The sequence below is a fragment of the Acinetobacter sp. NS-4 genome, from assembly GCF_037402435.1.
GTDB lineage: Bacteria > Pseudomonadota > Gammaproteobacteria > Pseudomonadales > Moraxellaceae > Acinetobacter.
The window spans coordinates 1-52,673 of the sequence record NZ_JBBEUE010000023.1; the positions used below are offsets into that span (position 1 = coordinate 1).

The 52,673-nt window shown below is 41.3% G+C and carries 42 protein-coding genes, 4 tRNA genes, 1 pseudogene and 1 riboswitch; of the genes and pseudogenes, 27 read left to right on the top strand and 20 right to left on the bottom strand.

Going from position 1 to position 52,673, the window contains the following annotated elements:
- Positions 1–286 precede the first annotated feature (286 nt).
- A complete protein-coding gene (locus tag WAE57_RS14340; protein WP_337711107.1) occupies positions 287–1,108 on the top strand; it encodes an acyl esterase in 822 nt (273 codons plus the stop codon).
- Position 1,109: 1 nt separating this feature from the next.
- Here WAE57_RS14340 and WAE57_RS14345 read toward each other — a convergent pair whose 3' ends face one another.
- From WAE57_RS14345 to WAE57_RS14370, 6 genes and pseudogenes are all read right to left on the bottom strand, one after another.
- On the bottom strand, positions 1,110–2,045 hold the full coding sequence (locus tag WAE57_RS14345) for a glycosyltransferase (protein WP_337711108.1): 936 nt from the start codon (positions 2,043–2,045) through the stop codon (positions 1,110–1,112).
- A 191-nt stretch (positions 2,046–2,236) separates the two neighbouring features.
- Positions 2,237–3,108 (bottom strand): annotated as a pseudogene (locus WAE57_RS14350) (lysophospholipid acyltransferase family protein).
- 193 nt (positions 3,109–3,301) lie between these two features.
- Positions 3,302–3,523, bottom strand: coding sequence for a hypothetical protein (locus tag WAE57_RS14355; RefSeq protein WP_337711109.1), 222 nt, complete (start codon positions 3,521–3,523; stop codon positions 3,302–3,304).
- 120 nt (positions 3,524–3,643) lie between these two features.
- The gene (locus WAE57_RS14360) at positions 3,644–4,510 is read right to left on the bottom strand and encodes a lysophospholipid acyltransferase family protein (protein ID WP_337711110.1); all 867 of its coding nucleotides are present in this window, start codon (positions 4,508–4,510) and stop codon (positions 3,644–3,646) included.
- 290 nt (positions 4,511–4,800) lie between these two features.
- Positions 4,801–6,591 carry an aspartate--tRNA ligase gene (gene aspS, locus WAE57_RS14365; protein WP_237787678.1) on the bottom strand — a complete coding sequence of 597 codons (1,791 nt, stop codon included), beginning with the start codon at positions 6,589–6,591 and terminating at the stop codon, positions 4,801–4,803.
- Between the two features lie 165 nt (positions 6,592–6,756).
- Positions 6,757–7,521: a DUF4184 family protein gene (locus WAE57_RS14370; protein WP_337711111.1), complete on the bottom strand. Its 765-nt coding sequence runs from the start codon at positions 7,519–7,521 to the stop codon at positions 6,757–6,759.
- 145 nt (positions 7,522–7,666) lie between these two features.
- Here WAE57_RS14370 and znuD point away from each other — a divergent pair, with 145 nt between their 5' ends.
- Both znuD and WAE57_RS14380 read left to right on the top strand, forming a co-directional pair.
- The gene (gene znuD / locus WAE57_RS14375) at positions 7,667–9,700 is read left to right on the top strand and encodes a zinc piracy TonB-dependent receptor ZnuD (RefSeq protein ID WP_337711112.1); all 2,034 of its coding nucleotides are present in this window, start codon (positions 7,667–7,669) and stop codon (positions 9,698–9,700) included.
- Positions 9,701–9,806: 106 nt separating this feature from the next.
- The gene (locus tag WAE57_RS14380; protein ID WP_337711113.1) at positions 9,807–11,270 is read left to right on the top strand and encodes a phospholipase D family protein; all 1,464 of its coding nucleotides are present in this window, start codon (positions 9,807–9,809) and stop codon (positions 11,268–11,270) included.
- A 48-nt stretch (positions 11,271–11,318) separates the two neighbouring features.
- On the opposite strand, the gene WAE57_RS14385 is transcribed toward WAE57_RS14380, so the two are convergent.
- Positions 11,319–11,777 carry a hypothetical protein gene (locus WAE57_RS14385; RefSeq protein ID WP_086175494.1) on the bottom strand — a complete coding sequence of 153 codons (459 nt, stop codon included), beginning with the start codon at positions 11,775–11,777 and terminating at the stop codon, positions 11,319–11,321.
- 184 nt (positions 11,778–11,961) lie between these two features.
- Here WAE57_RS14385 and WAE57_RS14390 point away from each other — a divergent pair, with 184 nt between their 5' ends.
- Complete coding sequence (locus WAE57_RS14390; RefSeq protein ID WP_337711114.1) at positions 11,962–12,420, top strand: RcnB family protein; 459 nt, start codon at positions 11,962–11,964, stop codon at positions 12,418–12,420.
- 51 nt (positions 12,421–12,471) lie between these two features.
- On the opposite strand, the gene WAE57_RS14395 is transcribed toward WAE57_RS14390, so the two are convergent.
- Positions 12,472–12,969: a phosphate-starvation-inducible PsiE family protein gene (locus WAE57_RS14395; protein WP_337711115.1), complete on the bottom strand. Its 498-nt coding sequence runs from the start codon at positions 12,967–12,969 to the stop codon at positions 12,472–12,474.
- A gap of 161 nt (positions 12,970–13,130) precedes the next feature.
- Between WAE57_RS14395 and WAE57_RS14400 the strand changes: the two genes are divergently transcribed.
- Positions 13,131–13,340: a hypothetical protein gene (locus WAE57_RS14400; protein ID WP_086175460.1), complete on the top strand. Its 210-nt coding sequence runs from the start codon at positions 13,131–13,133 to the stop codon at positions 13,338–13,340.
- A gap of 68 nt (positions 13,341–13,408) precedes the next feature.
- Here WAE57_RS14400 and WAE57_RS14405 read toward each other — a convergent pair whose 3' ends face one another.
- The 3 genes from WAE57_RS14405 to WAE57_RS14415 form a co-directional block, all read right to left on the bottom strand.
- On the bottom strand, positions 13,409–15,190 hold the full coding sequence (locus WAE57_RS14405) for an acyl-CoA dehydrogenase C-terminal domain-containing protein (protein WP_337711116.1): 1,782 nt from the start codon (positions 15,188–15,190) through the stop codon (positions 13,409–13,411).
- Between the two features lie 169 nt (positions 15,191–15,359).
- Complete coding sequence (locus tag WAE57_RS14410) at positions 15,360–17,162, bottom strand: acyl-CoA dehydrogenase C-terminal domain-containing protein (RefSeq protein WP_337711138.1); 1,803 nt, start codon at positions 17,160–17,162, stop codon at positions 15,360–15,362.
- Positions 17,163–17,461: 299 nt separating this feature from the next.
- Complete coding sequence (locus tag WAE57_RS14415) at positions 17,462–18,139, bottom strand: hypothetical protein (protein ID WP_337711117.1); 678 nt, start codon at positions 18,137–18,139, stop codon at positions 17,462–17,464.
- 137 nt (positions 18,140–18,276) lie between these two features.
- Here WAE57_RS14415 and baeS point away from each other — a divergent pair, with 137 nt between their 5' ends.
- From baeS to WAE57_RS14435, 4 genes are all read left to right on the top strand, one after another.
- Entirely contained in the window at positions 18,277–19,938 is a 1,662-nt protein-coding gene (baeS, locus tag WAE57_RS14420) for a sensor histidine kinase efflux regulator BaeS (protein WP_337711118.1), read from the top strand.
- Between the two features lie 13 nt (positions 19,939–19,951).
- Complete coding sequence (locus WAE57_RS14425; protein ID WP_086175456.1) at positions 19,952–20,638, top strand: response regulator; 687 nt, start codon at positions 19,952–19,954, stop codon at positions 20,636–20,638.
- A gap of 95 nt (positions 20,639–20,733) precedes the next feature.
- Positions 20,734–22,137, top strand: a complete 1,404-nt coding sequence (locus tag WAE57_RS14430; protein WP_337711119.1) for a hypothetical protein — start codon at positions 20,734–20,736, stop codon at positions 22,135–22,137.
- 54 nt (positions 22,138–22,191) lie between these two features.
- On the top strand, positions 22,192–23,268 hold the full coding sequence (locus WAE57_RS14435; RefSeq protein WP_337711120.1) for a DUF5723 family protein: 1,077 nt from the start codon (positions 22,192–22,194) through the stop codon (positions 23,266–23,268).
- A 59-nt stretch (positions 23,269–23,327) separates the two neighbouring features.
- Here WAE57_RS14435 and WAE57_RS14440 read toward each other — a convergent pair whose 3' ends face one another.
- The 5 genes from WAE57_RS14440 to WAE57_RS14460 all read right to left on the bottom strand — a co-directional run bounded on the left by WAE57_RS14440 (position 23,328) and on the right by WAE57_RS14460 (position 29,856).
- The gene (locus WAE57_RS14440; protein WP_337711121.1) at positions 23,328–24,773 is read right to left on the bottom strand and encodes a protein adenylyltransferase SelO family protein; all 1,446 of its coding nucleotides are present in this window, start codon (positions 24,771–24,773) and stop codon (positions 23,328–23,330) included.
- Between the two features lie 103 nt (positions 24,774–24,876).
- Positions 24,877–26,043 (bottom strand): acyl-CoA desaturase, encoded by a 1,167-nt coding sequence (locus tag WAE57_RS14445; protein WP_337711122.1) that lies wholly within the window; start codon positions 26,041–26,043, stop codon positions 24,877–24,879.
- A 280-nt stretch (positions 26,044–26,323) separates the two neighbouring features.
- Positions 26,324–27,034 carry a glycerophosphodiester phosphodiesterase gene (locus tag WAE57_RS14450; protein ID WP_337711123.1) on the bottom strand — a complete coding sequence of 237 codons (711 nt, stop codon included), beginning with the start codon at positions 27,032–27,034 and terminating at the stop codon, positions 26,324–26,326.
- Positions 27,035–27,306: 272 nt separating this feature from the next.
- Positions 27,307–27,885, bottom strand: coding sequence for a cob(I)yrinic acid a,c-diamide adenosyltransferase (locus tag WAE57_RS14455; RefSeq protein ID WP_337711124.1), 579 nt, complete (start codon positions 27,883–27,885; stop codon positions 27,307–27,309).
- A gap of 84 nt (positions 27,886–27,969) precedes the next feature.
- Complete coding sequence (locus tag WAE57_RS14460) at positions 27,970–29,856, bottom strand: TonB-dependent receptor (RefSeq protein WP_337711125.1); 1,887 nt, start codon at positions 29,854–29,856, stop codon at positions 27,970–27,972.
- A 331-nt stretch (positions 29,857–30,187) separates the two neighbouring features.
- A riboswitch (cobalamin riboswitch) is annotated at positions 30,188–30,340 on the top strand.
- 126 nt (positions 30,341–30,466) lie between these two features.
- Here WAE57_RS14460 and WAE57_RS14465 point away from each other — a divergent pair.
- From WAE57_RS14465 to WAE57_RS14485, 5 genes are all read left to right on the top strand, one after another.
- Positions 30,467–32,335 carry a TonB-dependent receptor gene (locus WAE57_RS14465; RefSeq protein WP_337711126.1) on the top strand — a complete coding sequence of 623 codons (1,869 nt, stop codon included), beginning with the start codon at positions 30,467–30,469 and terminating at the stop codon, positions 32,333–32,335.
- A gap of 179 nt (positions 32,336–32,514) precedes the next feature.
- A complete protein-coding gene (locus WAE57_RS14470; RefSeq protein WP_237787661.1) occupies positions 32,515–33,159 on the top strand; it encodes a phosphoribosylanthranilate isomerase in 645 nt (214 codons plus the stop codon).
- Positions 33,140–34,384: a tryptophan synthase subunit beta gene (gene trpB / locus WAE57_RS14475; RefSeq protein WP_337711127.1), complete on the top strand. Its 1,245-nt coding sequence runs from the start codon at positions 33,140–33,142 to the stop codon at positions 34,382–34,384. Before WAE57_RS14470 ends, trpB begins: the two co-directional genes overlap by 20 nt.
- A 402-nt stretch (positions 34,385–34,786) precedes the next feature.
- Entirely contained in the window at positions 34,787–35,305 is a 519-nt protein-coding gene (locus WAE57_RS14480) for a DUF1543 domain-containing protein (protein WP_337711128.1), read from the top strand.
- Positions 35,306–35,476: 171 nt separating this feature from the next.
- Positions 35,477–36,469 (top strand): DUF2804 domain-containing protein, encoded by a 993-nt coding sequence (locus tag WAE57_RS14485; protein ID WP_086175445.1) that lies wholly within the window; start codon positions 35,477–35,479, stop codon positions 36,467–36,469.
- Between the two features lie 52 nt (positions 36,470–36,521).
- Here WAE57_RS14485 and WAE57_RS14490 read toward each other — a convergent pair whose 3' ends face one another.
- Positions 36,522–37,400 (bottom strand): metal-dependent hydrolase, encoded by an 879-nt coding sequence (locus WAE57_RS14490; RefSeq protein WP_337711129.1) that lies wholly within the window; start codon positions 37,398–37,400, stop codon positions 36,522–36,524.
- A 135-nt stretch (positions 37,401–37,535) separates the two neighbouring features.
- Here WAE57_RS14490 and WAE57_RS14495 point away from each other — a divergent pair, with 135 nt between their 5' ends.
- The 5 genes from WAE57_RS14495 (at position 37,536) to WAE57_RS14515 (ending at position 43,007) form a co-directional block, all read left to right on the top strand.
- Positions 37,536–38,573 carry an AraC family transcriptional regulator ligand-binding domain-containing protein gene (locus tag WAE57_RS14495; protein WP_337711130.1) on the top strand — a complete coding sequence of 346 codons (1,038 nt, stop codon included), beginning with the start codon at positions 37,536–37,538 and terminating at the stop codon, positions 38,571–38,573.
- 429 nt (positions 38,574–39,002) lie between these two features.
- Positions 39,003–39,806 (top strand): tryptophan synthase subunit alpha, encoded by an 804-nt coding sequence (gene trpA, locus WAE57_RS14500; RefSeq protein ID WP_086175442.1) that lies wholly within the window; start codon positions 39,003–39,005, stop codon positions 39,804–39,806.
- Positions 39,803–40,699 carry an acetyl-CoA carboxylase, carboxyltransferase subunit beta gene (gene accD / locus WAE57_RS14505; protein WP_237787656.1) on the top strand — a complete coding sequence of 299 codons (897 nt, stop codon included), beginning with the start codon at positions 39,803–39,805 and terminating at the stop codon, positions 40,697–40,699. The genes trpA and accD overlap by 4 nt, the downstream gene beginning before the upstream one ends.
- The gene (folC, locus tag WAE57_RS14510; RefSeq protein ID WP_337711131.1) at positions 40,696–41,979 is read left to right on the top strand and encodes a bifunctional tetrahydrofolate synthase/dihydrofolate synthase; all 1,284 of its coding nucleotides are present in this window, start codon (positions 40,696–40,698) and stop codon (positions 41,977–41,979) included. Before accD ends, folC begins: the two co-directional genes overlap by 4 nt.
- Positions 41,970–43,007, top strand: coding sequence for an SPOR domain-containing protein (locus WAE57_RS14515; RefSeq protein WP_337711132.1), 1,038 nt, complete (start codon positions 41,970–41,972; stop codon positions 43,005–43,007). The genes folC and WAE57_RS14515 overlap by 10 nt, the downstream gene beginning before the upstream one ends.
- Before the next feature lie 18 nt (positions 43,008–43,025).
- On the opposite strand, the gene WAE57_RS14520 is transcribed toward WAE57_RS14515, so the two are convergent.
- The 3 genes from WAE57_RS14520 to WAE57_RS14530 form a co-directional block, all read right to left on the bottom strand.
- On the bottom strand, positions 43,026–43,607 hold the full coding sequence (locus WAE57_RS14520) for a dual specificity protein phosphatase family protein (RefSeq protein WP_337711133.1): 582 nt from the start codon (positions 43,605–43,607) through the stop codon (positions 43,026–43,028).
- Positions 43,604–44,419, bottom strand: coding sequence for an MBL fold metallo-hydrolase (locus tag WAE57_RS14525; RefSeq protein WP_237787652.1), 816 nt, complete (start codon positions 44,417–44,419; stop codon positions 43,604–43,606). Before WAE57_RS14525 ends, WAE57_RS14520 begins: the two co-directional genes overlap by 4 nt.
- A gap of 383 nt (positions 44,420–44,802) precedes the next feature.
- The gene (locus WAE57_RS14530; protein ID WP_237787651.1) at positions 44,803–45,444 is read right to left on the bottom strand and encodes a peroxiredoxin; all 642 of its coding nucleotides are present in this window, start codon (positions 45,442–45,444) and stop codon (positions 44,803–44,805) included.
- Positions 45,445–45,783: 339 nt separating this feature from the next.
- On the opposite strand from WAE57_RS14530, the gene secA reads away from it, so the two are divergent.
- The 8 genes from secA to WAE57_RS14570 all read left to right on the top strand — a co-directional run bounded on the left by secA (position 45,784) and on the right by WAE57_RS14570 (position 52,159).
- Positions 45,784–48,516, top strand: coding sequence for a preprotein translocase subunit SecA (gene secA, locus WAE57_RS14535; protein ID WP_337711134.1), 2,733 nt, complete (start codon positions 45,784–45,786; stop codon positions 48,514–48,516).
- A 182-nt stretch (positions 48,517–48,698) separates the two neighbouring features.
- Positions 48,699–49,019: a hypothetical protein gene (locus WAE57_RS14540; protein WP_337711135.1), complete on the top strand. Its 321-nt coding sequence runs from the start codon at positions 48,699–48,701 to the stop codon at positions 49,017–49,019.
- Between the two features lie 157 nt (positions 49,020–49,176).
- Positions 49,177–50,397 carry a bifunctional glutamate N-acetyltransferase/amino-acid acetyltransferase ArgJ gene (gene argJ, locus WAE57_RS14545; protein WP_337711136.1) on the top strand — a complete coding sequence of 407 codons (1,221 nt, stop codon included), beginning with the start codon at positions 49,177–49,179 and terminating at the stop codon, positions 50,395–50,397.
- Positions 50,398–50,544: 147 nt separating this feature from the next.
- Positions 50,545–51,612: a quinolinate synthase NadA gene (gene nadA, locus WAE57_RS14550; protein ID WP_337711137.1), complete on the top strand. Its 1,068-nt coding sequence runs from the start codon at positions 50,545–50,547 to the stop codon at positions 51,610–51,612.
- Between the two features lie 153 nt (positions 51,613–51,765).
- Positions 51,766–51,842 (top strand) — tRNA-Pro (locus WAE57_RS14555).
- 44 nt (positions 51,843–51,886) lie between these two features.
- Positions 51,887–51,963: transfer RNA gene (locus WAE57_RS14560), tRNA-Arg, on the top strand.
- 39 nt (positions 51,964–52,002) lie between these two features.
- Positions 52,003–52,078 (top strand) — tRNA-His (locus WAE57_RS14565).
- A 4-nt stretch (positions 52,079–52,082) separates the two neighbouring features.
- A tRNA-Pro gene (locus tag WAE57_RS14570) sits at positions 52,083–52,159 on the top strand.
- The last annotated feature ends 514 nt before the right edge of the window (positions 52,160–52,673 follow it).

Sequence of the window (52,673 nt, forward strand, 5' to 3'; positions counted from 1 at the left end):
CTTTGTGTGGTAACTCAACTGATAGCTCTAGTCCTTATGTTTTTCAAGTCAATTTCTTATCCGCGATTCGGGTTACTTTATTGTTTATTTCTAAAATCATTTGAATAGCAACATGGAGTTTTTATGTTTTGAGTTAATGTAATATTAAAAAATTATTTTTCATAAGAATAATATTTTATTGCATATGTCTATTTTTTTAGCTGGGGACAAATAGCTTGTGAAACTATGTTAGATTATTTTTAATGATGTTATTATTAAAAGCAATGTTTATAAATATCTTATTTTTATGTCTGATTTTATTCGAAAAATAGAAGGAGATCTAATCTTCTCAAAAAAATATACGTTTTGTACTTTGATGACCCGTTATGATGAATATTTGGAAATGGTCGAAAGTGCTAAACTTGCAGGATTTGATAGTGAAGATATTGAATTCTTTTTTTTTGACAATAAAAAATCGAATCAATTTGATGGTTATAGTGGTATTAACCGTGCTTTACGTGAAGCAGAAGGACGATACTTAATCTTTTGTCATCAGGATATTCTTTTTAAATATGATTGTAGAGAAGTTCTTGATCAAAGATTACAAGAACTCGAATGTATTGATCATAATTGGGGAGTCGCAGGGAATGCAGGTAAAAATGAGAATGGTAATACTTATATTCGTATCTCAGATCCACACTTTTTAGACTTAAAACATGGTGAATTTCCTGAATCTGTAATGAGCCTTGATGAAAATTTCTTGATTATTAATCGAAAGCATAATCTTTCTACGACTGAGTTTCTCTTGAGAGGATTTCATCTATATGCGATAGACTTGTGTCAAAATGCTAGAAATTTAGGTTTAAAAAATTATGTAATTGATTTTCATTTATATCATAAAAGTCCTGGAAAAGTTGATCAAAGTTATTTTGAGGCGCAACAGGATTATATGGACATGCAATATTTTAGGAAAAAATCTCAATTTTTTTGGGCAATGTGTTCACAATTCTATGTATCTAACAGTCGGTTAAAAAATATTTTTTTTAATTTGAGACGCATATTGCGTTTAGCAAGGACTATACTCAAGAAAAAAGATAAAAATATTAAGCAGAAATGTGAAAAAATTTAGATCAAGAAAACTTTATTAAAATTTCATCAATTCTGTTTTTATAGGTATGGAATTTTTCTACTTTATACATTGCTAATTTAGGTTCAATATCAATAGCTTGAATTTTTGTCGATAATTCAAGCGGATTTGAAAAACAGATAATTTCACTATTAATATCAAAGGCAAAATCCAAGTCTTTAACATACTCGCTGACTAATATACTGCCACATGCAGGCGCTTCAAAGCAGCGCATATTCATACCCTGACGTATGTTTGTCTTATTAATCATATTTAACACAAAACGGTGCTGTCGATATAAATTAGCGACTTCAGTCAGCGGAATATTATGAGGATGAACATTACAATCCGGTTTATGCAGTTGATGCCAGCCTTTGCCATAAATGGTCAATGGCACAGGAATCTGTTCAATTAATTCCTGACGGTCTTGGGACCAAGCACCAATAAATAATAGTCGATCTTTTTTGGGAGTATCATTGGCAAAGAAAACATTGGGGTTAAATGCCAATGGCAGATATGCGGTTTTTTCTAAGCCGATTTTCTGAGCATCTTCAACAAAGCTTGAGTCCGTAAAGCAATATAAATCAATAACATCTTTGGATTTAAGCAATCTTTCATCAAAAAAATCACCAATCCAGTGTGCTTTTTTTGCTTTGGATTCATGAAGTACTTTTAGCAAATGCTCGTTAAAATAAAATAGATCCGCAATTAAAATCAGATCAGGCTGAAATCCTGCTAACTTTTTTTTAAGCAGGTTTGCTGTATATTTATCTTTATTGAAAATGAGCTTCTTGACTGTGCGTTCAAGGTTATTGTTGTGATTTAATGCAAAACCCTGAATATTATATTCTTGATTTGGAAGATCTGAGGCAAGTAAGTTTTCATACCATTGCAGAATACCGCCTCGTTTTCCGATGATCAGTATTTTAAATTTTTCCATCAGAATTTATTCACATTCCCTTTTGAAACGGTGTAAAGAAAAATTAACATAATTCCTCATTTGTCTACTTAGGTATGACGATGATGGACATTAGAGAATTTAGGATGGGGGTTTTTAATAAAAGAGAAGTTTTCAATTATGCCATTCTCGAGAATTAATCACAACTTTGTAAAAATCTAACATATCTGTTTTTATTTATTTCTATTATAAATATTCTTTCCTCCTTCAACTTTACGAAAATGCTTATAAGACCAGACATACTGCTCAGGCGCAACATTAATCATCTCTTCTAGATTCTGATTCAAGCGATCTACAGAAGTTTGTAAATCTTTCGATAAAATCTCATGTGATAGTGGTGAACAATGAATATTAAATCCACAACATCCATCACGAATACAACTGAGACCTTATGATATTGCACTGTGTTTTACTAGCTAGTTTTGAAACTAGAGTAGTGGATAATGTCTTTTGACCAAAAAAAATAGAATAAATACCTCCGGATGCTTTGGGAAGGTGGTCCGGCAAAATGAGAGTCAATCTACCCTGCTTAAGGTGTTTAAAGATAGCACGTACACCATTTTCATCTGTAGGGACAAGAGTTGCATTCAATTGTTATCTTGCTTCTAACATAAAACGATCTACTGCTTTATTTTTATTCGGCTTGTACATAATTATGGGGGAGCAATATTGATTAAGCCATGCATTTAGAAGTTCCCAACAGCCAAAATGACCAATAACAACAATTACACCCTTTTTATTGGCTAAAGCTTCAGTCAAGTGCTGTTTCCCATAAATATTTTTTAATAAACCTAGATTATATTCAGGAGACATTCCTCCAACATTTAATTGATTCAACGTAGGTCATACATTGGTTTATTAGGCTTTTTTTGATAAGAACTTTATGTTGTTGTGCGCTTAACTCTGGATAAGCTAATTGCAGATTAATCCGTGTAATTCGCTTCATGGATGAATTATAGTTATATAAAAGGAAGCCAATCCAAGACGTAATCAATTGCAGAACCGATAGAGGCAGTAAGGAAACAAGTTTGAATAAAAAATACATAAAAATGCACAACTCTTTATAACCAAGATAATTATAAAAAGAAAGTTTTGGAAAGAGTTTTATTGCATCAAAGATGCTGCGCCATTTCTAAAATATAGAGAATAAAATTAAAATTCTTTAGAACAAAATAAAGAAAAACAAATTATTAAAACCACTGAAGAGCATAGAGCATTCAGTGGGATGGGGGAGTAAATTATTGAGGTTTATCCGGATTACCCTTCAATACCATATAAATCAAGCCGACAAAAATAAGTAAGGCCCCACCTAAACTACTTACACAAAAATAAAGAATGCGTTCATTGGTATCCATGTTAAATAAGCCATTGGCCAAAATGTAACGCATGAAAAGCCATTGTGCGATAGAGAACACAATCAACATGATGCCACGATTACGAACAGCAGGACGCATAGCCATAGCTTGCTTAACTCAATAATGGAAAAACAGGGCTATTATGCCATTAGCAAGCATCAATCTCAATTCATTCCATTTGAGTGTTCTGCTGACCTAATTCAAGATGTGAAGGGAAATCTATGTTTAAACGCTATAAGGGTTAATATTTCCATAACAATTTCTAAAACGTTTATAAGACCAAATATACTGCTCTGGCATTTTTGTAATCATGAGTTCCATTTCCTGATTTAAGCATTCAACACTTTTTTGCAGATCTTTTGATAAAATCTCATTTGATAGTGGAACACATTGAACAGTAAAACTGGAAGTATCAGGATTTCTTATACAGCTTAAACCAATTACATTACACTGAGTTTTATATGCCAATTTAGAAACAATGGTGGTGGATAAGGTATTTTGCTGAAAAAAATGAGCATAAATTCCTCCCGAAGGTTTAGGTAAATGATCGGGAAGAATGACGGTAAGGCCACCTTGCCTTAAGTGTTTGAAGATAGCACGTACACCAGTTTCATCGGTTGGAACCAATACTGCATTGGTCTTTTGACGCGATTCTAAAATATAGCGGTTAATGCCTTTTATCTTATTCGGCTTATACATAATCATTGGCTGAGTATGAGTGCAGAGCCAGGCATTTAAGAGTTCCCAGTTACCAAAATGTGGTACAACGACAATAACGCCTTTTTGATTGCTCAAAGCTTCTGTTAAATAGTTTGCGCCATGAATTTTATTTAAAAGTTTTAAACTGTATTGAGGCGACATACCCCAGCATTTAATGCATTCTACATAGCTTAAGCATTGGCTTCGAATACTGTCATGGAGCAGTTTTGATCTTTGTGCCGCTGTCAATTCTGGATAAGCAAGCTTTAAATTAATACGAGTTATGCGTTTAAAGGATGAATTTCTTATACACAGTAACCATGCTGCAAAGCAGGCCAGATTTTGCAAAATGCGTAAAGGTAGCAAGGCTAAAACTTTTAGAATGAAATACATGATTTGTTAGAATAGACTCTTAAGATATGAGGTTGGATTAGAATTTTGGCAAGAGTCTAAAAATCTAAGATAGAACTGATCAAAAAAGAAGAGAGTCTTAACAACAAAATATAAGCAATTAAATCAATGTTATATTGTACACATGGGTTTGATTCTTAAACAGGATAGCATATAGCGTTTAAGAAACTATTATCAAAAATCATCAAAATTTTAATCATTGTGTATTCTATTTTTGAAGCAATAAAAAACCCTGCATAAAGCAGGGTTTTTTATTGCTAGTTAAAGAAGAATTAAGCTTCTGCTTTAGTTTCAGCTTTAGGTTTTTCGCGTAAACGAATACCCAAATCACGCAATTGGTTACCTTCAACTGGAGCAGGTGCTTGAGTAAGCGGACATTCAGCAGTCTTGGTTTTTGGGAATGCAATCACGTCACGAATTGAAGATGAACCCGTCATCAACATTACAAGACGGTCAAGACCAAATGCCAAACCACCGTGCGGAGGCGCACCAAATTTCAAGGCATTTAACAAGAAGCTGAATTTCTCTTCTGCCTCTTCTTCACCAATGCCTAAAGCTTCAAAGATGGCTTTTTGCATTTCAAGATTGAAGATACGAAGTGAACCACCACCGATTTCAGTACCATTCAATACCATGTCATAAGCAACAGAAAGCGCAGCACCTGGGTTGTTCTTCACTTCTTCAACGCTTGATTTAGGCAGCGTGAATGGGTGATGAACAGAGGTCCATTTGCCATCATCAGTTTCTTCGAACATAGGGAAGTCAACAACCCAAAGTGGAGCCCACTCGCAAGTTGCCAATTTCATGTCGTGACCGACTTTAATACGTAAAGCACCCATTGCATCATTTACAACTTTCGCTTTGTCCGCACCGAAGAATACGATATCGCCATTTTCAGCACCAACACGTTTCAACAAATCAAGCACGATTGGTTCGATGAATTTAACGATTGGAGATTGAAGACCTTCGATCCCTTTTTCAAGTTCGTTGACTTTAATGTAAGCCAAGCCTTTCGCACCGTAGATGCCCACGAATTTAGTGTATTCGTCAATCTGGCTACGCGGTAAAGCGCCAGCACCTGGTACGCGAAGCGCAACGATACGACCTTTAGGGTCTTTAGCAGGGCCTGCGAATACTTTGAACTCAACGTCTTGCATCATGTCTGCAACGTCAACAAGTTTCAAAGGAATACGCATATCCGGTTTGTCAGATGCATAGTCACGCATTGCATCTGCATAAGTCATACGCGGGAATTTATCGAATTCAACGTTTAGAAGTTCTTTGAACATCTTAACTGTTAAACGTTCCATTAAATCCATGATGTCATCGTCACTCATGAACGATGTTTCAACGTCGATTTGGGTGAATTCAGGCTGACGGTCAGCACGTAAGTCTTCATCACGGAAACATTTAGCAATTTGGTAGTAACGATCGATACCGCCAACCATCAACAACTGTTTGAACAATTGTGGAGATTGTGGAAGTGCGTAGAAACTACCGTTAGAAACACGACTTGGAACTAGATAGTCACGCGCACCTTCAGGCGTTGCACGCGTCAAGATAGGAGTTTCAACGTCTAAGAAACCATTTTCTTCGAAGTAGTTACGAATCAGGTTGGTTAATTTAGAACGGAAACGTAGGCGATCTAACATTTCTGGACGACGGATGTCCAAGAAACGGTATTTCAAACGTACTTCTTCAGAAATATTTGTGTTTTCGTCATTCAATGGGAATGGCGGAGTTTCAGAAGCAGCAAGAACTTCGATCTCTTTACCAAGAACTTCGATTTGACCGCTAGTGATATTCGCGTTTTCAGTACCTGCATAACGACGACGTACACGGCCTGTAATTTTTAATACGAATTCTGAACGTGATTTGTCCGCAGTTGCGAATGCTTCAGGAGTATCTGGATCGATAACCACTTGCACTAGACCGTCACGGTCGCGCATATCAAGGAAGATTACACCACCGTGGTCACGGCGACGGTGTACCCAACCGCATAATGTTACGGTTTGGTCAATTTGAGCTTCGGTTAAAGAACCGCAGTAATGAGTTCGCATCATAGCGTTAGAAATCCAACTATATGGGTTAAGGAAAGCACATACGTAAACAGCGTACTGCTTTTATTCGAATGTTGAATTATGCCTCTTTGAAGCATAGGTCACAAGAACTACTACCAAAAACACCATGATTTTGACCTGGGAGCGATTAAAGTATCGGTTCGAGAATTATCCCAGGCGATGATTTCTGTCAAAAAATAAAAATAGAATGCAGCCTAATGTGAATGTGATTAATGCACCCTGACTAAATTCATTGATGGCTCGACCAGTAAAATAATAGAGATCCGATTGCCAAACTTCTGATGGAATATACCGTGCATAATCCCAAACCGAAATATTGCCCATTATCAAAGAGAGGCTGACTAAACCGATTGCAAAGGTTTTAATCTTACGGCTGATTTTAAAATGTTGCTGATACTTCTGATAATAGTGCAGACTCATCCAAGCTAAAAATGGCAAAGCCAAGGCAGATGTCCCGATTTGTAATACCCGATGCATCGGGTAGGTCTGTCCGAGTAAATTGACCGATTGTGCTAAAAAATCCCGAAAGGCAAACGTACGAAAATCAATATGCGTCAGTCCGTCCCAAATCAGATGTGTCGCTGTACCGATGATTAATGCAACACAAACAGTGATGATAAATTTAATCACTGATCCAAAACTATGTAGATTTAAATCGTGTTGAATACCCACAAAACGATACATCGCAGGGCGATAAATCCCATACCACAAGGCGCAAAATCCGAGTCCAATCCATAAGTTGGGATGAATCAGAGACGTCCAAAGGTGTGTCACATTGGATTGTTCTTGGGTAAATAAACGATAGAGGTCTGGCACCATACAACCAATCGCAAGCGCTGCAACGGGAAGCATATGTCCAGTAAGTTTGGAAATAGGAGGGGCAAGTACCGCGTGAGATAAGGTAAAAGGCATCTAAAATTATTTAAGAATCTATCGTTATGGAATAAAACTTGAAATAGTTTAACTCAAGCATCAGAAATGAAATGTTTTTTATTGCAAAAAAAATGAAATGTTATAATATAACGTAATTCAAAAATCGCAGCTTTGAGCCAGTTCCATGTTTTTCCATAAGAATTTAATTACCTTGTCTATTTTTGCCGTTGTCGCACCTGCTGTTTTTGCCGATGAACTCCCTCAAAGCCAACAATTAGAAACAATCAAATTGCAGGCACATCCTTTAGTCCAGTCGGCTGCAGATTTTGCAGTGGCCGATCAGTTGATTGATCACAAAAAGCTTGCTGAAGGCGGCACGACCATTGGTGATGCTTTGGCTGGTGAGCTTGGGGTGACTTCGAACCAATATGGTTCAGGTTCAAGCCGTCCGGTTATTCGCGGACAGGATGGCGCGCGGGTCAAAATCTTGCAACATGCCTCTGAAACAGCAGATGTATCCACTCTTTCACCAGACCATGCAGTAACCGTGGATCCTGTTTTAGCGAAACAGATCGAGATTATTCGTGGACCATCAACTTTACTCTATAGCGCAGGGACAGTGGGTGGACTGGTTAATGTGACAGATAATAAGATTCCCACCCAAATACCGGAAAAGGGTTATCAAGGACAGCTGGGCTTACGTTATAACAGTGGTAGTGATGAAAAACTGGCCAGTGCAGGGGCGACCGTTGCTTTAACTGATCAAGTGGCATTACGTGTTGAAGGGTCAAAACGGGATGCCAACAGTTATATTGCGCCAGATTATGTTCATGAGGGTGAAAAAGAACGTCGTGTAGGTAACACCTTTGCTGAAGGCGAGACAGTCAATATTGGATTGTCCTGGATTCATGACCGAGGCTTTAGCGGGATTTCATATAGCAACCGTCAGGACCAGTATGGCTTGCCGGGCCATAGCCATGAATATGAAGATTGTGCGGTATCAGGGAATTCATTAATTGGTTGTGGCCAGCAGCCAGGACATACGCATGAGGAAGAACATGCTGCTGGACCGTGGGTCGATCTAAAAACAGAGCGCTATGATTTTCGCACTGAATTAAGTGATCCTTTTGCTGGTTTTCAAAAACTTCGTGCTCATGCCAGCTATACCGACTACAAGCATGATGAAATTGAAGAAGACAATATTGCCACGACTTTCAAGAGTCAAGGCTATGATGCGCGTTTGGAATTGCTGCATCATCCTATTGCCAACTGGGAAGGGGTAATCGGTGGGCAGTATAATCAGCAAAAGCTTGATATTGATGGTGAAGAAGCTTTACTGGATCCGACCAAAACCCAAAAGTGGAGTCTGTTTGCTTTAGAGCATAAACAGTTTGATGATGTACATGTTGAACTTGGCGCACGTCTAGATCAGCAAAAAATTGAGATTGATTCCAATAAAAAAGATTTTGATGATTATGGTTTTTCCTATTCAGGCGCCGTGAACTGGGAATTTGCACCGAGCTATAAATTGTCTCTGGTCGGCTCTCATCAAGAGCGTCTGCCTCTGGCGCAAGAACTGTATGCCAATGGTAAGCATTTCGCGACCAACACTTATGAACGTGGTAATGAAAATTTAAGCGCAGAAAAATCCAATAATCTGGAACTTGGTCTGCATTATGAGCAGGATAAGTTTGATTACCATGTGCATGTCTATCACAACTGGTTTGATAACTATATTTATGCCCAAACCTTGGATAATTTTAAAGATTTCCGCCTGGTTGAATATACTCAGGACAAAGCCAAGTTCTATGGCGCTGAAGCAGAAGCTTCTTATGCTTTAACCGACACTTATAAACTGGGTGTATTTGGCGATTATGTACGTGGCAAAATTGAGGGAGAAAATGCACCGCGTGTTCCGGCAGGCCGCCTCGGTACAAAAGTAGATGCAAGTTTTGATGATCACTGGTCAGGTTTGGCTGAGTATTACCATGTTTTTAATCAGGACAAGATTGCCAGCTATGAGTCTGAAACAGATGGCTATAACATGCTGAATCTGGGACTGTCTTATGCTGGTCAATTGAAAGATCGCAATGATTACCGTGTCTATTTCAAAGCCAATAACCTGCTGGATGAACAGGTTTATTCGCATGCATCGTTCCTGTCCAATATTCCGCAAGTGGGGCGTAATTTTACCCTCGGTTTAGAATTGGGTTTTTAATCTGAAGCTGGGCAGGACATGCCAGTTGAAACTGGCATCACAGAAATCCTCTTGATAAATCAAGCAATAAAACCTAGTCTGATGCCATTGGACTAGGTTTTTTGTTATGCGTATTTTTCAACGAATTCATCAGAAATTGAATTGGTCACGCCGTCGTTATGTCAGTGTGATTGTCGGTTTGCTGGCTTTGGGTTATCTCTCATCGGCCATTTATCATACCTATAAACCCTTGCCTGAAGGCCTGGATTTTACCGGTAAGTTGCGGCATGCCGAGGTGAAATTTATTGCAGACCAAACCTATCTCGATGCGAGTGGAAAACAGCAGCAAGATCATCATATTTTTAATGAAATGTTAAAAATGATTGATGAAGCACAAAGTACGATTGTGCTGGACATGTTTTTATTCAATAGCGAAGTCGGGGAGTCGACGCTACCCCACCGGGCACTGGCGCAACAACTCACCGATGCCTTGATCTTAAAACGCGGTGTGCAGCCAAATATTGAAATTAAGGTGATTACCGACCCGATTAATTCTGTCTATGGTGGTATTGCACCCAAGCATTATCGTCAGTTGCGTAATGCAGGTATTGACGTGATTGAAACGGATTTAAGACCGCTACGTGCATCCAACCCATTGTGGTCTGGTTTCTGGTATATCTGTTGTCAGGATGCTGGCAATAATCCTGAAAAAGGCTGGTTAAGCAATCCGTTTGGGAAGGAAAAAATTACCCTGCGCAGCTATTTTAACCTGTTTAATTTTAAAGCCAATCACCGTAAAACCCTAGTGGTAGATACTGCTCAGGGTTGGAAAGCACTGGTGACTTCTGCCAATCCGCATGATGGCAGTTCACGTCATTCCAATGTTGCCTTGCTGGTAACGGGCAATACAGCCATTGACGTATTGAAGACCGAGCAGGCTGTGGGCCGGATGTCCAAAGGCGATATTCCAATGGTGATTGTGGGTGAATTTGAAGCTGAAAAGTCTTTGCCGCAAGTTCAGGTTTTGACAGAAAAAGCCATTTATGATGCAACACTCAAACTGATTGAAACCGCCAAACCCAAAGAGCAGATTGATCTGGCGATGTTCTACTTGTCAGAACGGTATATTGTTAAAGCCTTGATTGCTGCACATGAACGTGGGGTTAAAGTCCGAGTACTGCTGGATCCGAATAAGGATGCGTTTGGGCGGAAAAAAAATGGCATTCCCAACCGGCAAGTCGCCTCTGAATTGAATGATGCGGGTGTGCCTGTACGTTGGTGCAATACCCAAGGTGAACAATGCCATAGCAAGATGATTATTAAATCAAATGCTCAGCAGTCTGAACTAATTTTAGGTTCTGCTAATTTCACTGCACGGAATATCAAAAACTATAATCTGGAAACCAATTTACGCGTGGTCGGTTCATCACAAGCGCCAGTGTTTACAGATGCTCAAACCTATTTTGATGGTGCCTGGTCGAATCTGAATGGTAAAAATATGAGTGTCGATTACGGTCAATATGCAGATGAATCGAAACTGAAATATCTGATTTACCGTTTTATGGAGTGGAGCGGATTGTCTACCTTCTAATACTCCTCCCTTTGATAAAGGGAGGTCAGGAGGGATTCAAGCGCGTTCTTAATTCTTAGGTTCAGGATTCGGTGGAACGAGTTTATCCAAATCGGCATCTTTCATTTTATCCAGTTCTTTTAAATCCGTTTTAATTTTCCACTGGTTTTCATCTTCAACCGGCTGAGGTAAACGCGCTTCTAACCAGTCACAAACGACATCGGGTGGAAAATCTGGATGGTTGCATTGAATCACCCAAGCCAAAAATTCTTTGGCTTCACCATTCATATAAGGTGGCGGAGATACGGGTAAAAACTGTGTTGGTAAACGTTCATTCTTGGAAATGTAATTCAATACATGACCCAGTTCCTGTACGGTTTGCCATGCCAGAGGATGTTCAACATTGATTTGAAATTTAAACCACCATGCATGTTGACCATCTGAACCATAAGCATTAATTAAAGATTCTTGAATACTTGGAACCTTGCAAAAGAATTGATGTAGGCGGTCAAAACTTAAATCAGACACTTTGTTTGATCCCGTAATAAAAAACAGTATTTTAACATATTCATGATTTGAGCCGAGATGTGTCTGAAGAGAAAATCAGCGAAATATTTAATTTACAAAACTTTGCATTTGCTGTTTTTTTATTCATTTTTTATCCTAAACTAGGAATTAAAATAAGTTTTATATCGTATGTTTGGTGGCTCTTATGAAATTAGCAGTTCTTTGTGCTTTGAGTGGCATGGTGCTCTTTGGAGCTTCTGCAACAACGCAGGCGGAAAATCGCTGGTCAAATTATCGCGGGGTAGATACCACTCGCTACCAACCTCGTCCTTATTATCCCCATAACAATTATCCTCAAAATAACTATCCTCATCAGCAGCAACATTATCCACAGCACTATCCGAATGATCCGCAGCGTTCACCGCATCATCAGAATTATCCGACCATTCAGAATGGCATCAGTATTCAATATCAGGCACCAACCACCATTACACAAAATTCTCAAAGCTATAGCTGGGTGAATGGTGATCCGAGAACGGCCCGCATTGAAAGTTCAACCACGACCTTTATCAGTGATTGGCAACGTTTGGGTTTGCCCGCACCACCGAATGGCACTTATTGGATTTTTGAAAATGGGCGTTATATGTTGGTGCCGAATCGCTGAAAATCCCCCTAAGTCCCCCTTTATCAAGGGGGACTTTTTAATAAGGAGTTTCTAAGCCAGCTCGTCATCTTGTGGTCGTGGGGTTTTACCTTCAGGCAGAGGGTTTTCTGAATGTTTGTCACGAATCACGGAAGGAAAAGTCCAGGAAGCATATCGGACAATTAAAATCGCAAAAGCCAGAATTAGGATTGAACCGGTAATAATGATCAAATCCATATCCGCCTTATGGTCGTGTTGGATATCTGAGATCAATAAGCGAGTGAGTGCTGTAATGGCGATATAAATCAGAAAGCGAACCGGCATGTGGTTGGTCTTAAAATAGATTCCGACCATGGCACCCAGTTCTAGATAGATAAACAATAAAAGAATGTCATCAATCGTGGCGAATTGATTTACCGCCAAAATTTCAAATACGGTATGTCCGGCAGACCAGATCACCATACAGCCAATAATAAATAGGGCAATGTAGTGAAAGCCTTCTACTGCAATATTGCCAAAACGGTCGAGGAGGGCTTCTATCTTTTCTACTTTAGAATCACGGTTTGTCATCTCTACCTCCTATACTTATCAATTGATATTTCATTAAATAACAAGCAAATTTCATGCACATATCAACCGCTAAACAAAAAAACATAATTTTTTTTGTATTTTTTTTATGCGAAATTCATGTAATGTAGAGAGTGTTGTTTTAAATCTTAGGGAAAAAGAAAATGATAGAAAAAATTCAAACAAAAATTAATGAATTGCAAGCCGGAAAAAAACTCATATTGGGTTCAGGGATTGAAATTAGCCATATGCAAAATATTGTCGATCTATGTGAATCATTGGCGACTACAGGTGTGATTAAAATTGTAAAGATTAATCATCCAGAACAAAGCGGTAAAAAAACCGCAGATTCAATTATTATTGAAAAAGTTTAAGCCCTTCTGGGATTATAAAAAACGCCTGCAATTGCAGGCGTTTTTTTATCGCTTATTTTTGTTCAGGATTAAGCCTGGCTAGTAAAGTAGTCTTCAGAGAAGTTCATGACCACTTCAGAACCTGCTTTGATTTTCGCAATGCGTACTGCAAGTTCAGGCAAAACACGTTGTACGAAGTAAAGTGCAAGTGAAACTTTATTGCTGTAGAAATCACCTTCTTTCGCACTTGCAGCTTTTGCAATTTTCGCAAACATATAAGAGAAGCTGAGCAAGCCGACTGCATGTAGATAGTCAACTGCCGCTGCATTCGGGAAGTCGATGCTTTCTTTTGCAGCTTCAATAATGTACTGCGTTACCGATTGAATTTCTGCTGCTGCATCTAAAGTGGCATCTTTGATGAAGTTTAGGTCAGCATCAAGGTCGTTGGCAAAGTCACGGATTTCTTGAATATATTCTTCAATAAATGCGCCGCCACATTTAATGGTTTTACGACCGATTAAATCTTGTGACTGAACACCATTGGTACCTTCGTAGATTTGTGAGATACGCAAGTCACGGATACATTGCTCCATACCCCATTCACGGATAAAGCCATGACCACCAAACACCATTTGCGCATCTAAAGTTGCGTTAAATGCTGTGTCAGTCAGGTAAGCTTTTGCGATTGGTGTTAATAGGGCAACGCGGTCATTGGCTTTCTTCACTGCTTCTGCATCGGTCGAGAATTTGGTGATGTCGAGCTGTTGACCTACATATACTGCAAAGGCACGAGATGCTTCGTTGTTGGCACGTGCATTAAGCAACATGCGACGTACATCGCCATGGACAAGAATGCTGTCTGCTGGTTTTTCTGGAGATTTCACACCTACTGCACTACGACCTTGTAGGCGGTCAGTCGCGTACTGTGCAGCGTTCTGGTAAGCAAACTCAGAAGCACCTAAGCCTTGGATACCCATAGACAGACGTTCGTAGTTCATCATTACGAACATCGCAGCCAAACCTTCATTTTCTTTGCCAACCAGGTAGCCTTTGGCGCCGTCAAAGTTCATCACGCAAGTTGCAGATGCCTTGATCCCCATCTTGTGTTCAATCGAACCCGGGCCTGCTGAATTGCGCTCACCCAAAGAACCATCGGCATTCACAATGAATTTCGGCACAATGAATAGTGAAATACCACGTGAACCGGCAGGTGCATCCGGAGTTTTTGCCAATACCAAGTGAATGATGTTTTCAGCTAGGTCGTGGTCACCACCGGTAATGAAAATTTTAGTACCAGTGATGTTATAAGTGCCATCTTCATTGCGCTCAGCTTTGGTTTTGATAATGCCTAAGTCAGTCCCTGCGTGCGGCTCGGTTAAGCACATGGTACCAGACCATTCGCCAGAGTAAATTTTAGGAAGATAGGTTTCTTTTTGTTCTTGAGATGCATAACTGTTCAATGCCATGCCAGCACCTACAGAAAGAAGCGGGTAGAGCATGAATGAGGGGTTAGTAGCGAACAGCATTTCATCAGACAGTACAGTCAGCATTTTAGGCATTTCCTGACCGCCCCATTCCGCGTCAGCACCTAAGCCAATCCAGCCACCTTCAGCATATTGCTTGAATGCTTGTTTAAAGCCTGCCGGGGTAGTCACATTGCCATTTTCAATTTTAGCGCCTTCTTCATCACCTGTACGGTTCAATGGAAGGGTCACGTTTTGCGCAAATTTCGCCATTTCCTCAAGAATAGCTTCCGCAGTCGCAGCATCAATATGAGCAAGGTTTTCATTGGCTTGCCAGAATTGTTCTGCATTAAAAACATCATTAAGGATGAATTTCATATCCGCAAGAGGCGCATTATAGATTGGCATAGTGAGTCACCTGTTTATTGTTTGAGTCAGTTCGGTTTGATCAGTCTAATAGATGAAAATTCATGTTGTTAGACGACTAAAGGTTAATTTTTTGTTGATTTGATAAAGAAAAAGGACTGCCAAAACCATGACCGTCCTTTTTCTCACATCAGTTTAAAATGTCATGCACTTAGAATGCGAAGTGTTCAGCATCTAAAGACAACAATGGCTCTACACCACCTGCGATCACGTCAACGTGTGAGCGAACGCGTGGAAGAATTTTCTTGAAGTAGAAACGGGCAGTGGTCACTTTCGCGTTGTAGAAATCTACATCAGTTGTGCCAGCCGCTAATGTTTCTTGAGCAACAAGTGCCATACGAGCCCATAAATAAGCAAGCGTTACATAACCCGAGAAGTATAGGTAGTCAACCGCAGCTGCACCAACTTCATCCGGATTTTGCATTGCACGCACACCAATCTGCATGGTCAAATCACCCCACTCTTTGTTAAGAGCAGCAAGCGGTTCAACAAATTCTTTCATTGCAGCATTGTCTTTGTTTGCTTCAGCAAATTTATGGATGATCTTGGTGAAGTCTTTCAACATTGCACCTTGAGTACCCAAAACTTTACGGCCTAATAAATCCAGTGCCTGGATTTCAGTAGTACCTTCGTACAAGCAGGCAATACGGGTATCACGAACAATTTGTTCCATGCCGTGTTCAGAGATGAAACCATGACCACCGAACACTTGAACCCCGTGTTTTGCAGATTCAGAACCAGTTTCAGTCAAGAAGGCTTTGGCAATTGGAGTCAATAAAGACAGCATGTTGTCTGCAGCTTTACGTTCTTCTTCAGTTGTACCGTGTTCAACTACATCAGCGTATTGAGCCAATAAGTACACCAGCGCACGACCAGCTTCTGCATATGATTTTTGAGTTAAAAGCATATTACGTACAGCAGGGTGAACAATAATCGGATCGGCTTCTTTTTCTGGCGCTTTAACACCTGAAAGTGAACGCATTGCCAAACGGTCTTTGGCATAGGCAAGTGCACCCTGGAAAGATGCTTCAGAAGCTGAAAGGCCTTGTACAGCAGTACCGATACGTGCAGTGTTCATGAAAGTGAACATGCAGTTCAGACCACGGTTTTCAGGGCCAATCAGGAAACCTTTTGCGTTATCGAAGTTGATGACACAGGTTGCATTACCGTGAATACCCATTTTGTGTTCAATTGAACCACAACGTACAGCATTGCGTTCGCCCACTGAACCATCTTCGTTCAGGTTGAACTTAGGCACGATGAATAGTGAAATCCCTTTAGTACCTTTAGGTGCACCAGGAAGACGAGCAAGTACGATGTGAACAATGTTCTCAGCCATGTCGTGTTCACCAGCAGAGATAAAGATTTTCTCGCCAGAGATTGCATAGCTACCGTCAGAATTTGGTTCAGCTTTGGTACGGATGATACCCAAGTCAGAACCTGCATGAGATTCAGTCAAGCACATGGTACCTGTCCAAACACCTGAAACCAGATTTGGCAGGTAAGCATCTTTTTGTTCTTGAGAACCGTGGTGTTCTAAAGTACGGACTGCACCGTGAGAAAGACCAGGGTACATACCCCACGCCCAGTTCGCAGTACCGACCATTTCAGAAATAGTGATACCTAAAGAGTTCGGCAAGCCTTGACCGCCATATTGCTCTTCAGCAGAAAGAGAAGGGAAACCAAGTTCGATATATTTTTGGTACGCTTCTTTAAAACCAGTCGGAGTTGTAACAACGCCGTCGTTCCAAGTACAACCTTCACGGTCGCCAACTTGGTTAAGAGGAGAAAGTTCGTTTTCACAGAAGTCTGCAGCAGCTTCCAGATATTGGTCAACCAACTCACGGCTTACGCTTTCCTGGAATGCAGGTAATTTTCCGTAATGTTCTTCTGCATTTAAAAGTTCATGCAGAACGAATTGCATATCACGTAAGGGCGCTTTGTATTGTGGCATATCGTTTTCCTCAATACTGGTTTGTACCAGCGTTAATAATTCTAAATAAACATTGGAACGTATCTTCAATGACACGTATTTCTATGGCTCAATCGTGCAACATCTTCTTAGTTGGTACAAGCTTTAGGGGCTTTTTCTTGGTGACTGTAAAGTCAAAGATTTCTTACTTGAAATTGCTAAGTATCTTGAGTGTAAATGCTTTTATGGTTTTGTTAGTGGCATAAATAGTCAAATTGTTCACTTTTTGACAGGCAAGAAAAAAGGCGCAGAGTTGCGCCTTTTTTAATTTTGGGTAAATTTTATGATGCCGGTTTTGCAGTTGCGGGAGCCATCGGGGCTTTAGGCTGAAAGCGGACTTCACATTTACCATTGATGGTATGTGTGCCCATTTTGACTTGAACAGCCTTACCGTTGGGCTGACCTTGGCAAGCCTTTAACATGGCTTGCTGATGTGCCTGATGTTGAGCCAGGCGCTGATCAAATTGCCTGGTCAGTTCTGCGCGTTTGGCATCAGTAAGCGGTTCTGCCGATTGCATTGGCATGCCTTTCATGTGCATACCCTTCATTTCACCGCGCATAGGCTGATGGTCACCTTGCATATGCATACTTTCCATCTCACCATGCATGCCCATCATCTCTTTATGCATGCGCTTCATCTCTTGACGGTCTGCTTTAAAGCCTATGCTGCAGGTACCATCAATGGTTTTTTCACTGGTTTTAATTTGTACTGCAGCACCGACCGCTTTACCGTCACAGGTTTTCTGGAACTGCTGCATCATTTGTCGACGTTCAGCACGTGACTGCTGGAACTGTTCATGCTGTTCGGGTGTCATTTTACGATCGTGTTGGCCATGATGCTGTTTCATCATTGGCTTGTGGTCGCTATCTGGAACCGTATTGGCTGATTGGCAAGCGCTCAAAGCACTCACGCTTAGCACGCTGGCAGTAATTAAAGCCATTTTTTTCATGGAATTCATTGTTGTTATCTCCAAGAGAAATACAGTAAATTTTATCAGTTAAAGATTAAATAATAATGATGAAGAAACAATGGAGAGTTTTTTGAGATCGGGTTGGTTACAATAACAAGTTGAGAACAAATATTGAGACTTCACTTTTGAAAATTCGCCGTGTTCCGATTGCCTTACGCCTGTTTTTGACGGTATTACTCACCACTTTGGTGATTACGACCGTCAGCCTGGGGGTATTGCACTGGACCATGCAAAAGAATTTCACCCGCTATGTGGCGGATGTCGAAATGCAGAAGCTGGATCACGTGATCAGCAATCTGGCCGGAGTATATTCAGTCTATCATGACTGGGGCAATGCCATTCAGGCTCAAATCCTGCAAATTGAAGGAACTGCTGCCCCCGATGATTATGACAGGTTGTCACGTTGGTGGTTACGTCGTCAATATGATATTGCCTTGCAGCAGCGTTATTTTCAGGAAAATACCTTGCTCAGTGTTACACCGAGCTTAAATCAGGCGGAACATAGCAAACCAGTCCTGGATGCGGAAGAACTCCGTATGATGAAGCTAAATTTACCTTCTGAATATCAGCCCTTTGAAGGACTCAAGTTTCCTTTAAGTGCCAATCAGAATGTATTCCGTCCAGACCGAAAAACTGATGCGCGACAAACAGATCCAGTATCTAATCCAAACAAAAAAAAGCAGTTTATTTCCATGCCTGACCGTCTGGGACTCAGTTCGCGTTTGTCCTTGTATGATGCCAATAAACAGTTTGTGGTGGGTGAGCCTTCAGATAGTCCAGTGTCGTATCGTCCGATTATGGTGAACGACAAAGTGGTCGGTTATTTGGGATTGAAGCCGGTACTGGATCAGGATGATGCCATAAGTATCAATTTCTTTAGTAATCAAAAACGCTATTTATTATTGGTTTATGGCTTAACTTTTCTGACCAGTTTAATTGCGGCTTTATTGTTGGCTACTTATTTTAAAAAGCCGATTCAGCGTTTGCTGCAAGGTACCCGTGAACTGACCAAAGGCAATTTTCAGCATCAGGTGACCGTTAACCGAAATGATGAACTTGGTGATTTATCGACAGAATTGAACCATCTTGCGGTGATTCTGGATCAACATGAACAATCACGCCGTCAGTGGGTGGCAGATACTTCACATGAATTAAAAACACCACTTGCAGTGCTGCAAGCACAAATTGAAGCCATGCAGGACGGGATTCGAAAACCGACACCGGAACATTTTGAATCCATGCTGCGTCAGGTGACCAGTCTGAAAAAATTGACTCAGGATTTGGCTGATCTGGCTCAGGCAGAAGCCCAACAATTGAAATGCTATATAGCAGAAGTAAACCCGTGGAATGTGGTATTACAAGAAGTTGAAAACTTCAAACCTAAATTTGCACAGGCCGATTTATCTGTTTCGGTGCAAGGTGAAGGTGCGAATTTACAATTAGATATAGATCGTTTTAAACAAATTATGGTCAACTTACTCGGCAACAGTATTCGTTATACCGAAGCAGGCGGAGAAGTTCGTGTGCATACTGAACAGTCTGAAACGGAGTGGAGCGTGATTGTTGATGACAGTCCGCTTGGGCTAAGTGATGAACAATTGTCACGTCTAGGTGAGCGTTTCTATCGTGTTGATGATTCACGGACACGCAGTACCGGGGGAACAGGCTTAGGTCTGGCATTATCTGGTAAGATTGCCCAGGCATTGGGCGGGAAATTGAGTTTTGAGCATTCTCCATTAGGTGGTTTGCGTTGCAAACTGACTTTTCCAAAACAGTTAAACAAATAAAGGGATAACATTCATGAAACATGTCATGCTGGTTGAAGATGAAGTTGAACTTGCACAGTTGGTGCGGGACTATTTGGAAGCTGCGGGTTTTGAAGTCAGCATGTTTCATGATGGTCAGGAAGCATATGACAGCTTTCTGCAACGCAAACCCAGTTTGATGATTTTGGACCTGATGGTTCCACGTATGGATGGTTTGACCATTTGCCGTAAAGTGCGTGAACAGTCTGATTTGCCGATTATTATGGTGACTGCGCGTACTGAAGAAATTGACCGGGTATTGGGCTTGAACATGGGTGCAGATGACTACATTTGTAAGCCTTTTAGCCCCAAAGAGCTGGTCGCGCGTGTACAAGCAGTGTTGCGTCGTTTAGACCGTCAAGTTGAGCCGGAACAAAACAGCCTGTTCCGTATGGACAAAGCCCAGCAACGTATTTGGTATCAACAAAAAACCTTGAACCTGACCCCAACCGAATTCCGTTTATTGGAATTGTTCCTGGAACATGTAGGACAGGTGTATTCACGTGCGCAATTGCTGGATCATATTAACCCAGACAGTTTTGATGTCGCGGACCGTGTGATTGACAGCCATATTAAAAACCTACGCCGTAAAATTTCTGATGCTGCTGAAACCGGTAATCGTCATGAGTGGATTCAGGCGGTGTATGGGGTGGGCTATCGTTTTGAATATCCTGAGGATTGAATAAATAAATATTTTTTTAGCATTGTAAAGCTCCTTTAAAATGATTATTTTTTAGGGGCTTTTTTTATTTATAATTTTTAGAGGGTAGGGGTAAAATGATTTTAAAAAAAACATTACTAGTACTAAGTTGCTCTGTGTTTTTAGTGGCTTGTGGTGGAGGTGGAGGTGGGTCTTCTTCATCTGATGGAACAGATAGTGGACAGGTAACGACACCTGCTTTAGATTTAGAAAAAGCAAAACAACTTGTCAAAACGACCAATGCTATTGTTTCTTATTATGATGGTTTTCAAAATATTGCTGATCAATATAAAGTTCCTGCACAAGTCATAAATGACACATCTTCAGATTTGAGCAGTGCAACGAATTTATTATTAGTGATTGTAGAGGTTGTTACTCAGGATGCACAGGGTCAGACCAAAACTTATACGGCGCAACAAATACAGGATTTAATTAATCAAGATTATTCACGTAATTTTAAATTTAAGAGCAATAATTTAACGGTTCAGGTTACGAGTACTTCTATTACCATTTCAGGTAATGCCAGTGTCCAATATTGGCAAGCGTTTAATTGGGATAAAGTTGCAGCAGACAATGTATTGAATAATTTCAGTCAATTATATAGCAATCCAGCATACTCAATTTATGGTGATGATGCTGAAGTTACGGTATCGAATTTGGTCTTAGAAGCGCCGTTTATTGATACCGCTCGCACAACTTATAATTATAAGATTCAGAATAATGGAAAAATTTCTACCAAGAATCTTAAAAATCAAACTGCGAGTTTTAGTTTCACTGCCGATAGTACAGCATCTATGGTTTATGCTACCGCAGATACAATGGAAAATCGTAAAGATATTCCGAATCAAGCAACAATGAGTTTAAAAGGACTTTTGTTTGAAAGTGCAGATGTGAAAGCCAATTTAGCAGAAGTTTCTTTAATTGCACGCAAAGCTATATTTAATAATGGTGTTGGAATTCAAGAACAATTGATTCCATCTGAATTAGTGCTGAAAGGTCTTGTAAGTTATCAGCAGGAATCCTTGAATTTAGAAGCCAAATTTAATTTGAATAATGATTTATCTAAAGCTATTGATGTTAGTGCTGGACAGGAAACATCGACTAATTTCATCAATGCGAATTTAAATGTCAAATTAAGTGGTAACTTAAAAGGTGCCAATGCAGTACCTACACCATTTAGCATTGATATTACCGCAAAACGTGCTGAATTTACCAAAGGTACAGCGACTGTTGCCGTTGTCGTTGATAAAAATGCATTGGATATTGAGTTAACTGCAAAAGACTTAGATCAAGACCATCAAATTATTGCGGGTGTGATTAAGCATAAAAATGGAGCATCCATCAGTATTGCAGATGTACAGAATTTTACCTCAGCGAATATTATGGTTGCAGGAAAAAGTTACGGCACACTCACTAAAAATTCATCTGGGCAATATGTGGTGAAATTTAGTGATGACACAATAACTTATATCGCTCCTTAATCTAAAACTTAACTTTGAGAAGAAGGCAGCATTTGCTGTCTTCTTTTATATCTAATGAAAAAATATTTATTCATATTGGCTGTAAGTTTGCCATACTCTGCTTATGCGGAAAAAACGATTCAATACAGTATAAATGCAGATATTTATAGTGAGCCTGTTAGTGTACATGCCTTTTTAAATGGTTGGGAAACCCCTGATTTTAAAAAAGGCAATAATGCCTTTGCGCATGGGAAAATGAAATTAGAAACCAAACAGGATAATTGGACTGTAGGTTGGGTTTGGGCTTATGACTATCAGATTCATTTTAGTGATGATATGGCAAAGCTATATTATCAAATTGAAAATGATCAGTTAATTGATGCAAATAAACATAATCAATTGGAATTAGAAGCTCAGCATGTCGAAACAGTGGGAACTCGTTTTGCCTATGATTGGAAAGTTCATCCTGATTGGACAATTGTGACAGGGGCAACGGCGCTTATCGGCCGTCATTATGTGGATGGTAAATTTCAAGCAACAGGCCAAACAACCAGTATGACTGAGTTGATGGATAGAGTAGCTTGGTTAAATGGTTCATTGGATTATAGTTATGACCGTCCTGCATTAAAAGAAGATGAATTAGGCTGGGATGGAAGAACTAATAAAGGTTATGGCTATGCCCTAGATTTTGGTTTCAATGGACAAATCAAAAGAGATTGGAATATTACTCTTCAGGTCGATGATTTATTCAGTTACTTATATTGGGATAATGCTCCATTTACACGCTACAATCTTTATTACGATCAAAATCAGCGTCCTCGAATAGATTTAAGTGGACAATTAAGTAAGAGTAAACAGTATCGTCAAAAACTGCCTGTGAAATTAAGTTCGGAAATTAGCTATGAGGCTCAAACTAAACCTTGGAGTGCGAGCATCAGTAGTTTTTCAAATGAATATATAACATTAGCTCAACTCAATGCCTTTTGGAAAACGGAACAATTAAAATATGGACTGCATATAGAGCCGCAAACACATGCTTGGGGGTTATCAATACAGCATAAAAATTTTGGTGCTAAATATATGACTGACGATTTAGAGAGCAATCAGGCACATCGTTTTAGTGCCTCTTTATATGCCCAATATCACTGGTAAAACCTTTCAACATTAAAATGTCCTAACAAGAAAACGGAGCATATCGCTCCGTTTTCTTGTTAGGAAGAACAACTCACCATCACTTCCGGAACATCACTCGGCAAGGGACCTAAATCTTCAGGCTGCTCTAAATCGGGTTGTTTAAGATAAGGCTGACTCAACAACTTAAACAAACGTTCGACTTCAGAAAAATCATCCTGTTCCGCCAGTTCAATCGCTTTTTGCGCCATATGGTTGCGCAGAATATATTGCGGATTGGCTTTAACCATTTCAGCATCCAGTTCAGCACAATCCTGATTTGCCCGAATACTTTCATATTGAGCTAGGAAACTTTCAAATTGGCGGCGATCCAGGCAGTCATCTTTAATCGTCTCAAACTGTTTGTTCTGAAGTCGAATAAAGCTTTCGGTGTAGTCCAGTTGCTCCGTTTGTAAAATTCGTAAGAACGCCATACCACAATCAAAACTGTCTTTATGGAAACTTGGCAAGCCCATTTTTTGACAAAGCCCAACTGTATAATATTCTAGGAAAGTAGGCTCAAAATGCTCTAAACATTGCGCTAAATCTTCTTTGAACTGTTCTTTTTCAGCAGGATCTTTTTTTAGCCGAATCAGGTTATTCAGCCACATCCATAAATTCCAGTGCCCAATACTCGGCTGCTGTTGATAGGTATAACGGCCTTGGTAATCCGAGTGGTTGTTGATCCAGTTCGGGCGGAAGCGCTCCATAAAACCATAAGGGCCAAAGTCGAGCGTTGAACCGGTGATATTCAGGTTGTCGGTATTCATGACTCCATGGGCAAAGCCTACCAGTTGCCACTTGGCAATCATCACCGCAGTACGTTGGATGACTTTAGTTGCGAAAGCCAAAACAGGGTGTTCGGCTTCCAGACATTCTGGATAATGCCATTCCATACATTTCTGTACAAAGTCTTCTAAAAGCTCAGGCTGATACTGGTTGATCCATTCAAAATGGCCGAAGCGGATATGACAGTCTGAAGTACGCAGCATCATCGCACCAGGTTCCAGTTTTTCCCGTTGTATGCCTTGGGTCGAAGAAGTAAAACCAACTGCATTACTGGAAGCAATCCCTAAAGCATTCAGAGAATGACCGGCCAGATATTCGCGAATCACTGAACGTAATACGGCACGTCCATCACCCATACGCGAGTAGGGGGTAGAGCCGGCACCTTTTAAATGCAAGTCGATGGTTCGATTGTTCTTATCCAGAATTTGCCCGATCAGCAAGCCGCGCCCGTCGCCGAGTTGTCCTGCCCATTGTCCAAACTGATGTCCTGCGTAGACCATGGCAAGTGGTTCAAACTCGGCAAAGGTTTTTTGTCCACTACAGATTTCCACCCATTGAGCTTTATCTGCATCCGACCACTGTAATTCATCAGCCAGCGCAGCATTGAAATGACCGGCTTTTGCTCCTTTTAAGGGAACAGGCATTTGATGATGAAAAAGCTGGGGATTGAGCGAGGGGTAACGCGGATTAAATTGCATGGTAACAATCTATAAAAATCGGGGGAGACCAGATCACTATAGCAAATTTAAACGGCTAAAATGAATAAAGCCCCAATAATGGGGCTTTATATTGACTCCGGTCTTATTCAGACACAGGGTTCTTTTTAATATTGCGCATTAAAATTTTCAAGCTATTACGATGATGAGCAAGGCGCTGTTCCACCAGTTGGAAATCCACTTTTAATTTGTTATCCATCTGATGAATTTTTTCAGCTACCGAAGCTTTTTTCACCTGAATCTCTTGTTCTTTCAGTTTGGCCCAGTCATTTAGGGTTTGGGTAAATGCTTCATATTCCTGAGCAATACGAAGTTTAGCCGTAGCCATATCTTCATTAACGTTGTGACCATAAACTGCCAAATCTTGTTCAGCATATTTAAAACGCATCGCCAGTTCCGCTTTTTTGATATTAAAGCTTGGAATACGGCGCAAGTTTTTAGCCAAACCGAGTTTTGAGCATGACCAGATCAACCATTTGGTTGGGTCATATTGCCACCATTTCACTCCATTACGGTAGTCATACTGGAAGATGTGGTGGTAGTTATGATAACCCTCACCCCAAGTTGCAATAGCTAAAATGAAATTGTCGCGAGCCGTGTTTTCGTCAGTATATGGACGTTTGCCCCACATGTGACAAAGTGAGTTAATAAAGAAGGTCACGTGATGGCTAAGGATTAGACGCAGTAAACCGCCTAATAACAATACGCCCCACATATCCCCCACAGCCCAGCCTACAGTCGTAAGAATAACTGCATGTACGACGATCACCAGTGGAATGTAGTATTTGTCCTGAAACATCACCACTTTGTCATTTAACAAATCGGGTGCGTTTTTATAGTTTTTTTCTGCTGCCGGATAGTTGCGTAGCATCCATCCCATATGCGCATACCAAAAGCCGTTATTAATTGAATAGGGATCTTGATCGACATCATCTACATGGCGGTGATGGGTACGGTGACCTGAAGCCCAGAACAAAATACTGTTCTGAACAGCAAAAGTACCCATAATCATTAAAATAATTTTTAATGGAAGAGTCGCTTCATAAGCACGGTGTGCCCATAAGCGGTGGTAACCCGCAGTAATCCCTAAACTACTCACACCGAGTAGTACAAATAAGCTGATCCATGCGCCTAAGCTAAAATCATGATGATAAGCATATAAAGGGATAGCGATTACAGCCACAATTGGTAAAAGTACCAGTGCGAATACTGCAATCCAGTTAATTGGGGCTTTGGGTAAGGGAGCATTCATCTCCAACAGCACTCCTAGAACCTGTTAAAGGTAAGGTATAAACGAATTACTTAATTCAATACAATTTATAAGGATTAAGATGTGTCATCTTAACATGAGCACATAAATCTTCACTAGCATTATTCTACAGGTGTATTGTACTAAACAGTAACAGAATACGGGGAAGGGGTGATTGATTTTATCGAAGGTCAAAGCAGCTTCCGTGAACAGCAGCGATGTGAGTCATTTTTGAATAAATAAATAGCGGATTTGGTCACAAAAATGGAGACAGAAACTTTTGTTAAAGTTGTTCGAGCATCATTTTGGGAAAGTCGGTAATTAATCCGTCTATTCCCAAACTTTGCAGATGCTTGGCACGCTCAACATCATTGACGGTCCAAACACTGATTTTTAAATGGGCTTGCTGGGTGGCCTGAATCATCTCATCGCTTGCCAGCTGGTTCATCCAGCCAATTTGGCAGCAACCGAGTTCTAAAGCCTGTTCAATGGCTTGGTGTTTGATGTCATCTTCAATCAGTAAGCCGCGTTTGAAGATGGAGTACTGCTGTTTTAAGGCCTGATGAATTTTTAAATCAAAACTGGTGATGACCGCCGTTTGTTCAAAACCGTGTAACTGTTTTTGTAATTCTAAAACCAGTTTTTCAGCGTCGAACATCGTTGCAACTGCTTTGACTTCAACTTCAATATGCTCAAAGTCATGAATAATGCTCAGGGTCTGGCAAAGGGTCGGGGTAAGCTGCTTTTCCCAGTCCATCCAGATATGGGCCTGGTTATAGGCGTCAAGCTGCTGGCTGTTTAATTCGTAAAGTTTTTGATCGGCACCCGTAGTTCTTAGGAAATTGTCATCGTGCATGATGATGAGTTCTCCATCTTTCAGCTGACGGACATCAAACTCAACTGCTCGAATGCCGAGATCATGAATGTATTGAAAGCCACCCAAAGTATTTTCTGGGGCTTCGCCACGTGCACCACGATGTCCGATGATTCGCATTCAATATTCTCGATATATTTTCTTTTAAACACAGATATTACAGCGGAGTCTTACCGTTTGTAATAGTAAGGAAGGAGCTCATATGTTACTTTTCTTTTGGGAAAAGTAACCAAAACCATTGTCATCCGCAAAACTCGACAACTACCATCTTTTATTATAATCATCGCAGAAACAATTATTTTTTTAATGGAGTCTTGCCTCAAACACTTGCGGATGACATTTCCGCGTATCAGATTTAGCTCTAAGTCTTATTTTTGAATATTAATTTATCTTTAAATCGTCTCATTAATATTTTTTTGCCAAAGCACTTCAGATCCACCTTCAGCACGTTGCAGGGTACGAGATGCCACAAATAGCCAGTCGGAAAGGCGGTTGAGGAGTTGCAGTGAAGGAGCTTGAATATTCTGATCTCGAGTATGCACCGACATTAAGCTGCGTTCAGCACGGCGGCATACCGAACGTGCTTGATGTGCATAGCTACATGAAAGTGTGCCTGCAGGTAAAATGAAGTCTTTCAGCATGGGTAGCGCTTCATTCATTTGGTCAATTTCTTTTTCCAGAAATTCAATTGCAACTGGTAAAACCATATTGTAGTTGGGAATACAGACTTCACCGCCCAGATCAAAGAGCCAGTGTTGAATCAGGCTGAGTGATTTATCCCAAGGGGCTTTGTCTTCAATTGAACTGATGGCAATTTGCGCACGCAAAACTCCGATGCAAGAGTTGAGTTCATCCACATCACCTAAGGCTGCAATACGCAAGTCATCTTTGGCGACACGTGAACCATCACCAAGACCAGTGGTGCCTGAGTCGCCTGTACGGGTGTAAATTTTACTTAAACGGTGGCCCATGTTTATCTATCCATTCATATATATAAGAAAAGGTATAAGAGGAATAAATAAAATTATCCCTCGGAAAATAAGTTGGTTTTTAGATCAATATTTTACAGTTAATCCAACCGAGGCCAATCGTCCACCATTAATATAATGCACACCATAACCGTTATAGGCTGTTTTGTATTTCACATCACCTACATTTTGAATATTACTAAAAGCTTTTAGATGAGGGTTGATATTCCAAAAAGCATGAAGGTCGGTAGTGACATAGCCAGGTGTAGAGTTTTGTGTGGTATCAGGCCAGTCCGCAAAATCTTTTGATCTGGACTTGGCGGAAACAGAGGTGCTGATTCCAAACTGTTCATCCTGCCAGCCTGCGGTCAATGTAGCACTTTGACGAGGTCGTCGTGCCAAATCAAGACCCGTGACTTCATCTTTCGCATGGATATAGGCATAGGAAAGCTTAAAAAATAATTCATCCTTTTGCCAGTTTAAATAGGTTTCGGCACCTGTCATCGAGGCTTGATCAATATTATTGTTTTGATAGACAGGGAAAACCGTAATTGAATCGCCATCGCAGTCTGCAATGCACACGGAATTAATCAGATTATCTACTTCAGTGCGGAAAACAGAAATACCGGTTCGAACATTTCTGGGTAGCGTCTGATCGACTCCCAGCTCGTAGGATATGCTTTTTTCCGGTTGTAAATCGGGGTTTGCCCCCCAGCCAATGGCATATAGATCATTGGTGGTCGGTGCGCGAAAGGCACTGCCGATATTGGCATAAAGACTGGTTGATGGCTGAACCTGATAGCGAATCGCCGCCTGACCTACAGTATGGGTTCCAAATAGTTCATTGTCTTCTACGCGTAACCCGACTTGTGTATTGACCGAATTTGTCTGGTATTGATGCTGAAGAAAGTAGCCTGTACTTTGCACATCATTCTTATAAGTTAAATTGTCTGCAACAACATCACCTTCCATTTTTTTATGGGCAATACCTAATAACAGATTTTGTTGGGCTGTAACTTGCCATTTACCATAAACTTCTGCTTCTTGAGAAATATTATGCACATAATTTTCAGAGTTCTTTTGGTCTGTGTCGTCCTTAAATTGAGACAGTCTGGCATTTAAATCAAGAGCGTCATTCACACTGATTCGGCCTTTTAAATTGACTGTTTCATTGTCAAAATTTTGAGACAACATCAGCCCAAAATTATCATAAGCTGACGAGCCTGCATTGGTGCTGTAATCAAGTGATGCTGCATAGGACGCTTTATCGATGCCGATTTTGGCGCTGTAACCTTTTTGATCATAATCTGTTTTTTTACTGTTGATTGCATCTGTCGCTACAGTACCATCGGTTTCCAAACGTTGCCCACGAATTTGGGCATAGACATCATTGGCTTTGCCAGCTACGCCCAGAACTGTTTTATATGTTTGGTGTTCACCTATTTCAGCTGTTGCAAATGCCGAATTTTTATCGGGTATTTTGGTCAGCAGTTGAACGACGCCGCCAATTGCATCGGTTCCATACAGAACGGATGCAGGTCCCTTAAGAACCTCGATCTGCTTAATATCTGTAGTATCTAAAAAAGATAAAGGTGGCATGCCGGCAGAGGCACCATTCAGTCGAACCCCATCTCTTAAAACTAAAGTGTGCGTTGAATTGGTACCGCGGGTAAAAATAGAAGCAATTTGCCCATGACCTCCACTTTGTACCATATTGATCGCAGCATCACTCATCAGTAAATGAGGTAATTCACGAATGGGTGATTGCTCTAAAATTTGCGGTTCAATGACGGAAATGCGAGCTGGAACATTCTCAATGCTTTCTTCAGAACGTGTCGCTGTAAAAACCAATGTTTTTAAAGTAGAGGGTAAGGCAGATGTCAAATCATTATTTGATTGCGCATAAGTGTTTGTAACACCCATAGCGAATGCAATTGCACCGACCAAAGATGTGCGGTGAAAGTGTAGAGACATGGCTTAAGCTCCTAGCATTCACCCCACCGTGAATGTTTGAGAGAAAGAACGTAACAGCAAGGTTCCGGACTGTTATACACAGGGGATTAAAACTATGTGTAAGCACCGTTGCGGGGGCAGCGTGTTTTTCAACTTCCCTCACTGTCACAACTATTCAGAAGTATAAAGAGAGCTAAACCACTAAACAATAAAGAGGTCTTGGATTAAAGACAAAAGGTGTTAAAAGAACGAAATATATCCATAAAGGGAAATTGAATGACAATTCAATATCCTATTTCGTGGATTGACTGCTAAAAGCAGATTTCAGCTTGACTTAGACCAGTTCAGAAACTAATCTGCGACCGCTTCAGGTGCTTCCATAGAGAAGTGAAACTGGGAAGTTAGTTAAATTTATGAATTTAAAGCTAACACTGCCCCCGCAACGGTGAATAGTTATGTGCATATAACTTAAGTCCGGAGACCGGCCTGCTGCAAACCTAATTTAATGCGGTGGGCGTTATAACTGGGATTGCATGGCTTTTCTTATTATTAAAGCTGTGCTTACCCCACATCCGCCTCTGCATTATTCATATATTTAATTCGCACGGGCGGTGCGGTGGGGAAAAGATTCATGCATCTCATCCATAAAACCATTCTTGGTTCTTTCTTTGTTTTATCTCCACTTTCTTTAGCTATGGCTGCGGAGAAAGAAGTTTCATTACCAACGATTAATACTGTTGCTAACTTGGTGGAGCAAGAAAATAGTAAAACACTTGCAGCGGTTACAGTGATTGATCGTGAAGAAATTGAGCGTAAGCAATTTAATTCTCTTCAAGACTTACTTAGAACAATACCAGGCGTAACTTATAGTAATACTGGCGGTTTAGGTAAAGTAACGAGTATTTCTATTCGGGGCACAAGTAATCGACATGCACTGGTTTTGGTTGATGGCCAAAAAGTAGGTTCCGCGACTTTGGGTGAAACTGCTTTCGAACATTTTCCAATTGATCAGATTGAACGTGTTGAAGTTGTACGTGGTCCTCGCTCAAGCATTTATGGTTCAGAAGCTATTGGTGGTGTAATCCAGATTTATACCCGTAAAGGTACACAAAATGGTGTAAAACCCTTTGCAGCACTGACTTATGGTTCTCATGAAACCTATCAAGGTAATGTGGGTTTAAATATTCGACAAAATGATACTTGGGCAACATTAAATGTTGCTGGAACGAAAACCCAAGGTTTTGATGCGACGAATATTACAGAAGCAAATGATTTAGACCGTGATGGTTATGAAAATAAATCAGCTTCACTGCGTATGGGACATAAATTTAATGACCAATTTGCAGTAGATGCCAGTATTTTACGTGTTGATGCAACGAATGAGTACGACAGTAAAGATGATTGGGGATTTGGTCCATTTACCGATGCAGAAAATGTGCACAGTAAAATTGAACAAAATGTATATAGCGTTGGTGCCACTTATAAACCTTTTGATCTATGGACTACGCAACTCAAATTGGGCCGTTCTGAAGATAAACTGAATAGCCGCGATGCAAATCCATCGGTGATTAATACACAACGTGATAGTTTATCTTGGTTAAATACTTTGCATATCAATCCTAATAATAACGTGATGTTAGGATTTGACTATCTGCAAGATGAAGTTTCGGGTACACAGGCATATGCAGTAAAAGAACGTGATAATAAGGGCTATTTTGCTCAATACTTGGGTTCATTTGGCGCATTTGATGTACAGGGTGCTATCCGCCAAGATGACAATGAGCAATTTGGTGACCACACAACGGGTAGTGCAACTTTAGGCTATCGTTTTAATGAAGCAGTGCAAACTTATGTAAGTTATGGCACAGCATTTAAAGCCCCAACATTTAATGATTTGTACTGGCCGGGAAGTGAAAATCCTACTTTGGTTCCAGAAGAGTCAGACAACTATGAACTTGGTTTTAAAGGACAAGTCAAAAATATTAATTGGGAGCTAAATGGCTTCTATAATGAAATTGAAAATATGATTGTTTGGGCATCTAATGCATCAGGACGTTGGGTTCCAAGTAATGTAGATGATGCCAAAATCAAAGGGGGTGAATTATCTTTAACCCAACAGTTAAATAATTTTCTTTGGAATGTGAACTACACTTACCAAGAACCTGAAAATGAGACAGCAGCGAATAAAGGAAAACAACTTTTATTAAAGCCTAAGCAAATTTTTAATGTTTCAGCTGACTATACGATTGATAAGTGGACTGTGGGTGCTTCTGTCCACGCAGAGGATAAGCGTTTTGCTAATGCTGAAAACACTGTTTATTTAGGTTCTTTTGCAACAGTGGATGCTCGTGTTACCTATCAAGCAACACCAGAGTTTTCTATTCAAGCAAAACTTGCCAATATGTTTGATAAAGAATATTCAACTAACTACAGTAACAGTACCTTATTTAATCAAGACGGTCGTACTGCTTGGGTAACGCTTCGTTATGCCATGAAGTAATATTGATTTGATGAAAAAGCCCTTATTTAAATAAGGGTTTTTTGTTTTATAAGGTTTCTGTGGAAAGCCTGCTGAATTTGCACGCAACTCAGCAAAATTGCATTACAATGATTCGCCCCCATCTTTATAGAATGACTATAGATTGGCAAAGTTTAGATTAAAAAATTAGAGCGAATTGTATGCGAACCCGTGCCAAAATTTGCGGAATCACACGAATAGAAGATATACATTCTGCTGTGAATGCAGGGGCTGATGCGATTGGATTTGTATTCTATGCACCCAGCCCAAGAAGTGTGACCATTGAGCAAGCTCAAGAATTAGCAAAGCATGTCCCTGCTTATGTACAAATCGTGGGTTTATTCGTGAATGCAACAGCCGATGAAATTGCTCAAGTGCTTGAGGTTGTACCCTTGGATATGCTGCAGTTTCATGGTGATGAAACTGCAGAGCAATGTCAGCAGATTGCAGCACAAACCAAACGCCGTTGGTATAAAGCCATTCAGGTTAAACCTGAGTTAGATGTCATCAATACTATAAAAAGCTACCAAAATGTAGGGGCAAGCGCAGTATTATTGGATGCTTGGCATCCTGAGCTTAAAGGCGGAACAGGGCATAGCTTTGACTGGTCACAGTTCCCCAAACTGGATATTCCTTTACTTTTGGCAGGCGGCTTAAAACCTGACAATGTTGAAGACGCTATAAAGACGACCAATGCTTATGCAGTGGATGTCAGCGGAGGCGTAGAGTCCGCAAAAGGTATTAAAGACCAACAACTCATTGAACAGTTTATGCAAGGAGTCCATCGTGGATCAGCAAAATACTAGCCAGAAAAGTCAGGCAATTGACTATACCCAATTTCCTGATGCACGCGGGCATTTCGGTATTCATGGCGGACGTTTTGTGTCAGAAACGCTCATGGCAGCATTAGAAGACTTAGAAAAACTTTATTTCCGAATGAAGGATGATCCTAAGTTTCTGGCAGAATTCGACCGTGATTTAGCCTACTATGTAGGTCGTCCTAGTCCTTTATATTATGCTGAGCGATGGTCTAAAGAGTTGGGGGGAGCGCAGATTTACTTAAAACGTGAAGACTTGAACCATACTGGCTCACATAAAATCAACAACACCATTGGTCAGGCACTGCTTGCAAAACTTTCTGGTAAAAAACGCATTATTGCAGAAACCGGTGCCGGTCAGCACGGTGTAGCCACTGCAACCATCGCAGCACGTCTGGGTCTTGAATGTGTGGTGTTCATGGGTGCGGAAGACGTGAAACGTCAAGCCATGAACGTCTATCGTATGCGTCTGTTGGGTGCAACTGTTGTGCCAGTCGAAAGCGGTTCAAAAACATTGAAAGATGCTATGAACGAAGCCATGCGTGACTGGGTCACTAACGTTGATTCAACCTATTATGTGATTGGTACGGTTGCAGGTCCACATCCATACCCGCAACTGGTTCGCGATTTCCAGTCGATTATTGGCCGTGAAGCGCGCCGTCAAATTCAGGAACAGGCAGGTCGTTTACCGGATGCCTTAGTAGCTTGTGTCGGTGGTGGTTCAAATGCGATGGGCTTGTTCTATCCATTCTTGAATGATTCAGATGTGAAAATGTATGGTGTTGAAGCCGCAGGTTATGGCATTGAAACGGGCAAACATTCTGCGCCGTTAAATGCAGGTCATGTGGGTGTATTACACGGTAACCGTACCTACTTGATGTCGGATGAGCAAGGTCAGATTATTGAAACCCATTCAATTTCTGCCGGTCTGGACTATCCGGGCGTTGGTCCTGAGCACAGTTTCTTGAAAGATATGCACCGTGTTGAATATGTACCAATCAAGGACACAGAAGCATTGCAAGGTTTCCGTGATTTAACCCAAATTGAAGGGATTATTCCTGCGCTTGAAAGTTCACATGCAATGGCTTATGTCACTAAACTTGCTCCAACGATGGACAAGGATCAAATCATTATTGCGACAGTTTCAGGTCGTGGTGATAAAGACTTGATGACTGTTGCACGCATTGATGGCGTGGAAATGGTCGAGATGTAACTTCTTCTAAAAAGCCTCTCCCTTTGGGATGAGAAGCATAGCTTCGCAAGGGGGAGGGAGATTTAGAAATCGTGTTGAGTAAACTCAGCACGATTTTTTTATTGCTTAAATTCGCTTCAACTTTGTGGTTATGAATATATCTACATTTTGACAGAGTCTTATTGTTTATCATTCAAATGTAAGGAGCTCGTAATGTTACTTTGGATAAGCCCAAAGTAACCAAAGGCTTTTTGTTAAACTGACGGCACCTCCTTGTGCCGCAGTTTAACGGGCGACATCCCTGTCGCCAGCGCGTATCATATTGAAGATAAATATTTACCGTCCTGAGTTTCTATTTTTAAAGAGAAATTCCCCTCCTTAGAAAAAGGAGGGGCTAGGGGAGGATTCTAAAAGGAGTAAGCAATGCCCAGCCTATTTATCGTCATGCTTGGTGGTCGTCATGCACGTGCCAATACAGAAGTCCATGATGTCGTGTTAGCCGTAGGCGATTCATTGCAAGAGGTCTATCCTCAACTGAAAAATGCATGGTTTGGTGAACAAAAGGGACTGCATATTGATGCCTGGGCACAAATCAATGGCGTGGAGTTTGAGGCTAAAAAATATCAAATCCAATTTAGTAAAGCTGCACCCCATCCATCTTCAGAACGTCTGTTTTTAATTAACTTGGGTGGTTACGATGCCCGTGAGTTTGGCGAGTTACACCGTTATATTCTGGTCGTGGCACAAAATGCCATGCTGGCTAAGCAACGCGGTAAAGCCTACTTTGCACAGCATTGGCAAAAACAGCATACCGATCGCATATTAGATGTGGATGATTGTATTGCGATTGATCAGGTGCATGGTCGTTATGTGCAACTGATTGATGGTGAATTCAGCGCTAACCGCTGGGAAAATACCTATTTAATGTTATCGGAGCGCTAATTCATATCTATCTGATTAATAAATTGTATTTATTAGATATTAAGCTTTCTTAAATACTATACATTTTTGTATATTTTAGATAAAAGATGCTTTTGATACTTTTAAGTTCTATTTATATGGGCATAATAAGATTAAGGAATTGTTATCTCTTGGCTAGATGGAATTTGATAAATGGATTTGATTCAATCAAATGGACAACCAAATTATGGACGTTTTAGTTCTCTCCCAAAAACCATCGATTTGAATCAATACCAGTACAAGACACCTTATGGTGATGTCTTAACGGGTTGGCGCAAGCGATTAAAATATAAGAAGTTTAAATTCTGTTCAATTCAGCATCAACACTACACCATAGGTTTGGCCATTGCCGATATTGCTTGGGCAGGGCATGGTTTTTTTTATATTTATAATCATCAAAACCATGAAGTTTTAGAGTGGAATGCCATTAACCTGCTATCACGCAATACCGTGGTGGATGAGCAGCCGCTTTATAACCAGAGCTTTTTTTCTAATTCCCCTTTCCAAATTGATATCCAGCATGCCAATGGCGTGCGCTATATCCATGTCACCAAATATGGGGAAATCAGGCTGAGTGCACGAATCTTCTGTGCCGGTACCGACCCGCTCAGCATGTGCAGCCCGACCGGGATCAATGGCTGGACTTATACCCAGAAGCTAACCACCTTGGCGTGTGAAGGTTTTTTTATCAATAAACAGGGTGAAACCATACAGTTTAATGAAAGAACTTTTGCATCGCTGGATGATACCTGCGGTTTTCTGCGTCCAGAAACGGCATGGTTCTGGTTGTCGAGTAATTTTTGGGATCAACACAATAACCGGATTGGCTTAAATCTGGCTTCTGGAGTCAATGAAAGTTTTGGCAATGAGAACTGCTTGTGGATCAATGGTGTGCTATATCCTGTAAGCGATGTTTTGTTTCAGCATCAGGATGAAGGACACTGGAAGATTCGCTCACTGGATAACAAGCTGAATCTGGATGTAAAAACCGGTTGGCGCCGTTACGAAAATCTGAATTTAAGACTGGTCGGCAGTCAGTTTAGTCAGTGGCAGGCCAAAATCAGTGGCACTATTCAGCAGGATGATCAGGAAATTGTCTTGGTCAATGAATACGGTTTGCTGGAACAGCACTATGCAAAGTGGTAAGCGCCAAATTGTAAGCCAAGAATAAAAAAAGCCTGCAAAATGCAGGCTTTTTTTATTCTTGTGCCGCCTGCCAAAAGGCTTCGCCGGCTTGAATCGGATCACCCGTTTGTTCCAGGGTTTTGACCCAGACATCATATTGGGCAATCACCGGATGCTGGCTGGGGTGGAAGTCCTTTTTAAACCAGTCCCTGTATGGCTTGCCCATTCTGGTGAGCACACCATGTTTGCCAAAAAACCACGGCAAGCCTTTGAAATTCATTTGTAAGCATTGTAACGGCGTAAAGCCATCATGCTTTAACATCACATTGGCACGGTAAATGGTAAAGCCGAACATCAATACGGTTGTCCATGCCAGTACAAATTTACGTGTGCTTTCAGGTACATTGCCGACCTGTTTCATCACATCAAAAGCGACATCACGGTGTTCCATTTCTTCAATTGCATGCCAGGCAAAAAGTGCCCGTACATAAGGATGAGCACCGCGTAATGTCTCTTTATTGCCAAAAAAGGTTTCTGCCATTAGAGCCGTCAAATGCTCAGCCGCAGCGGTCATGGCAATGTTGTATTGTGGTGAGCGTTTTTCCAGTTCAAATTTAAAAATCTTATTTAAACGCTGAATAAATTGATCGACCGGCATACCTTGCTCTTTCATGACCTGATTCATCTTGTCATGCGCTATGCCGTGTTGTGCTTCCTGACGGATAAAGTCTGTCACACGCTGCTTTAAATCCGGATTGGTAATTTGGTCGCGGAACAGACGTACTGACTGAATGAAGTAACGTTCACCATCGGGAAAAGTCAGGCTTAAGGCATCGAACATCCGGGTAATAAACGGGTCGCTTCCGAACCAGAAACGCGGTACTTCATTTAGCTTGAAATCAAGATTGCTACGTACTACAGGAGTAATCTGTGGTTGGACAATGGCATTCATGTTGTTTTATTCAAATAGCCTTGGATAGTTGCAGTATGTCGTGCTTTTTCATTTTTGTTTTGACAGTACTTGCCATTTTTTATACATTTTACGCCAAGGTGAAAATATAATATGTCAAATTATAAGTGAGTCGCCATGCAAGAATTACACATCCCAAATGGTTATTTTCAGCTCTGGAATATGTATCTGATAGACCAGGGACTTGACTTTCACACGCTTGAATTTTTAGCATCTTATCGGGATGATCTGGAGCACGTGCTGCAATTACCGATCGATACCCAGTCGCCCTTTTCTTTTTTTTACAGCATTTTGCAATTAACTCGTGAGCAGCTGGATTGCCCGCAGTTGATTATTGAAATGGCCAAGCGAATTCGTCCTGAACATTTCGGCGTACTCGGTTATATGGCCACCCGAAGTAACAGTGTGGCTGAAGCATTGCAGTACATAATGCGTTTCAGCCGTCTGGTGATTGATGGTGCCGATGCAACCCCATTGCAGATGCATCAGCAGGGCAATGAGATCTGGCTGAGCTGGCCGTTTTTAGATGAAAAATATGCTTTGTTAAATGAAATGACCATGGCTGCCATGGTGCATTTGGCCAAGCAAATCTTTCCGGATCAACCACAATTTTTAAATATCCAGATGGCACATCGACCGCAAATGGCACAGTATCATTATCAAAAATTTTATGGTTGTGATGTGTTGTTTGATCAGCCACGTTATGCCTATGTCATGGGTGTTGATAGCCTAACCTTGAAGTCGGTACTGGCGGATCCGTCACTAATGCAGCTATTGCTTAAACAGGCGGAGGAGGCTATTGCACTCAAGCCACATTATGAAAGTGTATTACAGCAAATTCATACTGCTGTGGCCGAGTATTTAAGACTGCACGCAGCAGCCCCAAAAATTGATCAGATTGCAGATGAATTGCATGTTTCTACACGAACGCTGCAACGCCAATTGCAGCAGCTTGAAAGTTCATTTAAGGCTGTGCTGGAATCGGAACGAATGAAACGCTGTGAACAGTTGTTGCAACACAATACCAGCCTGACTGAAATTGCCATGCGCCTGGGATATTCAGACCAGTCGGCTTTGGCGCGTGCTTATAAGGCCTATAGCAGTCAAACCTTATTACAGCGAAAACAGCAACTGAAAGACCAATCTGAACCATAAAAATGGCTCATTCAGGCTGTTTTTTAATTCAATGCAAGCACTAAAGCATCCACTTCAGCTTGCGGCTTTGGAGTCTTATAAAATAAAACCTACTGAGTAAAGTACAGGTTTTGCTATTGCATAAAACTTTAAATATAAAGGCTAACTTGATTATTTTTATCAACTTTTTACACATAAAAATAAGTTTATCTGAATGATAGATATTTGTTTACATAGCAAAATTAGGCATCTTTGATCATTGAGAAAAAAGCGTAAATATCAGTAAATGGTGTTCTCGGATTGTTCTGAAAAATGAGATGGTGAGTCGAATGTAGCGCGAAATGCTCAGGCTCTATTCAATGAGTAAAAAATAGCGTTACAATGCGTTGTCTTGTATTTCTACAAAGCCAACTCCTCAGTTTTTTAATAATTCAAGGAAAGTACAACCCTATGTCACGTTTAGCCACTCGTTTTGGACAGCTTAAATCTCAGCAGCGTAAAGCGCTCGTTTCTTATGTGATGGCTGGTGACCCTCATCCACAGGTAACCGTTCCATTGTTACATCAAATGGTTGAGGCTGGGGTGGATGTGATTGAACTTGGCCTACCATTTTCAGACCCTATGGCAGATGGTCCCGTGATTGCCCTTGCTGCAGAACGCGCATTGGCAGGCGGCACCAATACCCTGGACGCTTTGAACATGGTGAAAGAGTTCCGCCAAAAAGATACAGAAACACCAGTCGTGCTGATGGGTTATTTAAACCCGGTAGAAGTGATCGGTTACGAAAAGTTTGTATCGTATGCGAATGAATGTGGTGTGGATGGTGTACTGCTGGTGGATTTACCGCCTGAAGAAGCCAAAGATTTAGATGATGTGTTGAAAAAATTCGACATGGATCAAATTTTCTTGCTGGCGCCTACATCGACCGATGAGCGTATTCAGCATGTGGCAAATCAGGCCAGTGGTTTTATCTACTATGTATCCTTGAAAGGGGTAACAGGTGCTGCAACCTTAGATGTTGCTGAAGCAGCAGCCCGTATCCAGAAAATTAAAGCTGTGACTGACGTTCCTGTGGGTGTCGGTTTTGGGATCAGCGATGCTGCCTCGGCAAAAGCCATGGGTGTAGCCGCTGATGCTGTGATTGTTGGTAGTGCTTTTGTGAAACAGTTTGCGAACTTAGCGCCAGAACAAGCCGTTGTCGAAACGGTCAATAAAGTCAAGGAGCTTCGAGCTGCGCTCGATGAGTTAGTATGAATCAAGAAGTGAAACCAGGAAAAATTCTTAGCCCAGCGACACCGTGGACGGAACGTCATGTTCCGGGTATTCACACGCCTGATGAGCAAACCTCACTCAAAGCAACATTTACCGAGCCTACGATTGAGTGTCCTGAATGTCACGCACTGGTTACCCGTACCGCGATGTCATTTAACGCCTATGTTTGCCCACAATGCGATGAACATTTGCGCATGAAAGCACGCGACCGTCTGAACTGGTTCTTCGATCAGGTTCAAAACGAATTGGGTCAAGAGTTTACTGCGAAAGATCCACTTAAGTTCGTGGACAGTAAGGCATACCCAGACCGTATGTCTGAAGCGCAAAAGAAAACCGGTGAAACTGAAGCATTGGTGGTGATACAAGGTTTACTTAAGGATATTCCTTTAATTGCCTGTGCATTTGAATTCGACTTTATGGGCGGTTCAATGGGGACAGTGGTTGGTGACCGTTTCGTGCAAGCCGCTGAACGTGCTATTAAAGAGAAACAGCCTTTAGTCTGTTTTGCTGCCTCAGGTGGTGCACGTATGCAGGAAGGCATGTTGTCATTGATGCAAATGGCACGTACTTCAGCTGCAATCCAACGCATGAAAGATGCAGGTTTACCGTATTTGGTGGTGCTGACTCATCCTGTTTATGGTGGTGTAACCGCGTCACTGGCAATGCTCGGTGATGTGCATATCGCTGAACCTAAAGCCATGATTGGTTTTGCGGGTAAACGTGTAATTGAGCAAACCGTACGTGAAAAACTGGAAGAACCGTTCCAGCGCGCAGAATATTTGCTTGATCATGGTGTAATCGATCAAATTGTTCACCGTCACGCATTACGTGATACTGTATATCGTATTATCGCGAAACTGATGAATTTGTCTTGAACACAGCACCACTTGCAACAGACTCTTTAAATACATGGCTCGATTATTGGAGCCATGTTCACGTTACGGGTATTGATTTAGGTCTGGAACGGGTTATTCCTGTTGCTGAAAAGCTCGGGGTAATTCGTCCGCAGGCAAAAGTTCTGACCGTAGCGGGAACCAATGGTAAGGGCTCAACCACTACCACTTTGGCTGCTATTTTAAATGCGCAAGGCTATAAAGTGGGATTATATCAATCACCGCATATTTACCGTTTTAATGAACGGGTGAAACTGGCCGGGATTGAAGTGGATGACCAGACTTTGGTAGATGCGTTTGTGCAGGTGGATCAGGCACGTCGTGACTGTGATCTCTCGCTTTCCTTCTTTGAAGCTACCACACTGGCGGCTTTTGTTATTTTTAAAGCCCAGCAATGTGATGTCTGGGTATTGGAAGTCGGACTCGGTGGTCGCCTTGATGTAGTCAATGTGATTGATCCCGATGTGGCGGTCATTACCAACATCGGGCTGGACCATACAGACTGGCTGGGCAATAGCATTGAAAAGATTGCCTTTGAAAAAGCCGGGATTATTCGCCCGAATATCCCCGTAATTTTTGGCGGTTCGCAAGAGCTTCCACAAGCGATTCAAAACAAGGTTGATGAATCTCAGGTGCAATTATTTGCCGTTAATCGCGATTATTTCTATCAATATTGCGATGATGGTCAAGCCTGGATGTTTGCTTCTTCAGGCACGACTTTAAAACTTCCTCTAGGTGCTTTGGCACTGGAAAATATATCTACCGCCGTTGCCGCGATTTTAGTCAGTGGTCTAAAAGTGACTCAAGCTGCCATTGCACAAGGCATCCAAAATGCAAAATTGCCAGGCCGCTTTGAAATACGCCAGATTCAGGATAAAACCGTGATTTTTGATGCCGGACATAATCCCCATGGCGTAGAGTTTTTGTTAAATCAGTTGCGAAAATTTTTAGAATACAATAAACAGTACACAGAAGTGATCAGTGTTTTCTCCATGTTGGCGGATAAAGATATCAGTTCTGTCGTAGATTTGTTGAAAGGTACTGTTTTAAGATGGAAAATTGCACCATTAACCGTTCCACGAGCAGCTGCAGTCGAGCAGCTTGATGAAGCGTTACTGGGTGAAACAGTACAGCACTTCAATAGTGTTCAATTGGCTTTTGAATCAGCGCTAAATGAAACAAAAAATAATCAGTTGATCTTGGTATGTGGTTCATTTCATACCTTAGAAGCGGTATGGGAGTATTTGGAAGAATGTCAATGAATAGCAACCAACGCTGGATGGGAGGCGTTGTTTTATTAGGTGGTGGTGTTTTATTGGCAGCATTGCTTCTCAAGGGTAAACAAGAAATATATCAGAACGAGCTCAGAACCCCGAATTTAGCCGCTCAAGTTGAGCAAAAAAAGCCGGCAGCAGAAGGGGAAGTGGTTCAGCTGCAACCTTTAACGGTTGACGTGGAAACAGAAAAACGTTTACTTGAAGAACAACGCCGGGCACGTGAAAAAGCCGTGGCAGAACAAGAAGCGCGCGCAGCTGAATTTTTGGCGATGCAGCAGCAGGCTGAAGCTGATGCGGCACGTAAAGCAGCTGAAGAATACGCCGCTTTAAATGCACGTCGTAGTGGAGCACAGCAGAGTTCGGACAATATTCCTCCTGAACTGGTGGAAGATGAAAAAGCCAAACAAAAGCGTCTGGAAGATGAAAAGCTGCTCGCTGCAAAAAAGTTACAACAGCAGACAGCTCAACAACAACGAACTGATGCTGATAAAAAAATAACTGAAGACAAACGTAAAGCCCAACTCGAAGCTGAAAAACAGTTGGCTGCAAAACAGGCAGCAGTGAAAAAAGCAGCTGAAGACAAGGTAAAGCAAGAGGCTGAGTTAAAACGTAAAGCAGCTGAAGACGAAAAACAGTTGGCTGTAAAGAAAGCGTTAGAAGTCAAGAAAAAAGAACAAGCCCAACTTGAAACAGAAGCGAAGAGAAAAGCTGAAGCCAAGAAAAAAGCTGAAGCAGAAAAAGCTCGTGACTTGTTGGAACATGGCGATAAACAGTGGATGGTGCAAGTGGCCTTGGCTGCCAATGAAGCCAATGCCGATGCACTGGCCTCTAAGCTGCGTGCTAAAGGCTATAAGGTGACCAAGAGTCCAACTTCAAAAGGGGTTCGAATTATGGTTGGACCGGCTAAAGACCGTGATGTTGCTGATGCTGCCCGCAAGAAAATTACCAGTGATGCAAGCCTGGGAATGAAGTCGGCATGGGTGATTGACTGGGTTCCGCTAGATAAACGCTAAATCTGGCTTGAAGTGAAATTAAGATGGATTCAACAGTTGCTGTTGAATCCATCTTACATTTTCAGGGCTAAATATTTTTTCAATATTTAGCCAGACCGGATGAAATCCATAACCGCCATGTTTCATTTCATTCATGGCATCCTCAATCGACCAGTTTTCAAAAATAATCCGATACATGGCAATACTTGCACCGGTGCGGTCTGAGCCATGATAGCAATGAATCAAAACTCGCTGGTTTGTGGCTTTGGCCTGCTGAATCTGTTGCATCACCTGCAATAAATCTTCCCGGCTCATTGCCCAGGTGTAAATGGGTATATGAACCAATTTAAAATCTGTAGATGGCAGGACCGCCAGATCCTTATTTCTGGATCTTAAATTAATGATCACATCAATATCATGGGCTTTTAATTGCGGAATCAGTTCAGCCGAGGGTTGTTCACTGCGAAATACATCATTACTGATTTGATAAAAATTATGCTGAGGATTGATGGCTTGCCCCCAATGCTGCGACCGATGTTCCATGGGGACAGTGGGTGAGGTCATGCATCCCATTAGGCTTGAGCAACTCAGGACAAGGACGAAAGCAGTTCTTTTTATCATGTTTGATAACGCTCCAGCTCTACAGGATCATGGGCACAAATAATCTCGATATTTTTTTCATTTTGTGCAAGTTGCTGGATTTTGTGCAAGTTGTCTACGCGCATGTGATTATCTTCGGCAAAAAAACGTTCCAGTTTATCCAGAGTAGGAAGTCGATTTTTAGGATCAAGCTGCAAGTGGGAATAGTAGGCATCGCCACAGAAAAACAGCCAACCATCATGCTGTTTAATGGCAACACCACAATGACCTTGGCTATGGCCTAGTAATGGAATCATTAAAATTTCATCCTGAAATAAGCGAAATCCCTGCACTTGATGCAGGTTAAACCATGCTTCACCTTGATTGGGCTCTATAAAGTTCCAGTATCGGTGCTGCTTAAATTGCTGGGTTTTATAACGCGCTTTATTTTTTAAGGGGAAAAAACTTTGAGTGGCATTAAATTCACTGGAAAGTACATGTACGGTGGCGTGTGGGAAATCGGAAATACCGCCTGCATGATCAAAATCCAGATGTGAGATTAGAATATGTTTTACATCTTTAGGATTGAAACCTAAGCGTTGAATCTGGGCAATGGCAGTCAACTCTAAATTCTTTTCAATACGCCCCAGCCTGGAAACCATACGACCTAAGCGGGCTTGGGTGTGAAGATAATCTTGTATACCCAGGCCGGTATCTACCAGTACTAAACCTTGATCGGTTTCAAGCAGTAGGCAATGACAAACTATTTTGGCATGTAAACCTTTTTGCCCAAACAGAGGGCCGCAAATCGGACACATGGTGCCGCAGTGCAAATGATGAATGTTATAGATCACAATATTTATTCTTAAGATGATTAGGCGTATTTATAAACTGGCTGTGAAACAAACACCAACTTGATTTTGTAATTCAATTTCCTGGCCAAATAAAAAGCCTGTCATCAGACAGGCTTGAACAAGATCAGGATTGGCTCGTCATAGTCATCCTGTATTTGCAGCATAGTTGTAATACAGTCTAGCACCTACTTGTGGCATATATTCTTCAGAATAGTGTAGTACTCTTTTTAAAGAAACTACGCGCTACGCTTACTTTGCGTAAAAATAAAAGCAGCGCTTTAGTTTTTTAACTCGAAGCATAGCTTCTCGTCTTGCGTTTAAAAACGTTTCATTTCGACGGCTACGCGCTTCGCTTGTCTTGAGCAAAAATAAAAGCAGTACTTTTATTTTTGCTCAGGCTGTGGCGTTAAACGTAAATAAGGGGTAACTGCTTTATAACCTTTAGGAAAACGTTGCTTGATTTCTTCCTCATCTTTCAATGATGGAACAATGACGACGTCTTCACCTTGTTGCCAGTTGGCGGGTGTAGCCACTTTATGGTTATCCGTCAGTTGCAGCGAATCGACCACACGTAAAATTTCATTGAAGTTACGGCCTGTTGATGCCGGATAAGTAATGATTAAACGTACCTTTTTATTTGGATCAATAATCACCAAAGAACGCACGGTCAGGGTTTCACTGGCATTCGGGTGAATAAAATCGTACAGCGTAGACACCTTACGGTCTTGATCGGCAATGATCGGAAAGTTCACAGAGGTGTTTTGGGTTTCGTTAATGTCGTTAATCCAGCCCTTATGTGATTCGACATCATCTACCGAGAGGGCAATGGCTTTAACATTGCGCTTTGCAAATTCGTCTTTCAGTTTTGCGGTATAGCCCAATTCAGTGGTACATACCGGCGTATAGTCCGCTGGATGGGAAAACAAGATTCCCCAGCTGTCACCCAAAAAGTCGTAGAAATTAATTAAGCCTTCACTGGATTCCTGTTCAAAATTCGGTGCGGTATCGCCTAAACGTAATGTCATTTTTATAGCCTCATTTGCTTTGTTATGTATGTTGATGCGATCTAATATGACGCATTTTTTTTTGCAATGAAAATAGCGTTTTTGTATTTCTTTATGAGTAAATGGAATATACAGGCCGAGATTGATGAGTAAAATCCGGATAAATGATGAATTCTATGACTATATTGGCTGTTTAAAATTTGTTACATTGTTTGTCCTTAGCTGTCACGTGCTAGAACGAGTGAGCAGAATTTTTTTATTGGTTTTGTGCAAACCCCTTGTACTTCAAATTTCTAGCACCATAATAACGACTGAGAAAAAATTTATTCATTCGACAAGCAAGATTTAGAGAGTCTATTCATGTTGGCAAGTCTGATCGGAGGAATCTTCGGTACCAAAAATGAGCGCGAACTCAAACGCATGCGTAAAATCGTAGATAAGATTAATGCGCTCGAGCCGACGATATCTGCACTAAGCGATGCAGACTTATCTGCAAAAACTGAAGAATTCAAACAACGATATAACAAGGGCGAAAGCCTGGATAAATTATTACCTGAAGCATTTGCTGTTTGTCGTGAAGCGGCAAAGCGAATCATGGGAATGCGTCATTACGATGTTCAGTTGATTGGTGGTATTACCCTTCACGAAGGTAAAATTGCAGAAATGCGTACCGGTGAAGGTAAAACCCTGATGGGTACCTTGGCTTGCTATCTGAATGCTATTAGCGGACAGGGTGTACATGTCATCACTGTGAACGATTATTTGGCACAGCGTGATGCGGAATTAAACCGTCCCTTATTCGAATTCTTGGGTCTGAGCATTGGTATTATTTATTCCATGCAAGATCCAACAGAGAAAGCTGAAGCCTACCGTGCCGATATTACTTACGGTACCAACAACGAATTTGGTTTCGATTATCTGCGTGACAACATGGTGTTTTCTCAAGCCGAGAAAAAACAACGTGGCCTAACCTATGCCATTATTGATGAGGTCGATTCGATCCTGATTGATGAGGCACGTACACCATTGATCATTTCTGGTCAAAGTGATGACTCTTCACAATTGTATGCAGCAATCAATAGCATCCCGCCAAAACTTCGTGCGCAAAAAGAAGAAAAAGTGCCGGATGGCGGTCATTTCTGGATTGATGAAAAGCAACGTCAGGTTGAAATGACTGAAGTTGGTTATGAAACCGTAGAAGATCAATTGATTGAGATGGGTTTGCTGGCTGCAGGTGAGAGCTTGTATTCACCATCTAACTTGAACCTGGTTCATCATGTTTCGGCTGCTATTCGTGCACACTATCTTTATCAACGTAATGTTCAGTACATCATTCATGATTGCGAAGTGATTATTGTTGATGAAAACACCGGTCGTACCATGCCAGGTCGTCGCTGGTCAGAAGGTTTGCACCAAGCAGTTGAAGCGAAAGAAGGTCTGGAAATTCAGCCTGAAAACCAGACTTTGGCAACCACGACTTTCCAGAACTATTTCCGTCTTTACAAAAAGCTTTCTGGTATGACTGGTACAGCCGATACCGAAGCTGCGGAAATGAAAGAGATTTATGGTTTGGATGTAGTACTTATTCCAACCCACCGACCAATGATTCGTAAAGATGAAAACGATCTTATTTATTTAAACCGTAATGGTAAATATAACGCCATCATTCAAGAAATTCAGCGGGTGCATGAAGACGGTGTTGCACCGATCCTGATTGGTACGGCAACGATTGAAGCTTCTGAAATTCTTTCTGAAAAATTGAAAGAAGCGGGTATTACGCATGAAGTACTAAATGCGAAGCAGCATGAGCGTGAAGCAGACATTATTGCTCAAGCAGGCTCACCGCGCGCCGTGACCATTGCAACTAACATGGCAGGTCGTGGTACCGATATTTTGCTGGGTGGTAACTGGAAAGCCAAACTGGCTCACATTGAAAACCCAACGCCTGAAGATGAAGCACGCTTAAGGGCTGAATGGGAACAAAACCATGAAATGGTATTGGCTTCTGGCGGCTTGCATATCATTGGTTCAGAGCGTCATGAGTCGCGCCGTATCGATAACCAGTTGCGTGGTCGTGCCGGTCGTCAGGGTGACCCGGGTGTTTCACGTTTCTACCTGTCGCTTGAAGATGACCTGATGCGTATCTTCGCTGGTGATCGTGTGGTTGGCATGATGCGGGCAATGGGCTTGCAGGAAGATGAAGCCATTGAACACAAAATGGTATCGCGCTCCATTGAAAATGCACAACGTAAAGTAGAAGCACGTAACTTCGATATTCGTAAGAACTTGTTGAAATACGATGACGTGAATAATGAACAACGTAAGATCATTTATTCACAACGTGATGAAGTGCTGGCTGAAAGTACGCTACAAGATTACATTGAAGAAATGCATCACGAAGTGATTAAAGGTGTAATTGAAAATTATATTCCGCCGGAATCCATTCATGACCAATGGGATATCGATGGTCTGGAACGTGCATTGCGTGAGGATTTAGGTATTGATTTACCGGTCAATCAATGGCTGGAACAAGACCGTCGTTTAGATGAAGAAGCTCTGGTAGAACGTATTTCTGATGAAATCGTACAACGCTATCGCACTCGCCGTGAACAGATGGGTGATGAGTCAGCAGCCATGCTGGAACGTCATTTCATGTTAAGTGCTTTGGATCGCCATTGGAAAGATCATTTGGCTGCCATGGATTACTTGCGTCAGGGCATTCACTTGCGTGGTTATGCACAAAAGAACCCTGAACAGGAATACAAGAAAGAAGCCTTTAATCTGTTTGTAAATATGCTGGCTGTGATCAAGTCAGATGTGATTACAGATCTTTCACGTGTTCATGTTCCTACAGCTGAAGAACTGGCTGAAATGGAAGCACAAAAGCAGGCTCAAGCTGAAGCCATGCAATTGAATCTTTCTCATGCTGAGTTTGATAATTTGTTAGCCGGCGATTTAAGCGGTACTGAAATTGTTGAAGTGGAGTCTGGCTTTAATCCAGCAGGGCAAATATTTGAGCCGCCTACAAGCCGTAATGCACCTTGCCCATGTGGTTCAGGTTTAAAATACAAGCAATGTCACGGTAAAATTTAATTTTATCTAAAACATGCAGCCACTTTATCTATTTCTTTTCCTTTGGATTTGAATAGATAAAGTGGTTTTTTTATTGCAGCAAAATATAGGGTTTATTTTTGCAAGATGTGAATATGTTTGCAGAGAGCTGAATTAAGTGGTATTTAGTGCATATTGATGAATATTGAGAAGCGGAAAAGACAATGAAAAAAGTATTACAACCATTGATGATTTTAGCTTTAGCTATTCCAGGTTTGGCTTTTGCAAATGAGCCAGCAAAAAACACAGCGGCAAATGCTGTTAAAGATGACAACACTACGGTTATGAGTCCACGTACCGGAATTCGCTATACCTTTGCTAATCCGCAGCAACGTCCAGTGGTGTTAAAAACTGCAGCCATCACACCGGCAAATGCAGCGAATGCAAACCGCATTGTGGCTTCAAATCCGGCTTTATCTGCTGCCAGTCAGGAAAAAGCCAGACAGGCGCTATTGTCGGAATCGACTCAGTTGGCATCCAACTAAATCGAATGTATTGCTAAAACCAGTCTACGGACTGGTTTTTTTGGGCCTGAAAATAGCAAACTGATAAAAAATAAATCAAACAAAGTGTTCTGCTCGATTTTTTACTGAATTTCTACTAAGCTGTCTTTTTATCACGAACTTATTTGGAAGTTTAAAAATGGCGGTGGGCGACTTAACAATGCCACAGATGCATGTGGTTAAAGGTGTAAAAATTGGTTCAGCTGAAGCTTATGTGCGTTATCAGAACCGACGTGACCTCGTTATTTTTGAATTTGCTGAAGGTTCAAACGTTGCCGGTGTATTTACCCAAAATGCATTCTGTGCAGCACCGGTACATGTGTGTAAAGCTCATTTGCAAATCACTAATCCACGCTATCTAGTGATTAATACCGGTAATGCCAATGCAGGTACCGGGAAAATCGGTATGGTAAATGCGCAGGCGACTTGTGCAAAACTGGCTGAACTGGCGGGTGTATTGACCAGCGAAATTTTACCTTTTTCTACCGGGGTCATTGGCGAGCAATTGCCTATTGAACGTCTGGTCAATGGTTTGCAGCCTGCACTGGATTCATTAAAAGAAGATGCCTGGCTGGATGCAGCAAAAGGCATCATGACGACGGATACGCTGCCTAAAGGGGCGTCAGAACAGTTTGAGATGGATGGCGTGACTTATACCATGACCGGTATTTCCAAAGGTGCCGGCATGATTCGTCCCAATATGGCCACTATGCTCAGCTATGTCGCGACTGATGCACCGATCAGTCGTGAACTGGTGCAGCAGTTATTAAAAACCACTGTAAATGTATCATTTAACCGTATTACGATAGATGGTGATACCTCAACCAATGATTCATGTATTTTTGTCGCTACTGGACGGGCAGGTGGTAAAGAAATTACTTCAACTGATGATTCACGTTACACCATTGTTCTAGATGTGTTGACACGTGTCATGAAACGTTTGGCACAACTAATTGTACGTGATGGTGAAGGTGCAACCAAATTCATTACCGTTGCGGTTGAAGGTGGTGCAGATACCCAGGAATGTTGCGATATTGCCTATAGTATTGCTCATTCACCATTGGTGAAGACTGCAATTTTCGCCTCAGATCCGAACTGGGGGCGTATCCTTGCAGCAATTGGTTATGCGGGCGTTAAAAATTTAGACGTTGAAAAAATTCAGGTTTGGTTGGATGATGTACAGATCTGCAAAGATGGTGGTGCAGCAGCGGACTATACGGAAGAAGCTGGCGCGCGCGTGATGTCTCAGGCTGAGTTGACCATTCGGGTTGATTTGGGACGAGGACAGGCGAAAGATACCGTCTATACCTGTGATCTGTCTTATGACTATGTCAAGATCAATGCAGATTACCGTTCTTAAGTTGAGTTGAATGAAAAAAGCCTCCGTAGTGAGGCTTTTTTATAAGGTAAAGTTTTTAATGACTGGTCAAAAAGCATGATGCTATTCTGACTGGTAAGTGGGTTGAATGACTTGTGAGAAGCAAGTTTAAAGGATAGAGAACACGTTATGAGTAATGCGACCAATTTAATTGCCAATGAGGCTAAATCGATTGTGCAGGCGCATTTAGATCGATTGGGTGAACCTAAAGATATTCATTTAAGTGATGAGGTCAAACAGGAAAAATTTGCACAAATTCTGGCAGAACTCAAAAAACGTGATGCTGTCCTTGTCGCCCACTACTATTGCGATCCTGAAGTACAGGAGATTGCAGAGCTATCTGGCGGCTGTGTTTCTGACTCATTAGAAATGGCACGCTTTGGTCGTGACCATCCTGCTTCAACTTTGGTGGTTGCCGGGGTGAAGTTTATGGGAGAAACAGCAAAAATACTTTCTCCTGAAAAAACTGTGCTCATGCCAACTTTGGAAGCGACCTGTTCTTTAGATTTGGGCTGTCCGGTAGATGAGTTTACTGCATTTTGCGATGCGCACCCTGATCATACCGTGGTGGTCTATGCCAATACCTCGGCTGCAGTCAAAGCCCGTGCAGACTGGGTGGTGACATCGAGCTGTGCAGTGGAAATTATTGAGCATCTCGATAGCCTAGGTGAAAAGATTATTTGGGCACCTGACCAGCATCTGGGACGTTACATCCAAAAGAAAACCGGTGCAGACATGTTGCTTTGGGATGGCGCTTGTATTGTGCATGAAGAATTTCGTGCACGTGGTATTGCCAACATGAAAGCACTCTATCCAGATGCAGCTGTTTTGGTTCATCCGGAATCACCTGAGTCAGTGGTGGATATTGCTGATGCGGTGGGAAGTACCTCGCAACTGATTAAAGCGGCACAAACGCTTCCGAATGAGCGTTTAATTGTGGCAACCGACCGTGGCATCTTCTACAAGATGCAACAAGCCGTGCCAAACAAGATTTTGATTGAAGCACCAACAGCAGGTGAGGGGGCAACTTGTCGCTCTTGTGCTCATTGTCCATGGATGGCCATGAATGAATTGGATGGAATTTTAGAGGTTTTACAAAAGGGTGATCAAGAAATACACGTTGATCCTGCTCTTGCTGAACGTGCTAAATTACCACTTGATCGTATGTTGAGCTTTAGTGCTGGTCTAAAACGTTAATTTTGATCAAAAATCACCTAAAATGCTTGATAAATAAGCGGTTGAAGTGATTTTTTAGCTTTTTTTGAATATAGGTGTTGACGTCTCTATGCGTCACGCCTAAAATGCACCCCGTACCGCACGATGTGCGATACACTAAAAGCTGAGATGAATCGGAGTATGGCGCAGCTTGGTAGCGCATCTGGTTTGGGACCAGAGGGTCGTAGGTTCGAATCCTACTGCTCCGACCAATTCTTCAAGGCGAGTATCGCATGATATTTTTATCATCGGTCATGCGCCTGTAGCTCAGTTGGATAGAGCATCCGCCTTCTAAGCGGATGGTCACAGGTTCGAATCCTGTCAGGCGCACCATTTGGTAGTCTGGTATTATAGAGCCAAAATGTTGTAACGGTGGATGTAGCTCAGTTGGTAGAGCCCCGGATTGTGATTCCGGTTGTCGTGGGTTCGAATCCCATCATTCACCCCAATTTCGGAGTATGGCGCAGCTTGGTAGCGCATCTGGTTTGGGACCAGAGGGTCGTAGGTTCGAATCCTACTGCTCCGACCATTTTAAGTTTAAACTTAAAAATAAATGATCCGCTTAAATGCGGTTTTTTTATGCCTGAAATTTAATAATAACATTCAACATTCAACATTCAACATTCAACATTCAACATTCAACATTCAACATTCAACATTCAACATTCAACATTCAACATGGCTTGAATCGTATTTATTGATCCTGCTCTCGATATTCAAATAATTTAATGAGCTCTCTTGAAATATAAAACTTGAAAATAAGCCAAAGAATTAAAATTTTGCTTGAAAGGAATATTAAAAATTAGCAAATTGCATTATTACTGGAAAAGGTGGGTTTCATTTCTAGCTTAATTCTTTTCTCTATCTCTCCTATCTTTTGTTTATACCTTATAAATTTTTAAGTCGATAGGAATGCTGATCGTTCTAATAACTCCAGTGCAGTTGATGTGAGAAAATAAAAAAGATAAAAAATCAGAGAGGTAAAATGGATTGAAAAGACGTTATTTATAAATTTAAATCAAAATTGTTGTTAATTTAAACTT

Coding starts and splice junctions, on each gene's coding strand:
- WAE57_RS14370 (WP_337711111.1), bottom strand. CDS start 7,521: ATGCCTTTTACCTTATCTCACGCGGTACTTGCCCCTCCTATTTCCAAA.
- WAE57_RS14455 (WP_337711124.1), bottom strand. CDS start 27,885: ATGGGCCACCGTTTAAGTAAAATTTACACCCGTACAGGCGACTCAGGC.
- WAE57_RS14530 (WP_237787651.1), bottom strand. CDS start 45,444: ATGACATTACGTTTAGGCGATACCGCACCGAATTTTGAACAGGAATCC.
- WAE57_RS14540 (WP_337711135.1), top strand. CDS start 48,699: ATGAAAAAAGTATTACAACCATTGATGATTTTAGCTTTAGCTATTCCA.
- WAE57_RS14395 (WP_337711115.1), bottom strand. CDS start 12,969: ATGACAAACCGTGATTCTAAAGTAGAAAAGATAGAAGCCCTCCTCGAC.
- aspS (WP_237787678.1), bottom strand. CDS start 6,591: ATGATGCGAACTCATTACTGCGGTTCTTTAACCGAAGCTCAAATTGAC.
- WAE57_RS14490 (WP_337711129.1), bottom strand. CDS start 37,400: ATGAATGCCATTGTCCAACCACAGATTACTCCTGTAGTACGTAGCAAT.
- WAE57_RS14390 (WP_337711114.1), top strand. CDS start 11,962: ATGAAATTAGCAGTTCTTTGTGCTTTGAGTGGCATGGTGCTCTTTGGA.
- WAE57_RS14495 (WP_337711130.1), top strand. CDS start 37,536: ATGCAAGAATTACACATCCCAAATGGTTATTTTCAGCTCTGGAATATG.
- accD (WP_237787656.1), top strand. CDS start 39,803: ATGAATCAAGAAGTGAAACCAGGAAAAATTCTTAGCCCAGCGACACCG.
- nadA (WP_337711137.1), top strand. CDS start 50,545: ATGAGTAATGCGACCAATTTAATTGCCAATGAGGCTAAATCGATTGTG.
- WAE57_RS14480 (WP_337711128.1), top strand. CDS start 34,787: ATGCCCAGCCTATTTATCGTCATGCTTGGTGGTCGTCATGCACGTGCC.
- argJ (WP_337711136.1), top strand. CDS start 49,177: ATGGCGGTGGGCGACTTAACAATGCCACAGATGCATGTGGTTAAAGGT.
- WAE57_RS14355 (WP_337711109.1), bottom strand. CDS start 3,523: ATGGCTATGCGTCCTGCTGTTCGTAATCGTGGCATCATGTTGATTGTG.
- WAE57_RS14440 (WP_337711121.1), bottom strand. CDS start 24,773: ATGCAATTTAATCCGCGTTACCCCTCGCTCAATCCCCAGCTTTTTCAT.
- WAE57_RS14405 (WP_337711116.1), bottom strand. CDS start 15,190: ATGCCAATCTATAATGCGCCTCTTGCGGATATGAAATTCATCCTTAAT.
- WAE57_RS14520 (WP_337711133.1), bottom strand. CDS start 43,607: ATGATAAAAAGAACTGCTTTCGTCCTTGTCCTGAGTTGCTCAAGCCTA.
- WAE57_RS14470 (WP_237787661.1), top strand. CDS start 32,515: ATGCGAACCCGTGCCAAAATTTGCGGAATCACACGAATAGAAGATATA.
- WAE57_RS14515 (WP_337711132.1), top strand. CDS start 41,970: ATGTCAATGAATAGCAACCAACGCTGGATGGGAGGCGTTGTTTTATTA.
- WAE57_RS14345 (WP_337711108.1), bottom strand. CDS start 2,045: ATGGAAAAATTTAAAATACTGATCATCGGAAAACGAGGCGGTATTCTG.
- WAE57_RS14445 (WP_337711122.1), bottom strand. CDS start 26,043: ATGAATGCTCCCTTACCCAAAGCCCCAATTAACTGGATTGCAGTATTC.
- znuD (WP_337711112.1), top strand. CDS start 7,667: ATGTTTTTCCATAAGAATTTAATTACCTTGTCTATTTTTGCCGTTGTC.
- WAE57_RS14340 (WP_337711107.1), top strand. CDS start 287: ATGTCTGATTTTATTCGAAAAATAGAAGGAGATCTAATCTTCTCAAAA.
- WAE57_RS14465 (WP_337711126.1), top strand. CDS start 30,467: ATGCATCTCATCCATAAAACCATTCTTGGTTCTTTCTTTGTTTTATCT.
- WAE57_RS14460 (WP_337711125.1), bottom strand. CDS start 29,856: ATGTCTCTACACTTTCACCGCACATCTTTGGTCGGTGCAATTGCATTC.
- WAE57_RS14450 (WP_337711123.1), bottom strand. CDS start 27,034: ATGCGAATCATCGGACATCGTGGTGCACGTGGCGAAGCCCCAGAAAAT.
- secA (WP_337711134.1), top strand. CDS start 45,784: ATGTTGGCAAGTCTGATCGGAGGAATCTTCGGTACCAAAAATGAGCGC.
- WAE57_RS14410 (WP_337711138.1), bottom strand. CDS start 17,162: ATGCCACAATACAAAGCGCCCTTACGTGATATGCAATTCGTTCTGCAT.
- WAE57_RS14360 (WP_337711110.1), bottom strand. CDS start 4,510: ATGTATTTCATTCTAAAAGTTTTAGCCTTGCTACCTTTACGCATTTTG.
- trpA (WP_086175442.1), top strand. CDS start 39,003: ATGTCACGTTTAGCCACTCGTTTTGGACAGCTTAAATCTCAGCAGCGT.
- WAE57_RS14380 (WP_337711113.1), top strand. CDS start 9,807: ATGCGTATTTTTCAACGAATTCATCAGAAATTGAATTGGTCACGCCGT.
- WAE57_RS14425 (WP_086175456.1), top strand. CDS start 19,952: ATGAAACATGTCATGCTGGTTGAAGATGAAGTTGAACTTGCACAGTTG.
- WAE57_RS14435 (WP_337711120.1), top strand. CDS start 22,192: ATGAAAAAATATTTATTCATATTGGCTGTAAGTTTGCCATACTCTGCT.
- WAE57_RS14430 (WP_337711119.1), top strand. CDS start 20,734: ATGATTTTAAAAAAAACATTACTAGTACTAAGTTGCTCTGTGTTTTTA.
- WAE57_RS14415 (WP_337711117.1), bottom strand. CDS start 18,139: ATGAATTCCATGAAAAAAATGGCTTTAATTACTGCCAGCGTGCTAAGC.
- WAE57_RS14400 (WP_086175460.1), top strand. CDS start 13,131: ATGATAGAAAAAATTCAAACAAAAATTAATGAATTGCAAGCCGGAAAA.
- WAE57_RS14485 (WP_086175445.1), top strand. CDS start 35,477: ATGGATTTGATTCAATCAAATGGACAACCAAATTATGGACGTTTTAGT.